Origin of the sequence: Exiguobacterium sp. s95 (genome assembly GCF_018618655.1) — a bacterium.
GTDB lineage: Bacteria > Bacillota > Bacilli > Exiguobacteriales > Exiguobacteriaceae > Exiguobacterium_A > Exiguobacterium_A oxidotolerans.
The window spans coordinates 57,672-115,342 of the sequence record NZ_JACSMM010000006.1; the positions used below are offsets into that span (position 1 = coordinate 57,672).

The following is a 57,671-nucleotide window of genomic DNA, read 5'->3' on the forward strand; positions in this document are numbered from 1 at the left end:
CTACGTCATTCAACAAACCGGTCTATTCCCACACATGACCGTTCGTGAAAATATTCAATTGATTGCCGGTCTTGAAGGAAAAGATCACGATCAAATGGATCAACGGACAGAAGAACTTCTCCAAATGGTCGGCCTCGACCCGAAACAATTCATTGACCGTTACCCAAGCGAACTCAGTGGTGGACAACAACAACGTGTCGGTTTTGCCCGTGCATTGATGAATGATCCAGATGTTATTTTAATGGACGAACCGTTTAGTGCGCTCGACCCCGTTACCCGCAACGACCTCCAAGAAGAATTATTTAATCTCCAAGAAGAAGTAAAGAAAACTATCGTATTCGTCACCCATGATATGGATGAAGCGATCAAGCTAGCCGATCGGATATGTATCATGCGTGATGGGGAAATTGTTCAATTTGATACACCCGAAGAAATTTTACGACATCCAAAAGATGAATATGTTGAATCATTCATTGGAAAAAATAAAATTTGGAGTAGTCCGGCGTTCATTAAAGCAGAAGATATCATGATTGAAGATCCCGTCTCAATCAGTGGTAAGCGGACGTTGCTGCAAGGGATAGAAATCATGCGTGGACGAAAAGTGGATAGCCTGCTGATTACAGATCGTGATCGTACATTACAGGGAATCGTTAAATTGAAAAACATCCAAACGGTTTCAGATAAGAGTCAACGAATTGAAGAAATCATGGAAGGTGAACTTGTTGCCGTCGATGAACAGGATTCACTGCTTGATGTATTAGAAGTAATGAACCATGAAGAAACAGGTTATTTACCTGTAACGAACAAAGCCGGTCAATTACGCGGCTTGATTACACGAAGTAGCTTGCTTTCCGTCTTGAGTGAGCAGTTCATTCAGGAGGAGGAAGTGCAATGAGTGGATTTTTTGACTATGTAAAAAATAACACTGATCAAATCTGGAACTTATTACTTGAACACTTACAGCTGACCGTATTTGCGGTCGTCATCGCAGTTATCTTAGGGATTCCGCTCGGTATTTTAATTACGCGTTATCAACGGTTCGCTAAACCAGTCCTCGCCTTGACGAGTGTCGTTCAGGCGGTTCCGAGTCTCGCGTTACTTGGTTTCTTGATTCCGTTCATCGGGATCGGCTCGACACCGGCGATTATCATGGTCGTCTTGTATTCATTACTCCCGATTGTCAAAAATACGTACACAGGTTTATCAAGTATTCCGGGAGATATGTTGGAAGCTGCAAAAGGGATTGGACTGACCGAACGACAAGTTTTAGGAAAGGTTCAAATTCCGCTTGCCCTACCGATCATGATGGCCGGAATTCGGATTTCTGCCGTTACAGCAGTTGGATTGATGACGATTTCTGCGTTCATCGGTGCCGGTGGACTTGGTTATCTTGTCTTCTCCGGTATTCAAACCGTTGATAACAATCAGATTTTAGCCGGTGCGATTCCAGCAGGTATTTTAGCGCTTGCGATTGACTTCATCGTCAGCCGGATTGAATATTCGGTCGCACCAAACGGAATTAAGCTGGCAGACGGACGGGTCAAAAATCGGACACGTAAACGTCGCAAAGCGATGTCGGCTGGTAAGAAAATCGCAATTGCGAGTATCGTCGTTTTATTAATTGGTGGAACGGTTGCGTATTCGTTCTTGAAGCCGGATAAAATCGTCATCGGTTCAAAGAACTTTACGGAACAATTGATTTTAGGGAACATGTTGGCTGATTTAATCGAAGATAAGACCGACTTAGAAGTTGAACGTCAATTAAACCTCGGTGGTACAAAAGTTGCCTATGGTGCGCTTGAGACTGGAGAAATTGACGCGTATGTAGACTATACGGGGACGCTTCTGATCGATGTACTCAAACAAGAAGTAGAAACGGATCCAGAAGTCGTGTATGAAAAAGTTAAAAAAATGATTCCAGCGAAAAGTCAGGTCGATGTCCTCGATCCGATTGGTTTCAATAACACGTACGCATTAGCGATGACAAAAGAAGACATCGAAAAATATGATTTGAAAACAGTCTCTGATATGGCTGCTGTCAGTAATCGTCTGATTCTTGGTTCAACAATTGAGTTCGCGAATCGTGAAGACGGATACCTTGGCTTGAAAGAGAAATATCCGGACATGAAATTCAAAGATGTCCAGCCTGTTGATGGTGGGCTTCGTTATACGGCATTGACGAATGGAAAAACGAACGTCATCGATAGTTTTTCGACAGATGGATTGTTGAAGAAATTTGATTTGACGGTCCTTGAGGATGATAAAGAATTCTTCCCACCGTATTACGCGGTCCCAATCGTTCGTCAAGAAACGTTGGATGAACATCCAGAATTAAAAGAAGTTCTCAATATGTTAAAAGATAAAATCACGGATGAGAAGATGCAAGAATTGAACTTTAAGGCTGACGTCGAAAAAGAACGACCAGAAGATGTCGCACGTGAGTTCTTGATTGAAGAAGGTATGATTAAAAAATAATAAAAAGAGAGCCGAGGCGGGAATCCGCTTCGGCTCTTTATATGCGCGCTGACGCGCTATATCGTTTTGGAAAATAAGATCATTATTTTTTGATTCGACTAGCGAGCCAAGCGCGAACGGTGTTTTGCTGAATCATACACGTTCTTCCTCTCTTGGTTGAGTTGTTCCTGAACTCAAAGATTTTTGCTCGGCATCATTAACAATACGCTGTTGGACTTCAATCGTCAACCAATCTGCTTCGTGTTCAGGTAATGTAGGAAGACCATAACTTGGATTGCTCGTCGACAAAAATAAATCAGACATCAATCGCTCTGCGAATAATGGAATCATCTCATATCCCCCTCAATCTCGATTCATGTGCTACACCTTTAGTGTACGCGCAACATGTAAACGAACGAGAGGGGAAATGTTAAAAACAGGTGAATATTGTAAGTGTTTTCACAAGGCTGTCATATCTTCAGATAAAGGTACACAATCAGCAGCGTACTGTTGTCCGCGCTTGATATATTTTTTGACAGTCCGCTCCATGATGAACCGGTCGTGATCATTGATTTCGCGAATGACTTTTGCAGGGACGCCCATGACGAGCGAATTCGGAGGGACGACCATTTTAGGTGGAACGAGGCTACCGGCAGCGACGAACGAACCGGTTCCGATTTCTGCTTCGTCTAAAATTGTGGCTGACATGCCGATTAATGCGCCTTTTCGAATGATGCCTCCGTGAATCATGGCCATATGTCCAATCGTGACATCATCTTCGATAATCGTTGAGTATTCCTCATATTGATGAATCATCGAACCATCTTGAATGTTAACCCGCTCCCCGATTGAGATGAGCCCTTCATCCCCGCGGATGACGGTGTTGAACCAGACACTTGAATCTTTCCCGATCTCGACTTCACCGATGACTTTTGCACCGTCTGCGATATATACGCTTGGATCGACCTTTGGAATTAAGTTTCCGACGCGATACTTCATGATTGCTTGTCCTCACTTTCGATTAAGAATTACCTCTTTTATCTTGAACTCCCGAAAAATAAATTGCAACTGCTTACAATCTAATTGTAAGATGGTAAAAATACCGGTCATTATAGGAGGATATAGGATGGATACTACAGTTCGAGCACGACTTATCGCGATTGCTGCGAAAAAACAGAAAGCGGCAATTGTCTATCAAGGCATTCAGGTCATTGATGTGATGACACGTGAGACCTATCAAGCGGATGTCGCAATCGATTCAGGCTACATCGCCGCCGTTGGGGACGGCTATGAAGGTGAAGAGAACATTGATGGAACGGATCAATATATCGCACCGAGTTTCATCGATGGACACGTCCATATCGAATCTTCGATGGTGACACCGAGTGAATATGAACAGGCCATCTTACCGCTCGGAGTGACGACGGTAATCGCCGATCCACACGAAATTGCTAACGTCAAGGGAGCGGACGGTCTACAGTTCATGTTAGATGACGCGGAACAGCTTCGTCTTGATGTACGGATGATGTTACCGAGCTGTGTTCCGGCGACGTCGTTCGAACACGCAGGGGCGTCGTTAAAGGCAGCCGACTTAGTACCGTTCGTCAATCATCCGGGTGTCCATGGCTTGGGAGAAGTAATGGATTACCCGGCGGTCGAACGTGCCGATGCGGACATGCTACAGAAAATCGAGCAGATTGAAGCAGCAGGAAAGCTCGTTGATGGTCATGCAGCAGGTCTTGGTGCACGTGAAGTCAATATCTACGGGGTTGCCGGCATCCGGACGGATCATGAAGCGGTTACGAAAGAAGAAGCGCTCATACGTGCACGCAGAGGTTTGTATGTCGAAGTCCGTGAAGGATCGGCAGCCCGGAATTTAAAAGAAGTACTTGATGCCGTAACGGAAAGCAATGCGAGTCGCTTCTTATTCTGTACAGACGATAAACATTTGGATGATACATTACGTGAGGGAACGATCGACTACAACGTGCGCTATGCGATCGAGCATGGGATTAAACGGGAAACGGCATATGCGATGGCATCACTCCATGCAGCAAATGCCTATGCATTACAAGATCGCGGGGCAATCGTCCCAGGACGCCGGGCGGATTACGTTCTTTTGACGGATCCTGATCGTGTAGTGATTCGTGAAGTGTTCGTAAAAGGCGAACCGGTCGCTCGGGATGGTAAAACAATCATTACGTCTCCAAAAGTAACGGTCCCACCTAATTTGCGCGGTGAATTAAAAACGAAAGAAATCACGGACACAGTGTTTGAACTGCCACTCGCGCACCCGAAAGCAAATGTTATCGGAGTTATTCCGAAAAGCATTGTTACGAACCATCTCGTGTTGGATGTGCCCGTCGTCGATGGAATGTTTGTGCAGGATACAGCGCAAGATTTATTAAAGATTGCTGTCATCGAACGCCATAACGGAACAGACTTCTCAGCAGTTGGCATTGTCCAAGGATTCGGTATGAAACGTGGAGCGATTGCCGCGACGGTCGCCCATGATTCACATAACCTCGTCATCGTCGGTACTTCAGATGCGGAGATGAAGCTTGCAGCAGAGCGTCTCGTTAAAGCGGGGGGAGGCGTCATCGCGGTCAAAGGTGAGGACGTCTTGGCAGAACTGCCACTTGAGATCGCCGGTTTGATGACGAGTCGTCCGTTCGAGGAAGTCGGAGCTACGTTAGAAAAGTTAAACGATGCACTGGATGTACTAGAAGCGGATCGTTCATTCAATCCGTATTTGACGATGTCGTTCCTTTGCTTACCCGTCATTCCGAACTTGAAATTGACGGACAGCGGACTGTTTGACGTCAAAACCTTCCAACATATTAAGACGCAGGCCCCAAAATAAAGAAACACGAATTAAAAAAGGTGAACACTCACTACGACTAGTGTTCACCTGCTTTATTGATTTCCTTCCCGCCTCAAATCCCATCATTCCTTTACATTTGTTATTGAAACTTAATATTTTCCAAGTTGAATCATTATCTGATCCTTGTTATAGTTGTTTTTATATCATCTGTGAAAAACATCACTTTTAGTGAAACTTTTTAACCCTTGATTCGTAAAATATAAAAGAAAAAAGAAAGGAAGGATCGTATGGATAAATCGTATTTTGAAGGACATCAAGAACTGATTGCTTGCGTCTATCGCTCGTTTATCGACCAATTTCATGAGTTGCCAGAGCGGCGTCGAACAAAACGTCAACTGCGAAACCTTGCGTTTTCTGTCATCCGTCAAGCAGGTCCGACCTATCAAGAGCGAACGGTGTTGTATGAATTTTTCGCCGAGTTTTTCAGAGCAGTAGAAGAGGGACAACATGAAAAAATTGAATTCTATAAACAAATCGCACAGTAAAGACCCCAGACGGCTCCGGCAGAAGGGGTCTTTGTTGTTTTACAAAATAAAAAAATCCAAAAACCCACCGGAATGGATTTTTGGATTTCATATGTTACTTACTTAACTTCCATCCATTTAAAGCTCATGTCAGCACCAAATGGGTGGCGGTATAATTTGTCGATATTAGCCCGTTGCAAGTAAGCTTCACCTTTTTGATAGATTGGAGCAATTGCATAATCTTCTGCGAGAAGCATTTTTTCAGCTTCTTGAAGATCAGACCAACGTTTTGCTTCATCTGTTTCTTTTTTCGCATCTTTAACAAGTTGATCAAACTCTTTATTCGAGTAGTTCATCCGGTTAAAGCTTCCGTCCGTTAACCACATGTCGAGGAACGTCATTGGATCCTGGTAGTCAGGGCCCCAGCCGGCAGCGGAGATGTCATAGTCACCTTTTGACTCAAGATCAAGGAAGTTTTTGAACGGTTGTTGCTTGATTTTGACCGTCAAGCCAGGCAAGTTCTTCTCGAGATCACCTTTTAAGAATTCAGATACCTTTTTGAAGGCATCCTCATCTCGTGAAAGCATATCGAGTTCAACTGTTTTAACACCTAACTCTTTTAGACCGGCCTCCCAGGCTTTTTTCGCCTCTGCAGCGTCAAAGCTTTGAAGGTCTGGGTATTTCGCACGGAAGTCTTCGCCGTCCGGTGTGAACGTGAAATCTTTTGCGACGATGAAGTTCGCAGGTTCTGATCCATCGTTCAGGATGACATCTGTGATGCCTTGCTTCTCGAAACCAAGTGCAAGGGCTTTGCGGATGTTCTCATTTTGAAGTGCTTTATTTTTCTGGTTGAAGCGTAAGAAATTGATCCGTGCGTCTGGACGTGTTTTGTAGTCTTCTGACTGTTCGTATTGTGAAACGAATTCAGAAGTGATCGGTGCGAAATCAACTTCTTTTGACTCGAATAAGTTGACGCCGGTCGAGATTTCTTTTACGACCTTCACATCGATTTTATCCATTTTGACGTTTGCTTTGTCCCAGTAATCTGGATTCTTTTTGTATGTCCATCCGGCGTTCGATTGCCAATCTGACAAGATAAAAGGTCCATTGAAGTTCATCGATTCAACATTCATCGCGAATTTGTCGCCTTTTTCTTCGACGAATGATTGCTTAAGTGGTAAGTACGTAGGGAAACTCGTCAAACCAAGGAAATACGGTGCAGGTGCTTCGAGCTGAACTTCGAGTGTTTGTTCGTCGATTTTTTTGACGCCGAGTTCGTCGAGTTCTGCTTCACCCGCCATGATTTTATTGGCGTTCTTTAAATCCTGTAAGATGTACGCATATTCAGCACCTGTTTTCGGATCAAGTGCACGTTTCCATGAGTAAATGAAATCATCCGCTGTGACCGATGAACCATCCGACCATTTTGCGTCTTTGCGTAGTTTGAAGGTATATGTTTGTTTATCATCGGATACTTCAACACTTTCAGCCATCCCAGGCGTTGGTTTATTTTCACCATCCAGACGATAAAGGCCTTCGAATACGTTGTTTGTCACGATGATTGATGTCGAGTCCGTCGTTTTCGTTGGATCGAGTTGTGGGACATCCGTTGTAGAGATAAATGTCACTTCTTGTTTTTTGTTACCATCTGATGACGAGCTACCGTTCGATTCATTATCCTGACCACAAGCTGCTACTGCGAGTAGCGCCATGCTCGATAAGCCAGCAAAGGCGATTTTAGTCTGTTTCTTCATGTGAAAAATGACCCCCCGATTAATTTAAAATAATTTCAGAAAAGTTTGAACATAATGTAAATTTAAGTGAAAATGGATGAAAATGCAACATAAATTTTCTGATAATTCTCACTGATCAAGGTCTATTTGCCCAATTCCGAGCGATTTCAAGTAGTCATAAAGTATGAAAATCGTGACACGGTGAGGCGAGTACATCCGCAATGTCAATTGCTGTGGCGTGCCGCGTAAACGAATATTCGTAATCCGGACCCCTTGTTGTTCGAGCGCTTTTTTAACCGTTTCTGCATCGAGTGTTTCCGGTAAAGTCAAATGAGCGACGATGACGTTTGCTTCAAACCGGCTGTTGTTGAATCGTTTCATGATCCAGGTGATACTTTCGAGCGAAACGAATAGAAAAAGTACGAGAAAGCTTGACTCAATAATGAATCCTGCACCGACGGCAATCCCGATGCCGCTCGCTGCCCAGATAATTGCTGCTGTCGTCAAACCACTGACGATATCATGTGGACGTCGGAGGATGACGCCGGCTCCGATGAATCCAATTCCGGCGACGATTTGGGCGACGATTCGCATCGGATCCATCTGGACATGAGAAGCAATGTTTTCATAAAAAATAACGGAGTTGATTGAAACGATGGTTAACAGGCAACTGATCAGGGTAATTACGAGGCTAGTACGTATACCAACTGGCTTGTTTTTGACTTCACGTTCGAATCCGATAATGATTCCAAATGTTGCGGCAATCATTAATTTATATAAGTCCTCTAGTTGGAACGAATGCACCCATGCCATCATCATCAAATCCTTTCTTTACATTGAAGTGGGTTTTGTTATAATGAACTTTGTGTCTTCGAATGAATATACGTTTAATATGAATAGATATACAGATTTGGAGGAAGTGTTTACATCATGAATCAACAAAAGATTGGTTTTTTTGCATTAGCAGCAATGGTCATCGGTTCGATGGTTGGAGGGGGAGCCTTTAACCTGCCAGGAGCGATGGCTCAAAAAGCAAGTGCTGGTCCGATTTTAATCGGTTGGAGCATTACAGGGCTCGGTATGATTATGTTGGCATTAGTTTTTCAGCACTTGGCGAATAGTAAGCCGGAGCTTGAAGGTGGTATTTATGCGTATGCACGAGAAGGCTTCGGTCGTTTCGTTGGTTTCAATAGCGCTTGGGGGTACTGGGTATCCGCCTGGATCGGTACCGTTGCGAATATCACGTTAGTCTTTAATGCACTCAGTTATTTCTTCCCGATTTTTTCAGCGGAAAATCGACTATTTTTATTGATGATGAGTGTCGTCGTCGTGTGGGGACTGTTTTGGATTGTCTCGAGTGGGATTAAAGAAGCAACACTCGTTAACTTGATTACGACAATCGCTAAGCTTGTCCCCATCCTAATCTTCATTCTGCTCGTTGGGATTGCGTTTAATGTACGCACGTTCAATCTTAATTTTTGGGGAGAGGGAACGGAGCTTGGATCGATTTTTGAACAAGTGAAGGGAACGATGCTTGTCACGCTTTGGGCATTCGTCGGGATTGAGGGAGCCGTCGTCTTATCGTCACGTGCGAACAAGCGGAGTGATGTCGGTAAGGCGACCGTGACAGGTCTCGTCGGCGTACTCGTCATTTACATCTTGATTTCAGTGTTATCACTCGGTGTCCTGACGCAAGAGCAACTAGCCGGATTAAATGAACCGACAATGGCGTATGTTTTGGAAGCCGCAATCGGACCGGTCGGTGCAACCATCATCATGATTGGATTAATTATCTCGTTGTCTGGTGCTTTGCTCGGTTGGACGATTTTAGCTTCAGAGATTTCCTATCTTGTCGCAAAAGATGGAGCTTTTCCAAAAGTGTTCGCGAAGACGAACCGGAACGGAGCACCCGTCGGCGCATTGCTTATCACACAAATTGCGACACAACTCGTTGCGGCGGTTGCTTTGTTCTCGGCCCAAACGTATCTTGTTTTATCGAGTATTGCCGGGATCTGTGCACTTTTACCGTACTTGTTGTCGGCGATCTATAGCGTTCGTTTCTCTAAGGCGGAACGCAATACGAAGATGTTGATTTTCTCTATTATTGCTTCCTTCTATTCGATTTGGCTCGTGTATGCGTCGGGTATTTGGTACATCGTCATTGCAGCATTGGTTTATGCTCCGGGTATCATTGCCTACTCGTTAGCAGAACGTGAGCAAAAACGTAGTGGCATGTCACGTTACGAGATGATCGCGAGCGGTGTGCTCGTAATTTTAGCGGGGATCGCCATTTATGGTATGATCGCTGGTCAAATCCAGTTGTAATCGTAAAAAAGGGCTGACTATTGAGTCAGCCCTTCCGACTGTAGACAACGTGCTATCGGGAGATCAAGCATCTTTTTTCGTTGCTTTCCTCGGGCGAGGCGCAAGCCGTTGCTCCTTGGATCCTAGCGGACAACGAGCAGGGTCTTGCCTGCCTCTGAACGTGCGTCAAAAACGCATTTTTCCCCATAGGAGTCAACGAAATGTGACGCTTTTTAGATAACACCGTGACGGAAAGCCGGGCATGGAGACGGTTTAGAGCGCGAAAGATTGCCGCTTTGAAGACGAGGCGAGACAGGGAAGCGCGAACGGATTGCATCTCGATACCGCATGTTTGCGCTTCTTAATAATTTGTCTACACGCTGAAGGGCTGACTTTTGAGTCAGCCCTTTTTGTATTGTTAAACAAGCGATATCAGCTAGTTGAGGAATTAAATCGTTTGTCGACCTCGTCGACGGATAAAGGTTTTGCGAAGATGAATCCTTGCATCTGTTGACATGATGTTGTTTTTAGATACGCTTCAGCGCTGGAAGTTTCGACTCCTTCCGCAACTAAATTAAGGTTCAAATTCCGACCTAGTTGAATAATGGAATCTAATAATCCTACATTTCCAACGTCAATCCCATCAATAAAAGTTTTATCGATTTTGAGTTCATCAATTGGAAAAGCACTTAAATATTGAAGTGAAGAATAACCTGTTCCGAAATCATCGATGGACAGGCGGAAACCGAGTGACTTGATCAATTGCATCCGTTCGAGTGTTCGCTGCGTTTGTAGGATAGCGATGTTTTCTGTCATCTCAAGCGTCACTGAGCGAGGCGAGATTATTTTATTTGAAATCAAGTGTTGGAGCGTCCGGATAAAGGAATCGCTTTGGAACTGGTGGGGGGAAATGTTGATGGCCATCGTCAGCTTAGGATCAATCGTCTGTTGCCACTTGGCTAGTTGTTCGCACGCCTCGAGTACGACCCAGTTATTGATGGGTGTGATGAGTGCTACTTCTTCGGCAAGCGGAATGAACTCAGCCGGCGGAATACTTCCGAGTGCTGTATGATTCCAACGCAGCAATGCCTCGAAGCCATTCACACGTCTCGTTTTCAAGTTGATGATTGGCTGATAAGCGAGTGAGAACGCGCCATCTTCCAAAGCTGTAAATAAAGAACGTTCAAGCTGTACTTTTCGTGTAAATTGTTGATCCATTTCATGTGTTAAATATTGAATCGTTCCTGTTCCGACAGCTTTTCCTGAGTATAGTGCCATTTCTGATCGCCGGAATAAATCTTCGAGTGAACTGGCCTCTGACGGATAGAGCGTGATTCCGAACGTACAGGAGATGATTAATGAATGACCATTAATGTAGTAAGGGCGTTGAATGACTTGTTGGAGCTTACGGACGAGTTGGAACAACATATTTCTGTCGGAAGCGGGAATGAGTAGACCGAATAAATCACTCATTGGATGAAAGGTTAAGGTACCTTCTGTCTGCTGTGAGAGACGAATGGCTAATGCTTGTAAAAGTTGATCACCGATGTGCGTTCCGAACGAATCATTGATGACTTTGAAACGATCGATATCAAATAAGATTAAAGCGAGCGGCTGAGTGGGTGAAGCGTGATTGAACATTGTTGCACCTTCTCTTAAAAATCCACGTCGATTGAGTAAGTGCGTCATTTCGTTATGGTGGACTAGAAAATCAAGTTCCTCTTCAAGACGCGTTGTTTCGGTCACATCAGTCCCGATAAATAGGTGTTGGAACCGGACACCGGCCGCATCATAAATCGGAATAAGTGTCGCTTGGAGAAACTTTTTTTCGGACGATGACGTTTCAATCGGTACTTTTCCGGACCAGGCTTTTTTTTGTTTAATTTGCGAGCGGATGGTCATCAATACTTCGTTTTCGGCTGCACTGAGCAACTGCGTCCAAGGGCGCTTGATTAGCTGATTCGGACAAAAACCTGTGAAATCGACCATGTTGGCGTTCGCATAAGCGATAGTGCCCCGTGCATCCAAAACGAGGACACAGGCGATTTGATCAAACGCATAGCGTAAGTCCATCAATCCTTGAAAGAGCGGTTTCGTACCAGAATGTTGAGCGGTTGAAGGAAGACTACAAAAAGAAGCACCTATGACGTATTCATCGCTATCGTCAAACAGTGGTGTGATCAACATTGTCGAGGTCATGCTTGTACCTGTTTTGTGTAAAAAATACGTGTTCGGAAGTTGAATGGCCTGACGACGTTCTAAAAATGATTTCCAAATCTGTTCACTAAAAGCAACGTCTTCCGGATTTAATAACGGAAGTGTTCGACCTAACACTTCATCTGCAGACCATCCCCAATAGTCTTCAGCCGAAGGGTTCCAGATACGAACGGTTAAATCCAGATTTAAGATGAAGGCAGGTAAGGGGAACTTACTCATGACGACTTCATAGGAATCAATGGTCGAACGGTCCATTACATGCACACACTCCTTGTTACGCAAATTGATAGTTCAGTTGTCTTGTCTATTCCCAATATATTCAATCAACATGCAGATAAACCCTCTTAGATGTTTAATTTTTGTATGAAGATTATTTTGAGGAATCTGTTATAATCGATTTGAAAGCGTTTTCTAAAGAGTCAAAGGGGGACTATTTATGAATCAAACAGAAAAAATCATTCAACAGACAGAGCAGTTCGGGGCACATAACTATCATCCACTTCCAATCGTCATTTCAGAAGCGGAAGGCGTCTTCGTCAAAGATCCGGAAGGACGTCAGTATATGGATATGCTCAGTGCTTACTCAGCCGTCAATCAAGGGCATCGTCATCCTAAAATCATCGAAGCTTTAAAACGCCAGGCTGATAAGATTACGTTGACGTCACGTGCGTTCCATAATGATCAGTTAGGTTTCTTCTATGAAAAAGTAGCGAAGTTGACGAATAAAGATATGGTTCTACCAATGAACACCGGTGCAGAAGCCGTCGAAACAGCAGTGAAAGCTGCACGACGTTGGGCGTATGAAGTAAAACGGGTTCCGGGCGACGCTGAGATTATCGTGTGCGAAGGAAACTTCCACGGGCGGACGATGACTGCTGTTTCCATGTCGACGGAAGCAGAATACCAACGTGGTTTTGGACCACTGTTACCTGGAATCAAAACGATTCCCTATGGTGACCTGGAAGCCTTAAAAGGTGCAATCACTGAAAATACGGCAGCTTTCATCGTTGAGCCGATTCAAGGGGAAGCGGGAATCTTGATTCCGTACGAAGGGTTCTTAAAAGACGCCCAAGCTGTCTGTAAAGAGCAGAACGTCCTGCTCGTGGCTGACGAAATCCAATCAGGTCTCGGACGTTCAGGCAAGTGGTTTGCTTCGGATTGGGACGAAGTGACGCCAGACATGTATATTCTCGGAAAAGCATTAGGGGGCGGAGTCTTCCCGATTTCATGTGTCGCGGCAAATCGGGACGTACTGAATGTCTTTAATCCAGGCTCGCATGGCTCAACGTTTGGTGGAAATCCATTAGCATGTGCCGTTTCAGTTGCTTCGCTTGAAGTACTTGAAGATGAGAAGTTACCTGAGCGGTCGCTCGAACTCGGAACGTATTTCATGGAGAAACTAAAACAAATTAAAAATCCAATCATTAAAGAAGTCCGCGGACGCGGTCTTTTCATCGGGGTTGAGTTGACAGAAGCGGCTCGTCCATATTGTGAAGCATTAAAAGAAAAAGGTTTGCTCTGTAAAGAAACGCATGAGACGGTCATTCGTTTTGCACCGCCACTCGTCATCACGAAAGAAGAGCTCGACTGGGCCTTTGAACGAATCGAACAAGTATTAGGCGCTTCAGTAACGCAATAATGGAGGGATCAAGACTTCCCAGTCGATAATGACGGGAAGTCTTTTTCTTTTTTATGTTTGATTCTTTTAGAGGTGGGAAAATACTATTATTCGCATAAAAAATAGGGGGTAATGAATATGTCAGATAACAGTGGTTTGAATAAAAAGCTCGATGGTGCAGTCGATAAAGCAGCAGGTAAAGCAAAAGAGGCACTTGGTAAAGCAACAGGGGATAAATCAACAGAACGTGATGGGAAGAAAGATCAACTAAAAGGCGGCGCGAAAAAGACAGTCGGAAATGTCCAGCAAGATCTTGAGGATACGAATCGTCATTAATGCATGGCTGAAAGTACCCGAACGTTCGGGTACTTTTTTTATGAATAAATTTGTATAAAGGTCTAGTCATTTAGATGTTTATATGAAATAATAACAGTTGTAAAAGCGTTTTCATTGTTCTATCACAAATCATTATTTACTTAAGAAAGGATGAAGTGTATGTTGCAATTTCTTCAACGGATTGGTAAAGCCTTAATGTTACCAATCGCCGTATTACCAGCCGCAGGGATTGTCTTACGACTCGGATCGGCAGACATGCTGGATATCCCATTGATGGTTGCAGCGGGAGGGGCAATTTTTGATAACCTGCCGCTCATCTTCGCTATTGGTGTCGCAATCGGACTTTCGATTGATGCCAGCGGGGCAGCCGGATTAGCTGGGGCAGTTGGTTATCTCGTTTTAAAAAATGGTGTTGATTCAATGAACAAAGATTATTCCAACGCCCAAATTCAAGCGAAGTATGATGCGATAGCGGCCATTGTCAATGACTCTTCGACGAAAGCTGACGGTGCGACCTTGAGTGCGATTGCGAATCAGGCGAGTCTCGGTTCGATGGTCAATATGGCTGTATTTGGCGGAATCATTGCCGGAATTACAGCTGGGTTGCTTTACAATCGTTTTTATAACATTAAACTTCCAGATTGGTTAGCATTCTTTGGTGGGAGACGGTTCGTTCCGATCATCACCTCTGCTGTCATGCTCGTTTTAGCTTTTATCTTTGGTTACTTATGGCCGTTCATCGAAGATGGGATCAATGGTGCAGGAGAATGGATGGTCAGCCTCGGAGCAGGCGGTGCCGCACTGTTTGGATTCTTCAACCGTCTCTTGATTCCTGTCGGTCTTCATCATGTCTTAAACAATATTTTTTGGTTCGTCTTCGGGTCGTATGAAAAAGCAGACGGGACGATCGTCAATGGAGACATTGCCCGTTTCTTTGCCGGAGATCCGACAGCGGGTATCTATCAGGCTGGTTTCTTCCCGATTATGATGTTTGCGCTACCGGCAGCTGCTGCTGCAATGGTGATGGCAGCACGAAAAGAAAATCGAAAAGCTGTTGCCGGAGCGATGATCGGTTTAGGATTGACTTCGTTCCTAACGGGGATTACGGAGCCGATTGAGTTTTCATTCATGTTCCTTTCACCCGTCTTGTATGTCATGCATGCTGTTTTGACAGGTCTTTCGATGGCCGTCGTCAATTTAATCGGAGTATTGCATGGTTTCTCATTCTCGGCCGGTTTTATCGACTATGCCTTGAATTTTGGAATCGCTACAAAACCGTTGTTGCTGATTCCGGTTGGTCTCGCGTTCGCGGTTATCTATTACTTCCTGTTCTACTTCATGATTACGAAGTTTGATTTAAAAACACCAGGTCGTGAAGATGAATCGCTCGTAACAGACACGGGTATCGTAACAGGTGTTTCAGATGATAAGTATGAGCAACAAGCAGCAAAAATCTTTGCAGGTCTACAAGGTACGGAAAATGTGACGGCGATTGATAATTGTGCAACACGTTTACGTTTACAAGTCAAAGATACAAGTGTAATTGATGAAGCAGCGATTAAAGCCGCTGGTGCAAAAGGTGTCATGAAGATGGGGGCGACAAACGTCCAAATCATCATCGGGACAGATGTTGAATTCGTCGCGGATGCCATGAAACGTCAAAAATAAGTAAACAAAAGACCATCGCTCATGAGCGATGGTCTTTTGTTTTGAAGGGAGATACACTTTTAAGAAAAGTCACGTTGATTGTGCGACGCAGTGACTGTTTTTTGTTTTGGGGCGTGGGCATAAATCGGATAAAAAATACCGACTAAAATGATGATGATACCAATCCATTGCGAGCCCATTAAATGTTCGCCTAAAATGAGCACAGAACAGATAACTGCTGTTGGGAGCTCGGCAGCCCCGAGCAATGAGACGCTGGCAGGACTGAGATGTGGTGCACCTGCAGCAAATAAAAGTGGTGGTAAAATCAAAGCGAATAAGCCGAGTGGAAGGGCATAAAGCAACATTCCATTTTCAAAATTTGTTTCGCTCAAGAAAGTAGTAGGTGGATACATAATCATGACGAAAAGTAACCCACCTGTCATCATATAAAAGCTCTTTTTGATGACCGGAAGATGATTTGCGACACGTCCGCTCGCGAGTAAAAAGATGGAGAAGCTGACCGCTGCTCCTAATCCGAACAACGTTCCGCGGAAGTCAAGCGAACTCGTGTAAGCAGCACTTGCCAAAATGGCTCCGCCAATCAAGAGGATTGCTGACAAGAAGTGTGCCCGTGAAGGTAAGCGTTTCGAAATGATTGAATCGATAACAACACCAATCCACGTAAATTGGAACAATAAGATGATTGCGACGGAAGCAGATATTGTCTGCAGGCTCTGATAGTAAAGGTAACCTGTCGTCCCACTGGAGATGCCGATAATGACCAGTTTCATAGCGGTCGTAGGTGCGAGACGTAGATTTTTTGTAAATAGCGCAAGGATGAAAATCATGAGCCATCCGAAGAGAAACTGACTTCCTGAAACTGTAGCAGAGTCGAAGCCGGCAGCATAAGCTAGTTTGACAATCGTTGAAAGGACACCGTAACTGATAGCGCCGATTAAAACGAAAAGTGTTGCTTTTGATCGATTCATTTAGTTGCCTCCATGTTTTAGAACGCACAAAAAAGGTTGCAACAGGGCCTTGTCCAGGTTTTTTGGACAGGGTTTGGTTGCAACCTGTGTGAGTTATTTAATGTTGAGACCTACCTCTTTGTAAAAGGCGGGTTTTAATTCATTGTAGCGAGCAGTTAAACGATTAAAATCGTTTAACGTAGCTGTAGCCTGACGCGTAATACGATTTAAGTCGGCAGTTGCTTCATCAATCTTAACGAAGTTCGGTTTCTCGGTCAAGTAGGAGAGTAATTTTTCCTCCGCGTTCATTGAAGCGGTATACTGCTTAACGAACGTAGTGAATGCTTGTTCACGCTGTTCGATGACTTCAATCACGCGAGATCCTTCACGTTTCGGTCCGGTTTCGAGTTCTGCGACGTAATCTTTTAATTCTTGCATATCTAACTTGGCGAAAGCCTCTCGGCGCAACGATTGTTCTTGTTCAAGCAAAGAGGATCGTTCTTCGTTTAAAGCCATTAATTCCTCACGTTCATTTTGTGACCGCTTGATTTCCTCGGCTCCTGCATCGAGAACTGCTTGGTACGTGTTAACGGAAATTTCATCTTTTCTACTTCTAGACTCTGCGAGCGTGGTCGCGTCTTGTTCGTATGTTGCGTGCTCCTCGAGTTTGTCATAAAAGTCCATAGAGGAATCTGTTGAACAACCACTTAAAAGTAACGCAGCACAACTCGAGAGAAAAGTGAGAGACAGGTATATTTTTTTCATGAACGAAACTCCTTATAGATTGGATTGCTGAACAAAATTAAACGGAATATGGAAGTCTTCATCATAAATCGAAAACTGATAGCCTTTTTTCTTTAAACCGGCAACGATTGCCGGAAGTGCGCGTAACGTTTGTGGTTGTTCATGTAATAAAATAATTTCGAAGGGATCTTCTGCCCGGTCGATGACAGTTTTTGCGACTTCTTTTGCACTGTCTTTGTAATACCAATCCATCGAATCAATCGACCAGTCCCAGACACGTAGATTCGCAGACGCCACATCATTCGCAATCGTTTTTGAAATACCGGGAGACGAGCCATAAGGAGGACGCGTCAGAAGAGGCGAATGTCCCGTTAACTGATTAATCTTTTTTTGGACGCTCAGCATCTCTTTGACATATTGTTTTTTCTTATAGAGCGTTTCATAGTCATGGGTCTCACTATGCAAACCGATGTAATGTCCTGCTGTTGCGGTATCTTTTACAAACGCCGGCTGGGCGTCGATGTTGCTTCCGATGAAAAAGAAAGTAGCTTTGACTTGTTGTTGCGCCAGTTCATTTAAAATGTCTGTGGTTAAGGCGCTAGGACCATCCTCAAACGTTAAATAGGCGACTTTTTTTGTCACACCATTCCATTGATCGACCCGGGATTTTTCCATGTTAGCAACAGGGACTTGTCCGAGCGTTGTGACCGTTACAGTAGCGAGCTGTTTTTTCGGCTTGATGTATTGATAGGCGATGAATCCACCGACAGAAAGTAAAAGTAAGGTGAATAAAATCGATAGCTTGCGAAGAAATTTGTTCTTAGAATGTCGTTTTCGTGGTCCAAGACCAATCGGATTTCCAGTGTTGTATGAATCCATCGCTGTTATAGCTCCTTTGCAGAAAATCGTATAGGTTAACTGTAACATTTTGTCTGTTTCATTTGTAACAAACATGTTACAAAAAGATAACTGAGTAAGATTTTTCAAATTATGACTCAGTAAGTTAGATTAAAACAGATGATATTTGATTTAAATTAAATATGAAAAAGAGGACAAGCAGACCCGTTTGGATCTGTTTGTCCTCTTTGTTATAGCTCACTTATTGTTCAGTGACTGTGCAATCCGTACATTCGGACTGGTAAGATTCGCATTGTTCATCCATCTCTTTTCCACAGGTAGCACAAGTTTTTGCAGGGAGTTGACGATAAAATTCAGCAGATGTCTCTTGGTAAAGTGGCTGTTCCATTTGTATCTCCTCCTAATGGCAATCAATGTGTATACAACGTTGTTTATATAATCTTATTGTATTAGTACAGATGATGAAAGTCAATAATTGTTTTATAACAGATGAAGTTAAGTAAGTCTTGTCATATGACAGTCGAGAAACAGGATGATACGATATCAAAGTAAATTAGATACTATTAAGGGGGATTACATCATGAACCAAACTTTTTCAGAAACACTGCAAACATTGAATGAACGACGTTCTGTTCGTCATTATGATGCGTCATTTACATTAACTGAAACGGAAGTAAAAGAATTAATCGAATTAACAACAGCTGCACCAAGTGCTTGGAACTTACAACATTGGCATTTTATCGCCTTCCACTCAGAAGAAGCGAAACAACAGCTCGCACCGATTGCTTACAATCAACCAGCCATCACGTCTTCTTCAGTCGTCATCGCCGTGCTGGGTGATACGCAGGCAAACCGTAATTACAATCCGGTCTACGGACCAGCTGTCGAAGCGGGCGGCATGACGGAAGAGTTATTTGACTCGATCAAAGGGCAAGTAGAAGGTGCCTACCAAAGTGCTGCATACGGCCGTGACGCGGCAATGTCGAATGCCAGCTTAGCTGCGATGCAGTTGATGCTCGTGGCAGAAGCGAAAGGGCTCTCGACGCTTGCGATGGGCGGTTTCGATCATCAAGTATTCGCCGATACGTTCATTACGGAAGAGCGTTTTGTACCTGTTATGTTGATTGCTGTCGGTAAAGCCGTTGAAAATGCGAAAAAACGCCCGGCACTTCGCTTACCAGTCGATCAAGTGACAACAATATTATAAAAACAAGGGGCTGACTCAAAAGTAAACATGTGCCACACCCATCTTGTTTAAAAGGAATCACTTGCTTCACGCGACTCTTGCAAAAAAAGCGCGTAAAAAGAAAGGTGATTTCTTTTTGAGTCAGCTCGACTGTTTTTTTATGAAAAAATTATTTTTTTTACGGAAACTACTTGCCAGCTGTTTAGTTTCTTGCTATATTAATAAATGTCCTAGCAAGTACATAACGTACTGCATCATGATTCTGTAGCTCAGCTGGGAGAGCGCTACCTTGACAGGGTAGAGGTCGCTGGTTCGAGCCCAGTCAGAATCATACTAAAAGTCCCGTTCATCATTTGATGAACGGGACTTTTTTAGTTTATTCGTTCGTTTGAAGTTCGTCTTCTGTCACCCACTTGTGATTTTTGACAGTGTCGCCGCCCGTCGTCGGTTTGAAGTCAACCATGTAAACGGTTGTTTGTTCAGCGCTGTCGATTGTTGCTTTGGCACCATTCATACCAGTCATATGATCAGCATCAATCGTCGTCGTGTCACCTTTTTTAAGTGGAGAAGATGGGACTGGTGTTAACTCTTCCTGGACGACCCATTTATGATTGGTCACTTTCTTTCCGCCATCTGTTGGTGTGAAGCTCACGGCATAAACGGTCGTATCAAATGCACCGGCAATTGTCGCTTCCGCTCCATCCATTCCTTTCATATGCTTCGACGACATGATTGCTGTTGAGCCGACCTCGAATTTAGGATTTGCTGCTTTTTTAATACCCTCCGGTAAATCCCCGTCACTTGAATGCATCATTCCTTCATGTGAATCGTCCTGCATTTCACTCTGCATGTCATTGTGGTTTGCTTCTTTATCTTGATCATTCCCGCATGCACCAAGCAATAAGGCAGTCGATAATGTGAGGCTTGCTACGATTGTTTTCTTCATTTTAAATTCCCCCTGTATAATGTGATGACACGATTACTTTACCCATTATTCGTGCAGAAACCGTGCAGAAAGCGTGACATTTCTGCATCCTGTACCTTTCAGTTGAAGTCTAAAATCAATTGGTGTTTATAATGAACAAGAAGAGCATGGTATGAGGAGGGATGACTTGAAACGCATATCGCACTATATCGGAGTACTATTTTTGAGTGCTTTTTTAGTGACTGGAGGTATTTTGTTTGGTGCTTTGTACTTGAATCTTGTCGAAGATCGTTCGGATGAAGTCATGTTAGGTCTATTGAATCGGGGGGATACGCATCGTGACGTACTCGAGCAGTCCTTCACGGAGCAGACGATTCATCATGTCAGTTTGATGGAATCGACGTCCGAGTTCACGGTTGTCGTGACCGATCAATATGGACAAATCAAAAGTACATCTGACCGACTGACGGATGAGATGCGACAAAAACTTGTCCATACCGACTTTACATACCAGCAAAACAGTCGGATTGTTAATCCATCCGAGACGAAAGGGCACTACTTGATGACAGATAGCCCGATCACTGTATCGGGAAAACACGTAGGTCATGTGTTCATGTTCGCCCAGGCAGATTTAATACAACGAGTAGTTGATCCGTTAACCCGGCAATTTATACGAATGGGAATCGTCGCACTCGTCTTGACGGTCTTTGTTGTTTGGTTCTTTACGCGGGTGATTTCACGTCCTTTAATCGAAATGGAACGGGCGACGGCAGAACTTGGTAGAGGGAACTTGTCTGCTGATTTGCCGGTCGAACGGCAAGACGAACTAGGCGCGTTGGCACGTTCGATTACAAAACTTGCGAAAGATCTCGATCTTCTGAATCGGGAACGTACCGAATTTTTAGCAAATGTTTCCCATGAATTGAGAACACCGTTAACTTATATGAAAGGTTATGCGGATATCTTAAGCCGACCTGGTTTAACAGAATCTGAAAAAGCTTCGTATATTAAGATTATTCAAGAGGAAAGCACGCAGGTGACGGAATTGATTGAGCAACTTCTTCTATTAGCACGTTTAGATGAAAATGAATTCTTGATTAAACGGTTACCTGTATCACTTGAGCAACTCATTCCATCACTTGTCGAGAAAGTTCGTCCCGCGATTGAAGCGGAAGGATTAACACTAACGGTCATGGGTGACGCTGTAACGATTGAAGGAGATGACGTTCGTCTTGGTCAAGTCGTATTGAATCTTCTTGATAACGCACGGAAGTATACAGAAACCGGATCCATTGAAATCAATTATGGTAGAAATTCAGGTGGGCCCTTTTTTACGGTTCGAGATACGGGGATTGGGATAGAGGAAAATGAAATCAAGCGGGTCACAGAACGGTTGTACCGAAGTGAACCGTCGCGCTCTCGGAATCGTGGCGGATCAGGAATCGGTCTGGCGATTGCGAGTGCCATCGTCAAAGCGCATGGGGCTAGCTTAGAGATTAAAAGTCGAAAAAATCAAGGGACGACAGTAACTGTCCAATGGGAGGTGTAACAAAGATGGCACGGATATTGATCGTGGATGATGAAGCACGTATGTGGCAGTTGCTTCAGTTATATTTAAAGCCCTATGGACACACCTGTTTTTTAGCTGAATCAGCAGAAAAAGCCTTACAACTCGTTCAAACGGTTCCGATTGACTTAGCATTACTAGATGTCATGATGCCCGAAGTCGACGGTTGGAAATTATGTCAAACTATCCGGCAGTTCGCTGATTTTCCAATCATTATGGTGACAGCCCGAAATCAACGAGAAGATGTTTTGCGTGGTCACGAAGTCGGCGCAGATGACTATGTTTCAAAACCGATTCAAGAAGGAGAGTTGCTTGCTCGAATCGAATTGTTAATCGGGGAGTCTCGAAATGGAGAAATTAATTTTCATGGTCTTCAGTATAATTCTGCTGCCTATCGCTGTGAATACGAGGGGCAGCGAATTTCACTTACGAAAAAAGAATTTCAGTTACTCGGAAAACTGCTACATGCCAAGAACACGATCCTTTCGCGGGAACGTTTATTGGAATCTGTTTGGGGTTATGAAAACATGCTTGAACCTCGAACCGTCGATTCGCATATTCGACATGTCCGAGAAAAATTACGTGACGCGGAATTTCCGATTGATCGGTATTTAGAGACGGTTCGGGGAATCGGTTATCGGTTAACGGATTACCCGGATTGGTCAACATAAGGGGGAATATCATGACGACTATCTATCTTGTGCGCCATGCGCATTCAACGTATTCAACCGATGAACGAAATCGTCCGTTATCGGCGAAAGGAAAGCAAGATGCCGAAGCATTAGTTTCAGTGTTTCAAAATATTGCAGTAGATCATGTGTATACGAGTCCATACAGGCGAGCACGTGAAACAGTTCAACCTTTAGCAGCAAATCGGGGGCTCGCTGTTAAGGAACAGTCAAATTTCGCGGAGCGAGTGCTCGCTCCGGGAGCCTTGGCTGATTTTCAAGAAGCAGTCCGTGTCGTTTGGGAACATCCGGATGATAATCCGTACGGTGGTGAGTCGAATCAAGTGGCGACAGAACGTGTCGTTGCGAGTACGATCGAGTTACTGCGGACACATCAAGAAGAGGTGCTTGTCATCGGAACACATGGAAACATCATGGCCTTATTGATGCAGCATTTTGATGCGCAGTATGACTATGCCTTTTGGCAAACGTTACCGATGCCTGCTGTGTACCGACTCGACTTTGAAGGGGAATGCTATAGCGGAAGTCGGCAAGTCACAAGGTGAACTAAAAGAGACAGTGACTTCCGTGTACGTACCGGAAATCACTGCCTCTTTTGTATAGGGCCATACTTAAACGTTGACGGCGCCTTCATGTTTCTTAATCAAGTCTGCCGTCAGTTGGCCGGACAATGTGACCATCGGCACACCGCCACCTGGGTGCGTCGAACCACCGACGAAGTAAAGTCCCTCGTACAGGTCACTTTTCGAAGGGATTTTAAAGCCGCCGTTCTTTTTCCGATCTGCAGCGACACCGTAAATCGAACCGCCATTCGGTCCATAGAGTGATTGTAAGTCTTCCGGTGTAAAACGATATTCGAATTCAATCGAATCGCGTAAACCATCTAGCCCCATCCGTTCAAGTTTGTCGAGGACGACTTCGCGATACGCATCCCAATCCGTTTTACCAGCGGGGTTTTTCGTAAGGGGAGGAACGTGCGTCAAAACGAATAGATTGTCTTTTCCTTCCGGTGCCTGTGAAGCGTCAGATTTCGACGAGACACCAACATAAATCGTTGGATCTTCAGGTGGTACACCATCCTTGAACATTTGTGCAAATTCGCGTTCTGGATCTTCCGAGAAGAAGAAATTATGATGTTTTAATGATTCGTATTCACGGTTGACTCCGAGTAACAAGACGAGACCAGACACAGAAGGAACAAACGAATCATTTAACTTTTTCGCTTGTTTGCCTGCTTTTTTGTCCGGAACAAGGTTTTGATAAGTCGGAATGACTTCGAGATTCGAGACGACGACATCAGCCGGGTAAAACGTACCGTCTTTAGTCTCGACTCCGACTGCGCGTTTTCCTTCGACGACGACACGTTCGACCGGCGTGTTGACGTGAACAGTGACACGCAATTCGTCAAGCAATGCTTGCATCGCTTCGGCAATCTTGTACATACCGCCTTTGACGTAATAGATGCCAATTCCCATTTGGACATAAATCATTTGGTTGAAGACGGCAGGTGCTTCGTATGGATTGGAACCGACATACATCACCATGTAATTAAACAATTGCTCGAGATGTTTGTTATTCAAATGTTTTTTTGTTCCACTCGCAACTGTATTCAACGGATCCATCTTAAGTAACTCGGACATCGTATGGTATTTCTTTAAATCTTTTAAGTCTTCAAGACTATATTTATAAAAGCTATCTAAACACAGGTCATACATTTTTTTAGAATAACCGAAGAGTTCAACAAAATCGGCTTGATCCGAAACTTTTTTAAATTCATCGAGCATGCCAGGTAAGTCACCTTTGACATCGAGTTCTGTCCCGTCTTCGAAAAACGTCCGCCATTGAGGTTCGATCCGTTCAATTTCTAAGTAGTCTTCGAGGCGACGATGCACGCTTGAGAAAAGTTGTTCGAGGACCCAAGGCATCGTTAAGATAGAAGGACCTGTATCAAACGTAAATCCTTTCCCGCTTCGTTGATTCAACTTCCCACCGACATTGCCGTTCTGCTCGAGCATCGTGACGGCATAACCGTCTCCCGCGAGACGGATCGCTGCTGACATTCCTGCTAAACCTGCTCCGACAACCACTGCTTGTTTTTTCAATAGAATCACTTCTCCTTAGAATTTAATAAATGAAAGGAATCAAACGTTTTCGTGTCGTCGCCCATTGCGTATAAGCTGGACCAAAACCGGCTGTGAGTAACGTTTCTTCAATTCGAATCCGGTGGCGCAACATAAAGAACATCACAAGACCGGCAACAATCGTAACGATCCAATTAGCAAAAAATAACGGGAAACCGATCGTGATAAACAATAGTCCAGTATAAAGCGGGTGGCGTAATGTCCGATACGGTCCCGTACTGACAAGACGGTCACCCGTATTTACCGTAACGTGCCGCGTAAATTGGTTCTTTAGGTGGAGAATGCCCCAGTAACGTAAAAAGACTCCGCCTCCTAAACAACCTAGTCCGATAATTTGTCGAAGGAGACTTTCGTCTGTTCGACTGAATAGCAACGAGAAAATAATTGTGAGAGACAACGTTATGAAAATTAAGTAGAAACTACGTTGTTCTGCGTATGGAGATGATTCTTTTTGACGATTTCGAAAGAGAAACAATTCGAGTAGCCAAAACAGTGATACGAGGATGAAGGCATAATCTAAAATTGACATCACAGATTCGCCCCTTACATGATTCATTATTTAGAAAAAGCACGTACATGTTATTTTACCCAAAGTTATAGAATTTCAATCGTCTAAAGTCTGCTAAAAGGTTTCATATGGATATAAAAATGGTAAATACTTGATGTATGCTTCGTCGTTCAGTTGTATCGGTCCGTCTGGTATGAAAGAGGTGGAAGCTGTGGCTAAAAAAGATGAAAAGCATCATATCATTACGTTAACGTTTGAAGAAGAATCAACATCGTATCAAGTGTTCAGTGAACTGAAGAAGTATCATGCGAACGGGCAAGTGGATTTTGAGCAAGTCGCAATCATTAAACGAAGCGAGAATGGAGCATTTTCGTTTGAGGATGCCGTTGATTTAAGTGGTTCGAATAAAGCGTTTAAAGGTTCATTGATTGGGATGGCCGTAGGTATACTGGGTGGTCCGTTCGGGATTCTCCTCGGTTCGATGACTGGTATGCTGATTGGTGGATCAAAAGAATTGAAAGAAAACCAAGCGATTCAAGAGACGTTTAAACGGACGTTAGGGGTCATACCACCCGGGAAGACAGGGGTGATCGCGATTGGTGAGGAATTTGAACCATCAGTTTTGGATGGCCTAGTCGCAAAACATAACGGAACGATTGAACGGACAGATGAATACCTTGAAAAATAAAGAAGTGACGAGACAAAGTGCCGTGCTTTCTTCCACTCGGAAAGACCGCTTCACCCGAGGAAGGCAACGGAAAAGGAAGAGGATTCGTATTGTTATCTGTACACACTAAAAAACCCTTCTCGCACAGGCGAGAAGGGTTTTTCGTTACGCTTTACGTTCTTTTTTGATCTTTTTGAAGAAGAATAACTCATAGACGACAGGTACGATGATTAACGTTAAGAGTGTTGAAGTCGTTAACCCACCGATAACCGTCAACGCAAGACCTTTTGAAATCAGCGTTCCGGACGAAGTCGTTAGAGCAAGTGGAACGAGCGCCATAATTGTTGCGAATGCCGTCATCAAGATTGGACGGAGACGTGTTTTACCAGCTTCGATGAGCGATTCACGAATTGGTAATCCACGAGTGACATTTTGTCCGATACGATCGACGAGAACGATTGCGTTCGTCGTTACGATACCGATCAACATTAAGAATCCGATCATGACACTGACGGACAATGGTTCGTTCGCTAAGAAGAGTGTGACGAGTGAACCGATTGGTACGAAAATGAGCGATGACAAGATGATGAATGGGATACGCGCCTTGCCGAACGTAATCAGCATCGTCAAGTAGACGAGACCAATCGCAACGACGATTGCGATTCCGAGTGACTGGAAGATTTCGACCGTATCATCATTACCGCCACCACTGGTGAGAGATACACCATCGGGTAACTCAATTTTCTCGACATCTGCTTTAACGTCACTCGAAACCGTTTGGACGTTATCGCCTTTCACTTGTCCTGAGACACGTGCGTAGACTTTTCCATCGAGTTTCTGAACCGATGTGAACGTATCGACCGCTTTGACTGTAGCGACATCTTTTAAAGGAACAGGACCTGTCGCTGAGAACAATTGAACATCTTCAAGATCTTCACGTGATGTTAACTCTTTTGCATAAGACAATTGAACGTCTTGTTCCTTATCGTCGAGTGTCAACGTGCCGACCGTGACCGGTTTCGTTTGGTCATTGACGGTACCGAGAATTTGGAAACCAGAGAGACCGAGGTCGCTTGCTTTCTCTGTATCAATTTCAACGAGGAATTGCTTTTGTTTTTCACTAAAGTTATTTGTAACATATTTTAAATCACTGTTTTCTTTCATATTGTCTTCGACTAATTTTGCTGCTGTTTGGAGCGCTTCGAGATCATTCGAGAACAAATCGATGTCCACGTTATTGTTCGAAGGAGGACCACCAGTCGAAAGTTCGGCGATGCTGATTTTAGCATCGACATCGTCTGCGGCTGCAATCTCATCCATTTGTGATTCAAGTGACTTGATTGTTTTTTCGACATCAGCATCTGCTTTTAAGTTAAGGAAGTAACTTGCCTTATTATCGAGACGAAGACCTGTCGTGAAGTCACGCGCTCCGACAGACGTTGTCACATCGTCAATCGCTTCTTCATCGTCAAACATCTCTTCCATCTTCAGTGAGACGTCACTTGTTTTTTCAAGTGATGTCGCAGCCGGAAGCTCAAGCGATGCTGTCAGTGTTTTAGAAGCTTCATTCGGAATAAACGTAAAGCCAAGTTGCGGTACGATGGCGAGTGATCCACCGAGTAATAAGAAAGAGACAATCAAGATAATCGCTTTATGGGATAATGATTTTTCAATCAATGTCCCGTACCAGCGTTGGAGGACGCCTTCTTTTTCTTCCGCCGGAACCTTTTTGAATGCAAACTTCGCTAAAATCGGAACAATCGTAATCGCGACGAGCAATGAAGCGAGTAGCGAGAAGATGATGGTTAAAGCGAATGGTAAGAAGAACTTACCAGTAATTCCACCAACGAATCCGATGGGTAAGAACACGACAACGGTCGTTAATGTCGATGAAGTAATCGCTTTTAAGATTTCCTTCGTCGACTGTTCGATGACTTCATTAGTCATCCCTTGTTCTGACTTGCGGACCCTTCGGAAAATATTCTCGATGACGACGATACTGTCATCGACGACCCGACCGACTGCTACAGCCATCCCACCAAGGGTCATGATGTTCAGTGAAATGTCCTGCCAGTTCAAGAAGATCGCAGCAATCAATAGTGAAAGTGGAATCGAGACGATTGCGATGATGGTCGCACGAATATTACGTAAGAACAGAAGTACGGCAATCGACGCGAATAGAGCACCGAGAAGTCCTTCTTTGACGAGTGTCGAAACGGACTCTTCGATATCTTTTGCTGAATCAATCCCGATTGTATAATCGATTTGATCCTCATATTTGTTGAGAATTTTTGTGACTTGATCGGCAATTTCTACCGTGTTGGCATCCTGTTTTTTTGTGATTGCCATCGAGAGTGAATCTTTTAAGTTATAACGCGTTTTTTCGCTCTGTTTTGAGACAGATTCAATGTCCGCAATATCTTTTAAACGAATCGGTTCTGCTGGTTCTTGAGGTGCCTCCTGACCAGTTGCTTCAGTTGGTGCACCTGTTCCTCCGGTAGCACCAGTAGATGGTTCTGTTGGAGCAGCTGCGGTACCGATGGACGATGTTAATTGTAGATTTTTGATTTTGTCGAGATTTTCAAGTTTTTCTTCGACACGAATTGGAATCTTGGAATCACCTTCCGCAAGTTGTCCAGATGGGAAGGAGACGTATTTGGCATTGATTTGATCTTTAATACTTGAGAGCGACAGACCGGCTGCTGTTGCCTTCTTTTTATCAACGGTAATTTGGACGAGGTCATCTTTGTAACCACCGACCGAAACGCTGTTGATACCTGGGATTTTGTTCAATTCTGGCTCAATTTGATCTTTTAATAGTGATTCAATGTCTTCTCCGTCTTTGCTAAAGAAGGAGATATTATAGATGGGGAACGAACCAAAGGAGAAGCGGTTTAATTTAGTACTTGCTTCTTCAGGTAAGTTTGCATCCTGGATCGCCGCATCGATTTGTTGCTCGACTTGGTCCATGTCGGTATCAAACGGGAATTCAATATTGATGATCCCGATGCTTTCGTACGCAGAACTCGAAATTTTTGTTGATCCCTCAATCCCTTTGAGAGCGGTTTCGAGTTTTGAGACGACTTGTTGATCGACATCCTCAGGGGATGCACCAGGATAAACGGCTTCAACTGAAATTTGCGGGAATTCGATTTCAGGAAACTGGTCGACCTTGAGTTGGGTAAATGAATAGACCCCGCCTAACACTAAAAGAATAGCGATGATAAATACAGCGACAGAGTTTTTTAAGCTAAAACGTGTTAAAAAGTTCAAAAGATGTCCCTCCTTTATTTTTGTATGTGCTTAATTACATACTAGACGACGGTTTAAAGGGCTGCAACTTTAAAACGGTTTAATTTTTATGAAAAAGTTAGAAAAAACACTTTACACTTTTCGATATGCTGATATAATAAAGACATACCCAGCAACATGATATCATGATTCTGTAGCTCAGCTGGGAGAGCGCTACCTTGACAGGGTAGAGGTCGCTGGTTCGAGCCCAGTCAGAATCATACCGAAAACTCGTTCATCTTTTGATGAGCGAGTTTTTTTTGTCGTTAAAAAAGCTATTCCCTTAATTGAACGGGAATAGCTTATACTTTATTGGATTTCAAGGTGGAGATCGCCAACTTTTGTCCAACCGAACAATGTTGTCGCCCGGTAGAAGACGAATGTGAGGACGCCGGGTAAGAGAATGCCTGTAACAACGAAGACGGCGAACGCGTTAAACCCTTGATTGACGAAAATATTGAGTGGCGCAATCATCGAGTTCAATCCAAGTCCAGCTAACTCATATGGAACTTTTAATGACAACACGAGTGTTGCGACCGGCGCTGAGATCATAGCTGCTAAAAACGGTGCGGCTACAATTCGCGGATTCTTGACGATATTCGGAAACTGAACTTTTGGTGTCACGAAGAACGAGGCAATCAAACCGCCGGGATCGGTTTGGCGATAGGCCATCAAAGTAAAACCGACGAATTGTGCGGAACAGCCGATAAGCGCAGCGGCACTTGCGACGGGATCAAGCTGAAGCGCAATGGCGAGTGCTGCAGATGAAGCAGGAGACATTAAAATTACGCTAAAGATGAGTGCGATGACGAGTGAAGTCGCGATTGGCGATGTTTCGACAGAAGATGTGACCATTGCACTGAATTTTGTAAGTAAGGGTGTCGTTACGGCAGCAGCACCAAGACCAGTGATGCCTCCTGCAAGTACGGCACACATTGGAATCACCATCATGTCGAACTTCGTTTTGCCTGTCATTCGTTTTCCGACATAAACAGCGACGGCTGCAGCAATCAACGCACTGATCGGTTGACCGGGAATTAAGACGAGACCGGCTTCAGTCGGCTGGAGGGCAGCACCACCGATTGTTGCCGCAATCATTGCGCTGAAGAGAACGAGCGTATTACCACCAAGTTGATAGGCGATGCCGGCACCGAGCGCCGGGGCAAGTAAAACTTTTGCGATGCCGCCAATCGTCAGTAACACTTCGATATGTAATAAGTTTCCGAACGTCTCAATCAATAAGCCCACGCCAAGTGTAACGAGCACTGCATTCGCCATCCCGGCTGATACCTTTACCATTCGATCCATCGCATAATCCTTCACTCTTCTTCATCCTCTCTATTTTTCCATTAAAAAAACCTATCCGTTAACTGGATAGGCGCCATGAATAGTGCGGGCGCCTCATTCGATGCATCGAAAGGAGGGCCCAAAAATCGATTCCGGAAAATCTCGGAAAAGTTTTCAGTCCCTCGTGCATAGAATAATCAGTCGGCCCGCAATTTGTGGAAGGTACATCGTGTCGTGCTCCTCTCGCTTGAATTTTTCTAAGCCTAACATGCATTAAATGAATAATCAATATTTTCTGACAATTTATTTTTCAGTTCACTTTCAGCTTAAAAGAGGAAAGGAAGAAGAAACGTTAGTAAACCTGGAATGGAGGCGGTTACATGAAATTTGCACTTATTACAGATATTCACGGCAATGCGTCAGCGTTAAAAGCAGTCCTTGACACAATCAATCAAGATCCAGATATTGAGACGATTTATTGCCTCGGTGATTTGGTCGGAATCGGTGCCGAGACGAATGAAGTGATTGACTTGATTCGAAGTGATAGAAAAATTCGGACAATCAGTGGAAACCATGATGAAAATGTCTTGGCATTATTGAATGGGGAACGGTATCCGGACAGTTATCTTCATGCGAAAGCACATCACAGTTGGGTTGCGAATCAATTAACGGCAGAAAATCGAGTTTTTTTAGGGCGACTGCCGCGGACCATCTCAAAAGTAGTTGAATCACGGCGTATCCTGTTCACGCATTATGCCTATCGGGACGTGCGGGCAATGATTGGAGAAGAACCGCTTCGTCCGACGGTTGATGGTAATAAAGAAACACTTCCGCAGTTATTTGCTGATACGAGTGCCACCCTGATTTGTTTTGGGCATCACCATCCGCGACAGTTCGTTCAAGTAAACGGAACGACATATGTGAATCCGGGAGCGTTAGGGTGCCAACCGGAGGCAATCGCACCATTTGCGGTCGTGTCAGGAGATAGTGAGAACTGGGACGTAGAATTTATGGATGTACCGTATGATGACGCGGCGTACCTCGAATCATTTAATGCGTCAGACATGCCGTCAAAAGAGTTGTTACGGAAATTGTTTTTAGGGGGAAGAAGTTGAAGTCGATAGATAAAAGAGAGGGCGCCGAGAAAGACGACGCCGCTTTGACTTACGAAATAAAAAATCTTACGATGTACGCAATGATGAGGATGAAGAAGAGGACGAGCCCGATATTTCGTTTGAGGCGGTTGCGTTTCCAATGAAAGAGTAGTGACAGGATCGGGGCAAGCAGAAAGCCTGCAAACAGTGCGACTAGCGTCAAGATGAAAAACAGGAAGTCCGACGAGTTGCTGCTTGCCGTATAGGATTTCCACATATCAATCAGTGAAATGATGACGTAGACAAGCAGAACCAAGAGATAAAGCGGGAGAAGCATATACGATTGCATACAGGGTAACACTCCATTCAAGCAAGATAGTTTAAGTATACGATTAAACTCAAAATAAAGGGGTTCTGTAAAAGGAAATCATTGATTCATTTCGAATCAAACGAAGAGAGACAAGAATAGGTGGGAGTGGGTGAAGAAGCTGTATCAAAATGTTTTCTTGTTCAGGACGATGAAAAAGACATACCATTTAGTCAAACGGCATGCCACTAAGAAGGCAGTACTAGACAAAAAAAGAATGACTCTTCCTTAACAGGAGAAGTCATTCTTTTTGGTTACAGTAGCTTGAGCATGGCTTGACTGATGATTTTTAGGTCAAGCTCATCGCCGATCAATGGCCATTCGGCAATCAAAGCGATATACGTTCGAAACAGTAGAAACGCTGTTACATCAATCGGGATTCCAGAGGAACTGACATCTAGCTCGAGGCGTGTTTCGAGTAAGTTTTTAATATAGTCAACAACATGTTTTTCAATGCGGGTCCGTAACTCCTGCATCTCTTGTAGTTTTAAGTTGTGCGTCTCTTCTGTAATTTTTAAGATGAATAAATGTTGCTGCTGATGATTAACGATTGCATCGATCATCGCCTGTTTATTGGCTTCCACGCTTGCGCCTTCGACGTAAGCATTCTCAGCTTCCGTTCGCATCTCTTGTAACACGAAGGTTACAAGAGATTCAAACAAATCAAGCTTACTTTCGAACAGCTGATAAACAGTTGGTTTTCCAACATGGGCCCGCTTTGCAACTCGTTCAATCGTCGTTCCTTTATAACCGAGTTCAGAGAAACAATCCATTGCCGCGTTTAGGATGACTTGTTCTTTTTCATGCTGCGTCATGTGATTTTCTCGCTTTCGTCGAAAGCAAAATACGTTTAGCGCTTAAAGCACCTACGAAGACAAGTACTAACGCTCCGGCTAGAATCGATCCGAGGACTAGGCTATTAGAAGCAAGAGCATCTGTGACACCGAGTCCAAGTGCTTCACGGAACCCACTGACTGAATACGTCATCGGTAGGAACGGGTGAATATACTGGAAGAAGCTTGGTGTCATTTCGACTGGGAACGTACCGCCACTACCACCGATTTGAAGGAGTAATAGCAGGAACGCTGCGAATTGTCCAACGCGGCCAAATAACATCGTCAAAGCGAATAGCAAGGTAATGAACGTCATCCCGGTCAAGGCGGCGAAGCCATAGAGGGCAGGGACACTCGCGACAGTCGAATCGAGGACGTAAACGATAGCGGTCGCGGCGGCAACCCCTTGCAATGCACCGATTGGTAAAATCAAAGAAAGTTTACCGACGAGGAAGCGCCATGATAACGTCTCTCCGTGTGCTGGACGAATCTGGTAGACCGAAGAGAACATCAACGCACCAGCGAATAACGCGATACTTAAGATATAAGCAGACAGTCCGGAACCGTAGTTGCTAACGGTCGAGTAGTCATGTTCTTTTAATACGACAGGCTCAGCGAGCATGTTGTCACGATCGTTTGATGGTTTGACTGTTGCGTCTTTTGCACCTTTACCGAGTTCATCAGTGAGTGTTTTTGCTCCGTCAGCCAGTTTAGAGTTACCATCTGCTAAGCGCGAAGCACCATCTGTCAATTGACCGGCCCCAGATGAAAGTGCTACCGCACCGTCTGTCAGTTGACCGAGTCCTGAGTTCAAACTTCCCATTGCCGTACTGGCATCGTTTGTCCCGGTCGCAATTTTTTGAGCACCGGCAGTTAACTGTGTACTACCGTCAGCTGCTTTATGAACACCATCTGTATACGTCGTTAATCCTTGATTAAAATCAGTTTGACCTTGCTCTAAGTCTTTTGCACCTGAAAGCAGTTTGTTTTGACCTTGCTCCAAGTCTTTTGCACCTGAAAGTAATTTTACTAGACCACCGTCAAGTTGCGAGACGGCGGATGCGATGTTTTGTCCACCGACTGCTAACTGATTAATTTTATCTGTCGCATCGTTGGCAGCGGCAAGACTAGCATCGAGAGCCGTTTCTTGTTGCGCGAGACTCTGAACATTTTGTTCCATCGTCGCAATCGATTCAAGTAACGTACGTTTTTCTTCTTCCGATAAATTCTCAGAAGAAGAAATGACCCCCTTGATTGTTGCGACGTTAGCTTCAATTGCTTCACGCCGAGCACTTAAATCTTGTTTTAAAGCTGCAGCGGCACTGTTCAAGTTTGTAATCGTCGCATCCACTTCCTGTGCTTTTTCATTCAGTTGATTGAGTCCGGCATTGAATTTCGGAAGATTGCTATCTAACTCTGATGCACCAGCAGAAGCACTCTCAATACCTTGACGCAGTTGAGTTGATCCGGCAGAAGCCGATTCAAGACCTTGACGAAGTTGAGTAGAACCAGCTTGCAGGTCAGTTGATCCTTTAATGAGTTTACCGCTATTGTCATCCAGCTGGTTCAGACCACTCGATAACTCACCAGATTTCTCAGCGAGCGTCTGAGCACCATCGTTAAGTGTGTTGAGACCTGTCGAGAGTTGAGACGAACCATCCGCTGCCTTTGCTAAGTTCGTTGACAAGTCGTTTGTACCATCTGTCAGTTTGCCGAGATTCGTCGTAAGCGTTTTGGCACCGTCTGTCGTTTTGTTGGCACCATCTTCAAGCTTCGACGAACCTTCTGAGGCATCTTCAAGACCTTGCGCAATTTTTTTTAGCGCTCCAAAGATGGCGCTACTATATTGCTTCGTTACGGATTTTCGAATTTTTTCATTTAACTGTTTAGCGGCATTACTTGAAATCTGTGTCCCTGAGTAGTTCTTAGCAGGGTTCAAGTAATACTCGAGTTCAATTTTTTTAGGATGTTCATCGAGTAAAGTTGTCGCATTCTTTGAAAAGTTTTTTGGAATGACGACCGTCATATAGATATCCCCGGAACGTAACTGTTTTTCGGCTTCTTTACTTGAAAGAAACTGCCAATCAAAGTCATCGTTCTTTTTTAATTTTTTGATGAATTGATCCCCGATATCAATTTTTTCACCTTCATACTTGATCGTCTTGTCTTCATTTACGATGGCCACTTTAATCTCTTCTGTCTGACCGTACGGGTCCCAGAATGCAGATAGGAAAATGGAGTTGTAAAGAAAGGGAACAAGAATGATTGCCAAGATGACAATCACCATCATCGGGCTTTTTAATTTTTTCCATTCTGAGCGAAACATGAATATAAATCCCCTTTTGAAAACTTAAAACTTATTTGAGTTTTCGGTTTTGATGAGATTTACTTTACTCTCTTTCAGAATAGAAAGCAATTCATTTAATCAAATCTTTACTATTTTGTAATGACTGATTGTGATTGATTTTAAAAGAGATAGTATTTAATGTAGGAAAAAATGAGACGTGCTTCAAAAAACGAGCGTCTTTAAGGAATCAAGAGGATTTTGCCTGTACTTTTTCGACTCTCAAGATAATCATGGGCACGTGCTCCCTCAGCGAGTGGGAATGAAGTTGGATCAGATACATGGAGCTGATTTGAAATCACCCAACTGAACAGCTCACCCGCCCGTCGAATCCGCTCTTCACGTGATGTGAGAACATTCCACAAATCACCGCCTGTAAGTGTTTTTGATGTATCCATTAAAAAGCGGGGGTCGACTGCGACGGGATCTCCACCGGCCATTCCGTAAAACACGACGGTTCCTCTTACTTTTGTGACGTCAAAACTGTTCATTAATGTTGTACCAGTGGATTCATAGACGACATCGACACCACGATTATTCGTTACTGTCAGAATTTGCTTAACCCAGTCGTCCGAATAAAGAAAAACTTCTTCGCATCCATTTTCTTTTGCGATGAGTGCTTTTTCTTTGGAAGAGGTCAGCCCGATTGGAACAGCTCCATGCGAACGAACGATTTGAGTCAGCAGTTGTCCGACACCTCCAGCTGTTGCGTGAATCAAAACAAGATCGCGTGGTTGAATCGCGTAGCTGTCACGTGTCAGGTAATGGGCTGTCAATCCTTGTAGGAGCAGGGAAGCACCGACTTCAAAGGAAATCTCGTCAGGGAGCGGCAACCTGTTCTGCGTTCGCATTCGGTACATCGGCAAAGGCAACACGCTGACCGACGTTAAGTCCGGAAACGTCTTCCCCGATCTGAGTGATGATACCAGCACCCTCATATCCTAAAATGTAGGGAGCGGCTCCTTCTAAGTGATAATTACCTTTTCTGCGATAGATGTCAGCGAAATTAAGACCGATTGCCTTCATTTCGATTAAAACCTCATGAGATTGAATAACGGGAGTTGGAGCTTCTTGATATGTGAGGACGGAGGAATCTCCGAATGAACTGAACGTAAGAGCTTTCATCTGAAACACATCCTTTTAGTAGTAATGGATTTAACTATAGATCATCTAAACTGATATAAGTGCAGGAATGCGTTAAAATGAAAAAAAGAGGGTGAAGTATTATGAAAAAAGTTATGCTTGGTGGCATTCATTTCTATCAAAAAGTGATTTCTCCGATGAAGCCGGCGACATGTCGCTTTTATCCGACGTGCTCGCATTACGGAAAAGAAGCGATTGAACAGCATGGTGCCATGAAAGGTGGATACTTGACGACACGTCGCCTGTTACGTTGCCAACCGTTCCACCCGGGTGGACTCGACTTTGTTCCGGAAACGTTTAGTTGGAAAGCACCGCTGCAACGAGAGAATCCTAAAGAACGAGAGAATGATGAAGAAACGGTTGATTGAGAGCGGTCTCTGATTTTACATGCGAACGGTTGAGATGGATGATTCATACAAGTAAAAAGACCTAATTTCCTTTTAGGAATTAGGCCAACGTGTAAACAATGTGCTATCGGGAAATCAAGCGTCTTTTTCGTTGCTATCCCCGTAGGAGTCAACGAAACGTGACGCTTTTTAGGGAATAGCGTGACGGAAATCCAGTCATGCAGACGGTTTAGAGCGCAATCCGTCTCGAATCGCTTATAAAGCGAAAAGCAATCGGTCGCGACCCTGCAGTTTTGCTGTAGTGGCGCGGAAGATTGCCGCTTTAAAGACGAGGCGAGACAGGAAAGCGCGAACGGATTGCCTCTTGTTATAACATGTTCACGCTTCATAAGAGTTTGTCTACACGTTGACCTAATTCCATTTTAGGAATTAGGGCTTTTTTGATGAAATAAGGTATTTGGAATTTACAACTTTCCGGTTAAGAATTGTGCCTCGCCCATTCCGAAACTCCAGTCAGCGGCATCGTTTTCAACAATTGACACCATCAAGTCACTTGGTGCGAGACCGCAGTTTGCTTCAAGTCGTTCCGCGAGTAAGCGATAGAGTTTTTGTTTTTTCTCCTGTGTCCGCGATTTACTCGTGACACTAATCAAAACAAGGTTTCGTGTCCGTTCGAAACCGAGTCCTGTATCTTGAATAATCATCTCGTGTTCTTTATGCGTGTGAACGATTTGGTAACGATCGCGTTCCGGTACATCAAAAGCTTCGACCATCGCATCATGCGCTGTATCGAGGAGCACCTTTAACTCTTCTTCATTTCGTCCTTCAATCACATCAAAACGTAATAGTGGCATTAGTAACACTCCTTTTAGATAGTATGTAAAAAAAAATGCGGGCAATGCCCGCATTTTTTTATTTTATTCGAAGAATGGTTTGTATTGGCGACGTTCGTGCATGACAGATACCCATTGAACCGTTGAGAACTCTTCGAGTACCCATTCACCGTTGAAACGACCAAGACCTGAGTCTTTTTCGCCACCGAACGGCATATGTGGTTCATCGTTGACCGACTGATCATTGATGTGAATCATTCCTGTTTCAACTTGAAGCGCAAATTCAGTCGCGCGTTCGATTGAAGAACCATGAACGGCACCGCTTAAACCATATGGAAGTGAGTTTGCGAGTTCAAGCGCATGTTCGTCATCTTTAAACGGGATGATGACTGCGACAGGTCCGAAGATTTCGTTTTTAGCGAGTGGCATATCGTTCGTTACACCAGTCACGACCGTTGGTGCGATGACATTCCCGTTTGCTTCACCACCGACACGAACTGTAGCACCTGCAGCTTTTGTTTTTTCGATATCTTCCATAATACGATCGACTTGTGATTGATTAATTAATGGACCGACTTGTGTACGGTCTTTTGATGGATCGCCGAACTGTAGTTCTTTAACACGAGCAATGTATTTTTCAACGAATTCATCGTGAATCGAATCTGCGACAAGAATTCGGTTCGTTGACATACAAATCTGACCTTGGTGGTAGAATTTGCTGTAGACAGCAGATTCGACGGCACGATCGAGATCAGCATCGTCAAGAACGACGAAGACATTGTTACCACCGAGTTCCAATGCAGTTTTCTTCAGGTGTTTCCCAGCAAGTTCACCGATATGGCGACCAACTTCAGTAGAACCTGTGAATGAGATTAAACGTGGAACTGGGTGTTCAACGATTGAATCGCCGATTTCAGAACCGCGACCGACGATGACGTTCAAGACACCTTTTGGAAGACCGGCTTTTTCAAACAGGCTTGCGAAGATTAACCCACCTGAGACGGGTGTATCAGTCGCTGGTTTGACGACGACTGCATTCCCGATTGCGATTGCCGTTGCGATCGAGCGGACCGCTAAGTGGAACGGGAAGTTCCAAGGGCTGATGACGCCGATAACGCCGAGTGCTTTGCGGTAGATGCGATTTTCTTTGCCTGGTACGACAGATGGGCGAATTTCACCATGCATCCGAAGTGGGAACGTTGCTGCTTCTTTAACGATTAAAACGGAAGCAAGGAATTCACCTTCAGCTTTAATTCGTGTACTACCTGATTCTTTAATTAACCAATCGATGATGGTTTCTTTTTCTTCGTACATGACTTTCAAGAACTGTTCAATCAATCCTTGGCGTTTAAGAGCCGGTGTTTTTGCCCACTCTTTTTGAGCGATTTTCGCTGCTTGATAAGCTTCGTCCAAATCGTCATTGTTTGCAGCTGAAATTTCAAATAGTGTTTCCCCTGTGAAAGGATTCGTATTTTCCATGTTGCTGTCACTTGCGCCTTTGCGCCACTGACCATCGATGAAGATTTTTGTGAAATCAGTTTTCAGAACGTTCTCGTTTGTCTGTTTCATGACTTTTCATCTCCAATTCTTTTTGATAACAATTAAGTTATTCACGTTATGAAAAGAAGTAAAACACAATCTGACACTTTCACAAAATAAAGTGACTCAGCTTTTATTGAAAAAGAAGAATGATAAAGGTTTCACTAAATGAAGAAACAGGAATTAAAAAATATAGCAATATATCAAGAATGGAGTTGGGTTGATGAAGCGATTGAAGCTGATTTATCAAGAGACAAACTGGTGGTGGCCCTTGTTATATGGGGTAGGTGGTGCCTTGTTGACGGCATGTGTCCTCGCGACTGATTTATATTTAAAAAACTACTTTCCGGACGATTGGAAAACAACGCTCGATTTAGGAAGAACGATTCATAGTTCTGTCTTCGCTGGTTTGTTGACGATGATGACGTTTACCTTCTCGACGATCTTAGTCGTCTTGACGACCTATTCATCACAGTTCTCACCACGAACATTACCGAACTTCATCGAAAATCGACAAGTTCAACATATTTTCGGAATCTTTATCGGGGCAGTTACGTATTCGATTACGATGTTGTTTTTCGTTCGTCCTTCTTTACGAGGAAGTGTCGTTGCTTCTGCCGTTGCTGTTCTCGTCGTCTTAATTTCAATCATTGCTTTCGTTGCTTTCATCCATATCGTTAGCCAATCGATTCGTGTGACGACATTACTGGATCGTTTGCACCGGGAAGGCAGTCAATTAATCGAGGAACAAATTGATAATTTGAAAGCGGAAAAACATCATTTTATTTCTGATGGTTATGATTCGCTACAATATCCAATCGTCGCATCAGAGTCTGGTTACTTGCAATTGCTTGATTACGGTGCATTGGCGAAAGAAGGAATGAATATTCAAGTCGATGTCACGATTGGGAGTTACGTGACAAAAGGACAAGCGATTGGTACTGCAAACGAAGAAGGTGTGGAATCCGGAATCATCATTGGACCAACACGTTCTTCCGTGCAAGATTTTACGTTTGTCATCCAAAAGTTATCTGAAGTCGGTTTACGCGCAATTTCTCCGGGGATTAACGACCCGAATACGGCGCGACACGCGCTTCGACAAATCGGTGACCTGCTACGCAATTTTGCGATGCTTCCGGATGGCAGTCTGTTAATCGGCGGCGAAGGCTCTGTCATCGTTAAACGCGTTACTTTCTCGGAATTACTATACGAGACGTTTTATCAACTGCGACACTACGGACAAGAAGATATTTCTGTGCTTGCAACGATGCTAGAGTCACTCGAGAGCGCGAAACGAAATGCTTTGTCCGAACATCGGGCAACAATTCAGACGTTTATCCCGTTTGTTTGTTCAGAATTGGATTGGTCTTCTCTGAATGACTGGGATCGTGTGCATCTAGAAAAGGTCTTAGAAAAAGCGCTTGCTTGAAACTTAATTCGTGTCTTGTACGTAAATTAGGAGGAGAGAACAAAGAAAGTGGGAGATATGTATGACGATTTTACTTTGGATTCTGATTGCGGTCTGTTTCATAGCTAGTTTTGTAGGACTTGTTTATCCAATCATTCCAAGTGCACCGTTACTCATCATCGGTTTTTTGATATATGGATTTGGTTTCGGGTTTACCGAGTTAACGATTAGTTTTTGGCTCATTCAGTCGGTATTTATCATTTTATTATTCACGCTTGACTATTTAGTAAGTTCTTACACAGTCGATCGGCGTGGTGGGTCACGTGCGGCTAAAATTGCAACGACAGTCGGATTGATTGCAGGACCGTTCATTATTCCTGGTGTGGGTCTGTTGATTTTCCCGTTTGTTTTCGCAATCTTAACAGAAAAAATCATCAGTAAAAAGACGTGGAATGAATCAATGGCGATTGGTATCGGAACGGTTTTAGGCATTTTATCAAGTGCATTATTAAAAGGGATTGCCATGCTCTTAATGATTGTCGTCTTTATGTTGTACATTGTTTGACCTAAAAGCAAAGGTTGCTTCAAGTACACATTTAGTGTAAGTTCCGTTATAGTATGAATATGAAAAAGAGGAGAAGCTTATTTTTATAAAAGCTTCTTTTTTACGCAAAAGCTCAAGCTGAGCTTAATTAAATGGAGGTGAATCCCCTTCTCTTGGGGAAACGATTGGACAGTACACATGCAATGGAGACATTCGACACAACAACGATTATTATCAGGCTTCTCATTATTGGATTATTAATTGTTTTGACAGCATTTTTTGTAGCGGCAGAGTTCTCGGTCGTGAAAATGCGGATGTCTCGAATCGATCAATTGATTACAGAGGGAAATAAAACAGCGGTCATCGCCAAAAAATTATTGGAAAACCTCGATTATTATTTATCAGCGTGTCAATTAGGGATTACGGTGACAGCACTTGGTCTAGGGTGGCTAGGAGAGTCGACAGTAGGTGCAATCCTGGAAATGCTCTTCGTAGAGATTGCGTTACCCGATTCAATTTCTACGATTGTTTCGTTTGTCTTAGCCTTTTCAATCGTCACATTCCTTCATGTTGTGTTAGGTGAATTAGCACCAAAATCGTTAGCAATCCAAAAAACAGAAGCGATTACGATGTTGCTTGCACCACCCCTTTACTGGTTTGGTCAAGTGATGAAGCCATTCATCTGGATTTTAAATGGATCAGCGCGAGTCTTTTTGCGCTTGTTCGGTGTAGAGCCGGCAGGGCATGAAGAAGCACACTCGGAAGAAGAGATTAAAATCATCATGACACAAAGTTATAAGAGTGGTGAAATCAACCAGACTGAACTGTCTTACATGCAGAACATTTTTTCTTTTGACGAACGGATCGCAAAAGACATCATGTTGCCGCGAACAGATTTGATTACCATCTCCAATGATGCGTCGATGGATGAAATCATCGCACTTGTCGAAGAATATCAGTTCACACGCTATCCGGTTGCAGAGGAAGGGGACAAGGATAAAATCCTCGGTTTCATCAATGCGAAGCAACTGTTCACCGATCATATGGCGAATAAAGGGAAGGCGTTAAGTTATTACGTGCATAATTTGCCGATTGTTTCAGAGTATTCTCCTTTACAAGATGCGATGTTGAAAATGCAAGTCGAACGAACACCAATGGCGTTAGTCATCGATGAGTATGGTGGTACTGCCGGCGTCATCACGATGGAAGACATACTAGAAGAAATTGTCGGTGAGATTCGTGATGAATTCGATAAAGATGAGAAGGCCGACATCGAACAAATTCATGAGCGACTGTATCGAATTTCTGGACGTGTCCTAATCGATGACTTGAACGAGCGGTTTAACCTCGGAATCGAGGAAGAAGATATCGATACAATCGGTGGTTGGGTGATGGCGCAAGATACGGAAGTGTCGAGCGGTCAAGAGTTCCGTTATGAAGACTATACGGTCAAAGTGATGGAAGTCGATAATCACCAAGTAAAATCGATTTATCTACAACTCCCTGAAAAAGAATCCACTACACCAACTGAAGAAGAAATCATGTGAAACAAGGCGCCCACAGGGTGACCTTGTTTTTTTCTTGATAAAAGGCGTAGAGAATTTGTTTATACTCGGGCAGTCAGTGGTATTACTGTTTATGTGGCAAAAAAGTTACTCAAACCAGAGGAAAAGGGGTTCTATTTCATGACTAAAACAATTCTTACTTCACGCGCGGCGGCAGTAGGGGGCCGTGATGGAAAAGTCTCTTCTGACGATAACGTCATTAATTTAGATTTAGTAATGCCTGGTACAAAAGGTAAAGAAGATATTCCGACATCAAACCCAGAGCAACTATTCGCGGCAGGATACGCGGCATGTTTCGATGGTGCATATAATTTAATGGCACGCCAAGCAAAAAAACGTGTCGAAACACGGACGAACTCGGAAGTGAGTCTTTTACAAGACGAAGCAGATAACGGCGTTAAAATCGCAGCTAAACTTGTTGTAGAAGTTGTCGGCGTCTCGCAAGAAGAAGCAGAAGAATTACTTGAAAAAGCGCATGGTTTCTGCCCGTACTCTAAAGCGACACGCGGAAATATTGATGTTGATTTATCGGTAAAAGTGGTAGAAGCATTAAGCGAATAAAAACTATTCTTTTTTACGGGAGGAATCAGTATGCCAAAAGAAACTGACCGTCCAAACGAAAAGTTAGAAGATGAGCGAGAGCGTTTAACTGAACAAGAACGCAAACTGTCATCCGAGCAACAAGAGGAAATTCTTGAAGGAAAGAACGCTATGCCGGATGATCCGATTTCACCTCGCGATCGTGGACAAGATAAGTAATATAGACATTGGGGGATGATTTTAATGGGTAAAAAAGTAGCAGTCGTACTCGCGGACCATTTCGAAGATGTCGAGTTCACAGGACCAGTCGACGCATTAAAAGGGGCAGGTCATGAAGTGACAGTCATCGGTTCAGAAAAAGGTGCAGAACTCGTTGGTAAACAAGAAGATGCAAAAGTCTCTGTTGATGTCACGATTGATCAAACATCACCGGCAGACTATGATGCGCTGTTGATTCCGGGTGGATTTTCACCAGATTTATTACGTGAAGACGAACGTTTTGTCTCTTTCGTAGAAGAGTTCGATATGTCGAAGAAACCAGTCTTCGCGATTTGTCATGGTCCACAATTAATGATTAACGCTAAAATTGTTAAGGGGCGCAAGATGACAGGGTATAAATCAATCCGAATCGATTTGGAAAATGCTGGGGTTGATTTCGAAGACACTGAAGTCGTCGTCGATGATAACTTCGTCTCGAGTCGTCAACCAGATGATATTCCGGCGTTCAACCGTGAAATGTTAGCGAAGCTCGCATAAGTTCATGCAAAACAAATCCCCTTCACAGGTCGTGTAGGGGATTTGTTTTTGCGTTAAGCGTTTGGGTAATCGCAAAGCTCAGTGATGACCCCATGTGAATGCCTCGGATTCATGTAAATCAAACGACGGCCAAAAGGCGTTGACCGGTACGTATCTTCGAGGAACGTAAGTCCCTGTTCTTTTGCATCGAGAATCGCTTGATCTAAATCGTCAACGCGGTAAGCGATGTGATGTACCCCTTTACCACGTTGTTTTAAGAAACGAGCGATTGGGCTGTCAGCGCTTGTTGGTGTCAGTAGTTCAATGTGTGCATCTTCAAATTCAATGACAGCGATATTCGATGCCACGCCTGGAGCGGGGTTTGAATATTCACGGACTAATTTCCCTCCTAAAATTGTTGTATAAAAAGTAATGGCTTCTTGCATATCACGGACGGCAATTCCAGTATGATCAAGTTTCACTATAATTCCTCCCTTACACCACTAGTGTGCCAAAACTTCCCTCAAGGTGCAACGCGCAGGTATTTTCACTAAAGGAGCTTCATCGTATTACATAATTAACCAATAAACTTATACAAAATGAAATCTCACTGAAATATAATAGAGGCAAAATGAATGCTATAATCAAAAACGTTCTTATAAAATTTAAACATTAAAATGAAATTTAAATAAAGCATACTTTTGACTACAATAAAATTATAGAGAAAAAGAGGGAATACTACATGAAAAAAACGTTTACGTCGCTCATCGTTTCCGCACTTGTCCTTTCATCAACTCCTTATTTTGCATCAGCAGATGATTTAAGTGAACAAAAAGCTAAAAACGAACAAAAGCAACAAGAAAACCAAAATACACAAAAAAATCTTGAGTCTTCTGTGAATCACGAAGGTGAGAAAATTTCGAAGACACAACAAGAAGTGAATCGTTTAGACGAAGCATTGAATGAAAAAATGTTTGCCGTCGAAGCAAAAGATCGTCAAATCAAGGCGACAGAAGCTGAAATCGTCGAACTTGGTAAGCAAATCGAAAAATATAAAGCCAAGCTGAAACGTCAAGAAGAATTGCTCGGCGATCGTTTACGTGTCATGCAAGAAAATGATGGTAATTCGATTAAATGGGAAGAAGTCATCTTTGGTTCGAAAGATGTCGGAGATCTCGTCAGCCGTGTGCTAGCGGGGAAATCCATCTCACAACAAGATGATAAGATGATTACGGATTACCAGAACACGCAAAAGAAATTAGCGAATGCCCAAGCAGAACTTAAAGATAAAAAAGCAAAGCTTGTGACAGAGAAAAAAGAATTAAAGCGTCAACAGGCAGAGCTCGAACAACAAATCAGTGAACGAAACAAACGCATTAAAGAACTTAAGAAGCAAAAAAAGAAATTTGAGACACAGTTGATGGACGCGAAAGAAGTTCAACAAATCTTGATTGCGCAAGAAAAAGCAATCGCGGCAGAAAAAGCGGCACGTGAACGTGAAGCACGGATTGAAAAAGAGCGCAAAGCACAAGAAGCACGAGAAGCAAAAGCCCGTGCTGAAGCTCAAGCAGCACAAGCAGCAGCCGATCAGGCAGCGGCAGAAAAGGCAGCAGTTGAGCAAGCTGCAGCAGAAAAAGCGGCAGCCGAGCAAGCTGCAAAACAAGCAGCGCGTCAAAAAGCAACAACGAATTCAACAAAACAATCAACGCCGACACCAGCGCCTGTAACACCAAAACCAGCACCAGTAGCACCGAATCCAGCTCCGGCTCCAGCTGCATCTTCAGCATTGTTCATTCATCCGACAAGTGGTGCGACTACACAAGGATACGGCTCAGCAAGTGGTGAAAATGGGTATGGATTCCATAATGGAATCGACTTTGGTGCACCGGTTGGAACACCAATTGTCGCAGCAGCAACAGGAACTGTCATTACGGCTTCTAGTAGTGGTCCTTACGGAAATCACATCATGATTGCTCACCAATTGAACGGAAAAACGTATACGACGGTTTACGCGCACATGAGTTCATTGAATGCGCGTGCAGGACAACGTGTCAGCCAGGGACAACAAATCGGTGCACTTGGTAGCACGGGTAACTCGACTGGACCACACCTACACTTCGAAATTCATGTCGGTGGGTATATCTACAGCGGAACAGGCCCTGCAAATAGTGTTAATCCTATGTCAATGTTATAAAATCGTAAAAGAACCTCTACATTGTAGAGGTTCTTTTTTATACAGTTTGAATAATTAGTTGTTATATTACAAAATAACGTTTTCATTTGAAATGTAAATGAAATTTTTCTGAAACTATTACGGTGCTATAATCAATTTCAGATAGTTTCACTACGGAACAGGACTTCAAAAATCGAATTCATACATAAGCGAGGAACTCACATATGCTAAAAAAGTTATTTTCTACCGTACTATTAGGGACGTTATTATTGACGAACACCCCAATCACTCAAGCGGCTACAATCAAAGAAAAGAAAGCAGATAATGCAGCTGAACAACGTAAACTAGAAAAATCAATCAAAAAACAAGAATCTAAAATTTCAAAAGAGCAACGTCAAATCAATGCGATTGATGCAGCAATCAATGAAAATATTTTTCGTGTCTCAGAAAAAAATAAACAGATTCGTCAGTTGAATGAACGAATTGAAGAGCTTGAGGCAGACATTATCCATTATGAAGAAATGTTAAAACGCCAGGAAGAGCTGTTAGGAGACCGTCTTCGTGTGCTTCAAGAAAATGATGGGAATTCGATTAAATGGGAAGAAGTCATTTTTGGTTCGAAAGATCTTGGCGATCTCTTTAGTCGTGTGATGGCAGGGAAAAAAATTGCTGAACAAGATGACAAGATGATTTCTGCTTACCTTGAAACGCAAAAAAAATTAGCTGATGCTAAAGCGACGCTTGTGGATAAAAAGGAAGAGCGAGTGAAAGAAAAAGAAGCCCTTTTGGTTCAAAAAAAGGAACTCAAACAGCAAATGAAAGCACGTAGTGCAACCTTAAAAAAATTACGTCAAGGTAAAACAAAATTTACGACAAAACTTCTGAATGCGAAAGAACTTCAAGCGACATTAGAAGCGCAAGAACGTGCGATTGCGGCAGCAAAGGCAGCAGCTAAAGCAGCAGCGGAAAAGGCAGCAGCTGAAAAAGCGGCAGCGGAAAAGGCGGCGGAGGCGGCGGAAAAAAACAACGCCGGGACGTCTAAGAAGGTCGTAAGTGCTACGCCAGTCGCTAGTGTTCCGAGTGGTTCGGCGCAGTTCGTTCGCCCTGCGTCAGGAAGTGTTTCACAAGGATTCGGACCAGCGAGTGGTGCGAATGGGTATACTTTCCATAATGGTGTCGACTTTAGAGGGTCAGTCGGATCATCAATCGTCGCAGCAGCTTCAGGAACGGTCATCACAGCAGGAAGCGGTGGACCGTACGGAAATCACGTGATGATTTCACATTTCTTGAATGGGAAAGTGTATACAACAGTTTACGCGCATATGAATTCATTATCAGTTCATGCTGGACAAACGGTCTCGCAAGGGCAACAAATCGGTACGCTCGGAAATACGGGAAACTCGACGGGCGCACATCTTCATTTTGAATTGCATATTGGTGGTTACCAATACAGTGCGACAGGACCAGCTAACACAGTTAATCCATTAGCATACTTATAAAAACGAGCTTCGGCTCGTTTTTTTTATGGCGCTATGCTACAGTGAAAGAGAAATTTAAATCATGAGCAACTAGGGGAGCTGGAGGAATCTGGCTGAGAGGAAAACCATTCTGTTTTCGACCCTATCACCTGATCTGGATAATACCAGCGTAGGAAAGTTGAGATTGAAGACATGAATAAGTGACCACACTCGTTGGTTTTTCATGGCGTCGTCTGCTTTTTTACAGCGGACGGCGCTTTTTTTCGTTCCGCTTTCTCCTTGTGCTCTCATAGAAAGTGAGGTCTATCGATGAAACATGTACTGACGATTGCTGGATCAGACTCTAGTGGTGGAGCTGGAATTCAAGCCGACTTAAAAACTTTTTCTGCTCTTGGGGTTTACGGTATGAGTGTAATTACTGCTATCACAGCGCAAAATACGTTAGGCGTACAAGCAGTTGAAGATGTATCACCAACGCTTGTCGAAGCCCAGTTGAACTCGATTTTTAGCGATATTCGTGTAGATGCCGTTAAAATTGGGATGGTCTCGAATGAAAAAACGATTCAAGTCATTGCCAAATGTTTGAAACATTATCAGGGACCAGTCGTCTTAGACCCCGTGATGGTCGCAAAAGGGGGGCATGCGCTGTTAAGGAAATATGCTGAACAAGCATTAATGGAGCATTTGATGCCGCTTGCAACCTTGACGACCCCGAATATTCCGGAAATGGAACGCATGTTAGGGCAAGCGATTTCGACAATTGATGAAATGAAGCTGGCGACGACGGAATTCGCACAAAAACGAGACATCGCTATCCTGTTAAAAGGCGGTCATCTTGAAAGTACGGATGCCTCGGATATTTTATACACGGAAGGGAGGCATCATCTGTTTCAGGAGGCACGATTAAAACGCCAGCATACACATGGTACTGGATGTACATTGTCTTCCGCGATTGCGGCACGTCTTGCGCTGGGAGATTCCCTGAAGGATAGCGTGATTTATGCTAAACGGTACGTAACTGAAGCAATCCGGCATGGATTTGCCTTAGGGAACGGAATCGGACCGACACATCACTTTTATGACATTTGGAGGGAAACGGATGCTTACAACCATTCATGATAAAAAACCATTAATTCATCATTTAACGAATGCGGTCACGATTAATGAGTGTGCCAATATGACCCTTGCGCTCGGGGGTTCACCTGTCATGGCGGAAGATATCCTAGAAGTCGAGGAAATGGTTGGACATGCAGATGCTGTCGTTATCAATATCGGGACATTGAACGCAGCTTCACGAGCGTCGCAATTGTTGGCAGGTCAAACGGCTAACCGATTGAAGAAACCGATTATTTTAGATCCAGTCGGAATGGGGGCGACGACACTTCGGACACAATTCACGAAAGAGTTACTCGAAGCAATTCATTTTACGGTCATTAAGGGGAACGTCTCTGAAATCAAGACGCTCATCGGTCAAGTCGGACGTTCAAAAGGAGTCGATGTCGCTTCCGGAGAGACATTAGATTTTCAAGTCGTCCATGAGTTTGCTGGACGGCTCGGGACGACTCTCGTCGTAACGGGACCGGTTGATTTCATTACAGACGGCAAGCGACAAGTAAAACTAACCGTAGGAACGCCACGACTCGGACACATTACAGGGACAGGTTGCATGACGGCATCGCTCATCGGAACCCTACTTGGAGCAGGGTATGATGCATTCGAAGCAGCGACCTATGGGACGTATTTAATGGGAAAAGCGGGTGAAGTCGCAGATGAAGCAGCGGGACTTGGTGATTTCCGGATGGGGTTGTTCAACGCAATCAGCTTGACTACAGAAGAAAGTTTGAAAGGGGTATTGACCAGTGGAGAATGATTACACGGTTTATGCGGTAACAGATCGGCGCTTTCACCCGGACGTTGCCTTGATTGATGCGGTCGAAGCAGCAATAAAAGGTGGCGCGACGATGGTCCAGCTTCGTGAAAAGCAGGCGCAAGGGAAAGAATTTCTCGAACAAGCGAGTGACTTGAAGAAAATGATGTCTCGTTACGGCGTCCCACTCATCATCAATGACCGGATTGATATCGCACAAATCGTCGGTGCAGGTCTGCATATCGGGCAAGAGGACATCCCTTTGAAGGAAGCACGTAAGCTGTTACCGGAAGCCACGATTGGGGTTTCTGTTTCCACCGTTGAACAGGCAATCGAAGCAGAGCAAGACGGGGCAACTTATCTTGGCGTAGGGTCGCTCTATCCAACGGCGACAAAAGACGATGCGAGTCAGATGACAAACGAAACACTCCGGGCGATTCGCCGGGCTGTTTCCCTTCCTCTCGTCGGGATTGGTGGAATCACACATCATGTGGTGCCCGACTTATTCGAGATGCTTGAAGGATATGCCGTCGTCTCTGCCTTATTCGCAGCACCAGATATTGAACGTGCGGCACGAGAGTTCAAAGAGGCGGTTCAGACTGCGCGTCAAATAGTATCAGACCGGGTATAATCACTGAAGAGGTGATGTACGTGAAATGGCAAGTCATTCGCTTTCGGGGAGGCTGGATTCGGTATCGAATCGAACCACAAATCATTCGAATCGACAACCGTGGAAAGTATCATTTAGGTTGGAAATTGTTTCCCTATCCGAATCGTTATGCATTTGAATTGGCGGTTTTGTTAAAAAACAAACACCAACAACGATATAAACGGCCGCTGTTGATTAAAACGGCATCCATCGCTACGGAAATCTGGGGCCATACACACCTCGATTTATTTTATCGAGTGATGTTACAAGTACCGTTACCACGCTTCCTATCGAATCGATATAAGGAGCGATTGCGAAATACAAGTATCATCGATATCGGTGTACGGGCTGTCGATACTAATCGAATCGTTTGGGATATCGGGAATCGATTAGGGGGATGGGCAGTTTTTCGTACAATCCAAAAAAAACATCGGAAATGAATCTTCACCTCGCGAATCATCGTAGTCATCTTACTTGCATTTGTTGTTTTAGGATGGTGCAATAGTTTGGAGGAGAGGTGAAGACAGTGGAGGCACCACGCTGTGAGACGATTGCGATCGATAAAAAACGTGCTACTGAAATTGGTCATGCCGTTGAGAAAATCCCGACGCTTGAGATTGGGAAATTGTTTAAAGTGTTATCGGACGCAACGCGTCTACGAATCGCTTATGCATTGACGGTCGAGCGAGAACTTTGTGTTTGTGACGTATCGGCATCAGTTGATTGTTCGATTGCGACGGCTTCGCATCACTTAAGAACGTTATTGAAACAAGGTCTCGTCAAATATCGTAAAGAAGGAAAAGTTGTCTATTATTCACTTGATGACCATCATGTCTCGTCGTTAGTTCATTTGGCAATGGAGCATGTGAATGAAGGAAAGGCTTCTTCTTGAGAAAAATATAAAAAACGCACCGCAGTCCGATAAAGAACTGCGGTGCGTTTTTTAGCTTTTTCACGAAGCTAATCGTATGAAACAACAGATCACTTGATTCGATGGAAGAACGTGATGGTCACACTGATGAGTAGAAAGGCTAAAATGGATAGACTAAAGCACATCCGTTTATAGGATGCTGTCACGAGCGCCGTATTTTCGAGTTCTTGATCTAATTCGGTATACAATTGATCTTTAACTTGAGCAAGATCTTCAAGAATGGTCTGCGTGGTCTGCGTCGATTGTTTCGCTAAAGCGGTAGCTGCCTGTGAACCGTTTGTTTCATAAAGGCTGAAAACGGTTTCGATTTCTTTTTCCCATGCATTGTTACGGACCAATAAATCTTTAATCGGTACAGGTGTTTCGTTCGAAGCATTGAGCACACGGCGTAAATCATGAATTTTGGTCGTGCAGAAGTAGTATTGTTCAATGTAGCGGTCGTCTTCATAGAGCAATAGGCCGCGAACGGCATTTGCCCGATCCCGATTGTATTCGACGAGTTGGTCGACCTGTTTAATCATCGGGATGTTATGGGCGTGCATCTCTTCTGTCATTTTTGAAATGGTACGATAACCTGTCAAGGCATAGATGAGAGGAATCGAAGCGAACAAACTGACTAAAAGAATGAGAGAGATGCGGTAGCGCCAAAGTTTATTCATGCAATCATTCCTTCGTAAGCTAACTGGTAATGTCATTAGCTTAACCACTAATTCCCAAAAAGTGAAGAGTTATCTATTTTTTAGGGGAACATCTTTTGGTTACGGGGATCCAATCGTTTTATATTTTGAGATGAAACCTGAAGCGATACCAAACGTAGACGTATATGATGGGTCAGCCTTCGTTTACAAAAAACAACCCACCTCATGACAGGGGGTGTCGTTTCATCGTGTGCGGTTCATTTAAAAAGAGTAGGAATGTTCTTTGTAATTTCCGAAGACGGTATGAATCTCAGAGAAGGTGACGAAGGCATTAGGTTCGACAGAAGAAACAATTTCCTGAAGACGAACGATTTCATTATTCTGTACGACGACATAAACCATCTTCTTTGTCCGGTTGGAATAGCCACCGCGCGCATCGAGAATCGTGACACCACGACCAAGTTCTTTTGTGATGACGTCGTTGATTTCATCTGCTTTTTCACAAATGATAATACATTGTTTAGAAGCAGAGTAAAAACTATAGACCGTTTGCAACGCCTTGGCGCGAACGAAGCTCATAATTAATGCATACATAACATGTTTTAAGTCGAAGACTAGCCAAACTAAGATATAGATCACTAAATCCTGCATTAAAAAAATACGCGGGAGCGGCCAGTTATGAAAGCGGGCATAAAAGAACTTTCCGAGGATGTCGAGTCCACCTGTCGAAGCGCCGCCAAAGAAGATTAATGCCATTGCGAGTCCGGAAACTAACCCTGCAAAAATGGAGGCGACGAGAGGATCGTTTAATGACTCAGGAACCACTTGTGTTGGAATCCAATCAATTAAAAATGAAGAAATAAGGACGATAATTCCTGAAAGTAGCATGAATCGTTTTCTTAAGAAGCGAAAACCAAGTAAGAAAAGCGGGATATTCAAGACAAGTTGGGTCAGTCCGATAGGCGTATTGAACAACTCTTGGAAAATAAGTGTGATTCCCATGATGCCGCCAGATCCAATGTCATTTGGAGATAATAAAAGGCTGATATAAAGGGAGTAAAGAAGTGTACCGATTAAAAGGAAACTGATTTTTTCTGTTCGTTTTTTCTTGCTCGTTTGTTTAGTCTTCATTGTGATTGATGAGAAATCCTCATGCTCCTCCTTTGTAAAGTATCTGCCTGCAAGAGTACGCCTATATAGCATTAAATTCAACCCCTCAACTGAAAAATATCGTAAAAAAAATGTGACGCGGGTCGAAAGGAATTGAGTGAATTGAAAAAAATCCTTTTATTTTTATGCTGTGCGCTCATTGGATTAAGCGCAGGTTCCGTTTTTATGTTGCATTACTCGAGGGAATCCCCTGACAATAAGTGGCGTGATGGAGCACTGGTCACCAGATATGTCGGAACATCGGTTACAAATACAAATGCAATGACAGGATTTATTGAACGATTTCCATTTTCAGACGCACTTAAACAAGTAAAGATTGAAGGGACTACCGTCTCCTTACGTTATGAAGTGACGGGTAAATCCAGAAAAGAATGGGTCGGGACAAATCATGAATGGATTGATCCGTCTACACCCTCTTTTATCAAAAGTCGATTTTCGCAACTCGTCATGCACCATACGCTGGCTCTTTTTTTAGCGATTCCTAATGTAATGACAGTTGAAATTCAATATACGGATCCTGTATCAATCCTTCAAATTAAAATCACGCGTAATGATTTTGAAGGGTATACACCACGCGATATTGAGCGAGCTTCGACGTCCACTAACCGCTTTAATCGTGTAGTTATTGACGACTATGTATTAGTTGAATCAAGACGAAAATCCTTTCTAGAATACTTCCGTTCACAACTCAAAATATACCCGTAAAGTAGTTGTATCTAGCAAGAAAAAGCTTTTTTCACAAACTTGACACAATGGTATCGTTTACATGTCATTCTTTCGTAAAAACCTTAAATAAGGGGTAGGCAGGGGTTGAACATCTTATAAGATGGAAGTATGATAATAAGTGAACAAACATTGTGAAGTGTTGAACAAGAAGAAAGCGAGGTTTCTACAATGAATGAAGTAGAAGCATTAGAAGGGCTAAGAAATAAAGCGGTTAAATCAACTAAAATGCTACAAATGCGTCCACTCGAATATTTAGTTCGTGCCATGCTTGCTGGGGTATTCATCGGTTTTGCTATCATATTTACACTCAAAGCAATCAACGGACTTTATCTAAATGAATCGGCTGCGATGACGCTCGTCGGTGGATTAACTTTTGGTGTTGCGCTTGTCTTAATTGTCTACGGCGGTGCAGAACTGTTTACAGGAAATACGATGTATTTTACTACGGCGACGATGCGTGGATACACTACAAAAATGGATACGTTTAAAGTATGGACGATTTGTTTGATTGGTAATGGTCTCGGAGGACTTGCCTTCGCGTTACTCTTTTCGCAAACTGGAATCATTCAAGAGTTAGGCGCAAACAACTGGTTGTTCGCTGTCTCTGAATCGAAAATCCATCACTCGACATGGGAAATTTTTACGCGAGCAATCTTCTGTAACTGGATGGTTTGTTTAGCGATTTTCATTCCGAAAAACATGAAAAATGAATTGGCACAAATCATGATGATGATGGTTTTAGTTGCTGTCTTCTTCGCATCAGGTTTTGACCATGTCATTGCCAATATGGCATTGTTCTCAATCGCGCTTGTCGTACCTCACCCAGAGGCGATTTCATTTGCCGGAGCAATCCATAACTTAATTCCTGCTCTCTTCGGTAACATCATCGGTGGAGCACTCTTCATGGGAATGGTTTACACGTGGTTGAATAAAGAAAAGCTAGAAGTGGATCAATCAAAACAACAAGCTGCGACAATCAACATCGCGACGAAAAAAAAAGCATAAAGAAAAGGTAAGGTAGCGACGGGTTTTCCCGCCTCCCTTACCTTTTTCTTTATTCGAGATGTTGGAAGCGATCGACATCTGCTGCGAGTTCTTCATAGATCGATTCGACGATTTGAGCATCATCGAACAGACCGAGAACATTTTCGTCAGGTAGTGCATCGACTGGGGAAGTAAAATAGAGCACAGCCGTCAATAATAATTGTTCTTGTTCTTCCTTCATCGAAAAACGTTTTTGATAAAGGGCACGTAACATCTCAAGTAACTGTTTAAGTTGGAAATACAGCACGAGTTCTGCTTCACGTTCGATATCAGACCCTTCTTCTGAAGCGATATCTTTTGTTAAATGTGCTAAGCCAACTTCTCCTCGAATCAATAAATCTTCCTGTGCTTTGTGATCTCCGACTAACGCCAATGCCTGACGGTGGAAATATGTGTAAGCGGATTTAAAATCTCCTGGTACGAATTCCATGTTCAACACTCCTTCTCTACACCTAGTTTCACCTTATTTCTTGCAAAATTGCAACTCTTTCGTGAAAATAAGAGTAAGAGACGAAAGGGGATTACATAATGCCGACTCAAGAACAACTCAAAAAGTATGCAGCACTCGCTGTACGTACAGGAATCAATTTGCAATCCGGTCAGCAACTAGAAATTCGTGCTGGCATCGAAAATGCACCACTTGTTCGTGAAATTACACGTGTTGCTTACGAAGTAGGCGCATCGAACGTTTACGTGCAATGGTCAGATGATGAAATGACGAAAATCCGTTATTTCGATGCACCGGAAGATTCGTTTGACGCATTTCCAGAGTGGTTAAAAGCACGGTTCGATCAGTTAGCTGATGAAAAGACAGCCTTCTTATCTGTCGTCAGTGAAGATCCAGATCTTTTAAACGGAGTCGAGTCGAGTCGTATCGCGCGCGCGAATAAAGCAGCAGGAGTTGCACTAGCCAATTGGCGTAAATTCGTCATGAGCGACAATGTAAGCTGGTGTGTCGTTGCTGCACCTTCAGATGCTTGGGCGGCTAAGGTATTCCCGGACTCGGAAAACGCTGTAGAAGAGCTATGGGAAGCGATTTTAAAGGCAACTCGTGTCGATCAAGCAGATCCAGTCGCTGCATGGGAGAAACATGATCACAATCTCCGTACGAAAGCGACATTCTTGACGGAGAAAAAATATAAAACACTTCATTACTCGGCACCAGGGACGGAATTATCGATCGAGTTACCAGAGCGTCATGTATGGCTCGGTGGTGGTGGACCGAATGCGGACGGTGTTGATTTCATCGCGAACCTTCCGACGGAGGAGGTCTTTACGTTACCGAAGAAGACAGGAGTCAACGGTCATGTCTCGAGTACGAAGCCACTCAGCTACAGCGGAAACTTGATTGATGGCTTTACGCTTTGGTTTGAAGATGGGAAAATCGTCAAAGCAGAAGCGAAACAGGGTCAAGCGGCATTAGATGAGTTGATTTCGCTCGACGAAGGAGCACGTTATCTCGGAGAAGTAGCTCTCGTGCCGCACCATTCACCAATCTCTGACTCGGGCATCTTGTTCTATAATACGTTGTTCGATGAGAATGCCTCATGTCACCTCGCGATTGGTCGTGCCTACTCGACGTGCCTTGAGAATGGACCAAGTTTATCGAATGAAGAATTAGCCGAGCAAGGGGCGAATGATTCGATGACGCATGTTGATTTCATGATTGGCTCAGCAGATATGGCAATCGATGGCGAATTAGCAGACGGTACACGCGAAGCGTTAATGCGTAACGGCAACTGGTCAATTTAAGGATGAGCCGAATGGAGGCTAAAAAAGTAACAGGAACGGGTATCCGTTCCTGTTACTTTTTTGTGTTTAAGGAAAGTATTCGTATTAAAGTTCTTCACCGATGATTTTTACTTCGGTCTCGAGGAGAATCCCGAATTTATCCTGCACCGTTTCTTGAACGTGGTGAATAAGCGAAATGTAATCAGTCGCCGTTGCATTTTCGATATTGACGATGAAACCGGCATGTTTTTGTGAGACTTCCGCTCCACCAATTCGTGTCCCTTGAAGTCCGCTGTCCTGGATTAACTTTCCGGCGAAATATCCTTCAGGGCGCTTAAAGACACTGCCGCAAGAAGGGTATTCGAGGGGTTGCTTCGTTTCACGCTTATTCGTCAAATCGTCCATGACTTCCTTGATGAGAACAGGATCCCCCTCCGTCAAAGAAAAACGTCCTTCGAGAATGATATATTCTTTTTTAGCGAAACAGCTTGTCCGGTATCCAAGTTCGAGTTCGTCGCGTGTGATGTTTAACAGCTCACCTTGGCGTGTTAAAACCGTCGCGCTCTGAAGACAATCTTTGACTTCCCCTCCATACGCACCAGCATTCATGATAAGAGCACCACCGACTGTGCCGGGGATTCCACAGGCAAACTCGAGACCACTCAATGCATGATCATAAGCGACGCGTGAGGCTTGGATGATGGCCGCGCCGCTTTGTGCGACGAGCTCATGTTCTTCGACCGAAATATCCGTTAATTTTTCAAATGATAAGACGATGCCACGAATCCCGCCATCACGTACGACGAGGTTCGATCCATTACCGAGTAATGTCAATGGGAGATCGTTCTCATAAGCATAGCGAACAGCAAAAGCTGTTTCTTCGTAAGAAGAAGGAATGATGAAAAGGTCGGCAATTCCTCCCATTTTCGTATACGTATGATATTTTAACGGTTCATTCACTAATACAGAGTCTTCGTTTAATCCCTCGTAAAGCCCAGTCAACAACTGTTCAGTCATATAAGTTCTCAGTCCTTTTTTTATGAATTCCATTCAGCGAAAGTACGCTCAAAATATATTTTACACTAATTACGTAATTGATGTTTAGCACATAGTTCCCAAAATACAGAGTTGACACGAAAAATGCAAGGTTTATCCGAAAACTGTCATCGCTTAGTAATGAAAATATATATCTGGAATTCCGAATTTCGAAAGGTGAACAAGACAAAATAAGGATTTAGGGTATGAATCGGTTAGAAAAGGGGGAATTATAAATACGTATATAGAAGGATGTTCGGAAAATTAGGAGGGGAATCGATATGGAGAGCGAACGTTTGAGAATGCGACCTTTTTCTCAGGAAGATTTCGACTTTTATAAAGAACTCGTTCAAAATGAATTGGTGATGCAGTATATTAACGGTGGTGTTTCATTGGATGAGACGGAGGCCCGTTTATGGTTCGACCAACAATTCGAGCGGTATGAAGAT

The 57,671-nt window shown here is 43.7% G+C and carries 56 protein-coding genes, 2 tRNA genes, 1 pseudogene and 1 riboswitch (2 of these 60 cut by a window edge); of the genes and pseudogenes, 34 read left to right on the plus strand and 25 right to left on the minus strand.

Annotated elements, in window-relative coordinates; genetic code table 11:
• Together KNP99_RS10820 and KNP99_RS10825 are read left to right on the plus strand one after the other, a co-directional pair.
• Positions 1-895: the 3' portion of an ABC transporter ATP-binding protein gene (locus tag KNP99_RS10820; RefSeq protein WP_088836311.1), read on the plus strand. 233 nt of this gene lie to the left of the window's left edge; only the last 895 of its 1,128 coding nucleotides appear in the window; its start codon lies off the left edge, out of view; its stop codon occupies positions 893-895.
• Positions 892-2,475: an ABC transporter permease/substrate-binding protein gene (locus KNP99_RS10825; protein WP_088836312.1), complete on the plus strand. Its 1,584-nt coding sequence runs from the start codon at positions 892-894 to the stop codon at positions 2,473-2,475. Before KNP99_RS10820 ends, KNP99_RS10825 begins: the two co-directional genes overlap by 4 nt.
• Positions 2,476-2,607: 132 nt before the next feature.
• Here the strand turns inward: KNP99_RS10825 and KNP99_RS10830 are convergent, their stop codons facing one another.
• Both KNP99_RS10830 and KNP99_RS10835 read right to left on the minus strand, forming a co-directional pair.
• Positions 2,608-2,805: a hypothetical protein gene (locus KNP99_RS10830; protein ID WP_088836313.1), complete on the minus strand. Its 198-nt coding sequence runs from the start codon at positions 2,803-2,805 to the stop codon at positions 2,608-2,610.
• 108 nt (positions 2,806-2,913) lie between these two features.
• Positions 2,914-3,453, minus strand: a complete 540-nt coding sequence (locus KNP99_RS10835) for a gamma carbonic anhydrase family protein (protein WP_088836314.1) — start codon at positions 3,451-3,453, stop codon at positions 2,914-2,916.
• A 127-nt stretch (positions 3,454-3,580) separates the two neighbouring features.
• On the opposite strand from KNP99_RS10835, the gene ade reads away from it, so the two are divergent.
• A complete protein-coding gene (gene ade, locus KNP99_RS10840; protein WP_088836315.1) occupies positions 3,581-5,317 on the plus strand; it encodes an adenine deaminase in 1,737 nt (578 codons plus the stop codon).
• A 248-nt stretch (positions 5,318-5,565) separates the two neighbouring features.
• Complete coding sequence (locus KNP99_RS10845; RefSeq protein WP_088836316.1) at positions 5,566-5,823, plus strand: hypothetical protein; 258 nt, start codon at positions 5,566-5,568, stop codon at positions 5,821-5,823.
• A gap of 98 nt (positions 5,824-5,921) precedes the next feature.
• Here the strand turns inward: KNP99_RS10845 and KNP99_RS10850 are convergent, their stop codons facing one another.
• Complete coding sequence (locus KNP99_RS10850) at positions 5,922-7,556, minus strand: peptide ABC transporter substrate-binding protein (RefSeq protein WP_214766725.1); 1,635 nt, start codon at positions 7,554-7,556, stop codon at positions 5,922-5,924.
• 108 nt (positions 7,557-7,664) lie between these two features.
• Complete coding sequence (locus KNP99_RS10855) at positions 7,665-8,348, minus strand: MgtC/SapB family protein (RefSeq protein ID WP_088838422.1); 684 nt, start codon at positions 8,346-8,348, stop codon at positions 7,665-7,667.
• Between the two features lie 114 nt (positions 8,349-8,462).
• On the opposite strand from KNP99_RS10855, the gene KNP99_RS10860 reads away from it, so the two are divergent.
• Positions 8,463-9,860, plus strand: a complete 1,398-nt coding sequence (locus KNP99_RS10860) for a basic amino acid/polyamine antiporter (protein WP_204251430.1) — start codon at positions 8,463-8,465, stop codon at positions 9,858-9,860.
• A 411-nt stretch (positions 9,861-10,271) separates the two neighbouring features.
• Here KNP99_RS10860 and KNP99_RS10865 read toward each other — a convergent pair whose 3' ends face one another.
• Positions 10,272-12,311 carry a sensor domain-containing protein gene (locus KNP99_RS10865; protein WP_214766723.1) on the minus strand — a complete coding sequence of 680 codons (2,040 nt, stop codon included), beginning with the start codon at positions 12,309-12,311 and terminating at the stop codon, positions 10,272-10,274.
• Between the two features lie 181 nt (positions 12,312-12,492).
• Between KNP99_RS10865 and KNP99_RS10870 the strand changes: the two genes are divergently transcribed.
• From KNP99_RS10870 to nagE, 3 genes are all read left to right on the plus strand, one after another.
• On the plus strand, positions 12,493-13,695 hold the full coding sequence (locus KNP99_RS10870; RefSeq protein ID WP_214805415.1) for an ornithine--oxo-acid transaminase: 1,203 nt from the start codon (positions 12,493-12,495) through the stop codon (positions 13,693-13,695).
• 117 nt (positions 13,696-13,812) lie between these two features.
• On the plus strand, positions 13,813-14,010 hold the full coding sequence (locus KNP99_RS10875; RefSeq protein ID WP_088836321.1) for a CsbD family protein: 198 nt from the start codon (positions 13,813-13,815) through the stop codon (positions 14,008-14,010).
• 159 nt (positions 14,011-14,169) lie between these two features.
• Complete coding sequence (nagE, locus tag KNP99_RS10880; RefSeq protein WP_088836322.1) at positions 14,170-15,678, plus strand: N-acetylglucosamine-specific PTS transporter subunit IIBC; 1,509 nt, start codon at positions 14,170-14,172, stop codon at positions 15,676-15,678.
• Positions 15,679-15,737: 59 nt separating this feature from the next.
• On the opposite strand, the gene KNP99_RS10885 is transcribed toward nagE, so the two are convergent.
• The 4 genes from KNP99_RS10885 to yhfH all read right to left on the minus strand — a co-directional run bounded on the left by KNP99_RS10885 (position 15,738) and on the right by yhfH (position 18,615).
• Positions 15,738-16,646 carry an EamA family transporter gene (locus KNP99_RS10885; protein WP_029332642.1) on the minus strand — a complete coding sequence of 303 codons (909 nt, stop codon included), beginning with the start codon at positions 16,644-16,646 and terminating at the stop codon, positions 15,738-15,740.
• Positions 16,647-16,739: 93 nt separating this feature from the next.
• Positions 16,740-17,390, minus strand: a complete 651-nt coding sequence (locus KNP99_RS10890; RefSeq protein WP_088836323.1) for a YkyA family protein — start codon at positions 17,388-17,390, stop codon at positions 16,740-16,742.
• 12 nt (positions 17,391-17,402) lie between these two features.
• The gene (locus tag KNP99_RS10895) at positions 17,403-18,248 is read right to left on the minus strand and encodes a polysaccharide deacetylase family protein (protein WP_215193233.1); all 846 of its coding nucleotides are present in this window, start codon (positions 18,246-18,248) and stop codon (positions 17,403-17,405) included.
• A gap of 220 nt (positions 18,249-18,468) precedes the next feature.
• The gene (gene yhfH, locus KNP99_RS10900; protein ID WP_084157661.1) at positions 18,469-18,615 is read right to left on the minus strand and encodes a protein YhfH; all 147 of its coding nucleotides are present in this window, start codon (positions 18,613-18,615) and stop codon (positions 18,469-18,471) included.
• A 192-nt stretch (positions 18,616-18,807) separates the two neighbouring features.
• Between yhfH and KNP99_RS10905 the strand changes: the two genes are divergently transcribed.
• Both KNP99_RS10905 and KNP99_RS10910 read left to right on the plus strand, forming a co-directional pair.
• Positions 18,808-19,434, plus strand: a complete 627-nt coding sequence (locus KNP99_RS10905) for a nitroreductase family protein (protein WP_088836325.1) — start codon at positions 18,808-18,810, stop codon at positions 19,432-19,434.
• 237 nt (positions 19,435-19,671) lie between these two features.
• Positions 19,672-19,744, plus strand: a tRNA-Val gene (locus KNP99_RS10910).
• 45 nt (positions 19,745-19,789) lie between these two features.
• Here KNP99_RS10910 and KNP99_RS10915 read toward each other — a convergent pair.
• Complete coding sequence (locus tag KNP99_RS10915) at positions 19,790-20,359, minus strand: YdhK family protein (protein WP_088836326.1); 570 nt, start codon at positions 20,357-20,359, stop codon at positions 19,790-19,792.
• 166 nt (positions 20,360-20,525) lie between these two features.
• Here KNP99_RS10915 and KNP99_RS10920 point away from each other — a divergent pair, with 166 nt between their 5' ends.
• From KNP99_RS10920 to KNP99_RS10930, 3 genes are read left to right on the plus strand one after another with little or no spacing between them, the layout of a single operon-like run.
• Complete coding sequence (locus tag KNP99_RS10920; protein WP_215193234.1) at positions 20,526-21,887, plus strand: sensor histidine kinase; 1,362 nt, start codon at positions 20,526-20,528, stop codon at positions 21,885-21,887.
• A 5-nt stretch (positions 21,888-21,892) separates the two neighbouring features.
• Complete coding sequence (locus KNP99_RS10925) at positions 21,893-22,576, plus strand: response regulator transcription factor (RefSeq protein ID WP_215193235.1); 684 nt, start codon at positions 21,893-21,895, stop codon at positions 22,574-22,576.
• Positions 22,577-22,587: 11 nt separating this feature from the next.
• Positions 22,588-23,139 carry a histidine phosphatase family protein gene (locus tag KNP99_RS10930; protein WP_214770067.1) on the plus strand — a complete coding sequence of 184 codons (552 nt, stop codon included), beginning with the start codon at positions 22,588-22,590 and terminating at the stop codon, positions 23,137-23,139.
• A gap of 66 nt (positions 23,140-23,205) precedes the next feature.
• Here the strand turns inward: KNP99_RS10930 and KNP99_RS10935 are convergent, their stop codons facing one another.
• Both KNP99_RS10935 and KNP99_RS10940 read right to left on the minus strand, forming a co-directional pair.
• Positions 23,206-24,696, minus strand: coding sequence for a phytoene desaturase family protein (locus KNP99_RS10935; protein ID WP_215193236.1), 1,491 nt, complete (start codon positions 24,694-24,696; stop codon positions 23,206-23,208).
• A gap of 22 nt (positions 24,697-24,718) precedes the next feature.
• Positions 24,719-25,264 carry a methyltransferase family protein gene (locus KNP99_RS10940; RefSeq protein ID WP_215193237.1) on the minus strand — a complete coding sequence of 182 codons (546 nt, stop codon included), beginning with the start codon at positions 25,262-25,264 and terminating at the stop codon, positions 24,719-24,721.
• A 190-nt stretch (positions 25,265-25,454) separates the two neighbouring features.
• On the opposite strand from KNP99_RS10940, the gene KNP99_RS10945 reads away from it, so the two are divergent.
• Positions 25,455-25,931: a DUF456 domain-containing protein gene (locus KNP99_RS10945; RefSeq protein WP_088836332.1), complete on the plus strand. Its 477-nt coding sequence runs from the start codon at positions 25,455-25,457 to the stop codon at positions 25,929-25,931.
• Between the two features lie 144 nt (positions 25,932-26,075).
• On the opposite strand, the gene KNP99_RS10950 is transcribed toward KNP99_RS10945, so the two are convergent.
• Positions 26,076-29,183, minus strand: coding sequence for an efflux RND transporter permease subunit (locus KNP99_RS10950; RefSeq protein ID WP_214766707.1), 3,108 nt, complete (start codon positions 29,181-29,183; stop codon positions 26,076-26,078).
• A gap of 166 nt (positions 29,184-29,349) precedes the next feature.
• Here KNP99_RS10950 and KNP99_RS10955 point away from each other — a divergent pair.
• Positions 29,350-29,422, plus strand: a tRNA-Val gene (locus KNP99_RS10955).
• 88 nt (positions 29,423-29,510) lie between these two features.
• Here KNP99_RS10955 and KNP99_RS10960 read toward each other — a convergent pair.
• Positions 29,511-30,509, minus strand: a complete 999-nt coding sequence (locus KNP99_RS10960) for a PTS sugar transporter subunit IIC (RefSeq protein ID WP_088838424.1) — start codon at positions 30,507-30,509, stop codon at positions 29,511-29,513.
• A gap of 359 nt (positions 30,510-30,868) precedes the next feature.
• On the opposite strand from KNP99_RS10960, the gene KNP99_RS10965 reads away from it, so the two are divergent.
• Entirely contained in the window at positions 30,869-31,603 is a 735-nt protein-coding gene (locus KNP99_RS10965; RefSeq protein WP_088836334.1) for a metallophosphoesterase family protein, read from the plus strand.
• A gap of 49 nt (positions 31,604-31,652) precedes the next feature.
• Here KNP99_RS10965 and KNP99_RS10970 read toward each other — a convergent pair whose 3' ends face one another.
• The 4 genes and pseudogenes from KNP99_RS10970 to KNP99_RS10985 form a co-directional block, all read right to left on the minus strand.
• Positions 31,653-31,931: a hypothetical protein gene (locus tag KNP99_RS10970; protein WP_088836335.1), complete on the minus strand. Its 279-nt coding sequence runs from the start codon at positions 31,929-31,931 to the stop codon at positions 31,653-31,655.
• Between the two features lie 272 nt (positions 31,932-32,203).
• Positions 32,204-32,764 carry a TetR/AcrR family transcriptional regulator gene (locus KNP99_RS10975; RefSeq protein WP_088836336.1) on the minus strand — a complete coding sequence of 187 codons (561 nt, stop codon included), beginning with the start codon at positions 32,762-32,764 and terminating at the stop codon, positions 32,204-32,206.
• Complete coding sequence (locus KNP99_RS10980; RefSeq protein ID WP_214770063.1) at positions 32,751-35,108, minus strand: YhgE/Pip domain-containing protein; 2,358 nt, start codon at positions 35,106-35,108, stop codon at positions 32,751-32,753. The genes KNP99_RS10975 and KNP99_RS10980 overlap by 14 nt, the downstream gene beginning before the upstream one ends.
• A gap of 200 nt (positions 35,109-35,308) precedes the next feature.
• Positions 35,309-36,251: pseudogene (locus tag KNP99_RS10985) on the minus strand (quinone oxidoreductase family protein).
• 101 nt (positions 36,252-36,352) lie between these two features.
• Between KNP99_RS10985 and yidD the strand changes: the two are divergent.
• A complete protein-coding gene (yidD, locus tag KNP99_RS10990; RefSeq protein ID WP_088836338.1) occupies positions 36,353-36,637 on the plus strand; it encodes a membrane protein insertion efficiency factor YidD in 285 nt (94 codons plus the stop codon).
• Positions 36,638-37,080: 443 nt separating this feature from the next.
• Here yidD and KNP99_RS10995 read toward each other — a convergent pair whose 3' ends face one another.
• On the minus strand, positions 37,081-37,470 hold the full coding sequence (locus tag KNP99_RS10995; protein WP_088836339.1) for a tautomerase family protein: 390 nt from the start codon (positions 37,468-37,470) through the stop codon (positions 37,081-37,083).
• Positions 37,471-37,533: 63 nt separating this feature from the next.
• Positions 37,534-39,018 (minus strand): aldehyde dehydrogenase family protein, encoded by a 1,485-nt coding sequence (locus KNP99_RS11000; protein WP_088836340.1) that lies wholly within the window; start codon positions 39,016-39,018, stop codon positions 37,534-37,536.
• 193 nt (positions 39,019-39,211) lie between these two features.
• Here KNP99_RS11000 and KNP99_RS11005 point away from each other — a divergent pair, with 193 nt between their 5' ends.
• The 6 genes from KNP99_RS11005 (at position 39,212) to KNP99_RS11030 (ending at position 43,801) form a co-directional block, all read left to right on the plus strand.
• Positions 39,212-40,417, plus strand: coding sequence for a DUF2254 domain-containing protein (locus tag KNP99_RS11005; RefSeq protein WP_088836341.1), 1,206 nt, complete (start codon positions 39,212-39,214; stop codon positions 40,415-40,417).
• Between the two features lie 61 nt (positions 40,418-40,478).
• Positions 40,479-40,961, plus strand: a complete 483-nt coding sequence (locus KNP99_RS11010) for a DUF456 domain-containing protein (protein ID WP_088836342.1) — start codon at positions 40,479-40,481, stop codon at positions 40,959-40,961.
• A gap of 182 nt (positions 40,962-41,143) precedes the next feature.
• Positions 41,144-42,487 (plus strand): hemolysin family protein, encoded by a 1,344-nt coding sequence (locus tag KNP99_RS11015; RefSeq protein WP_088838425.1) that lies wholly within the window; start codon positions 41,144-41,146, stop codon positions 42,485-42,487.
• Positions 42,488-42,625: 138 nt separating this feature from the next.
• Complete coding sequence (locus KNP99_RS11020) at positions 42,626-43,066, plus strand: Ohr family peroxiredoxin (protein WP_088836343.1); 441 nt, start codon at positions 42,626-42,628, stop codon at positions 43,064-43,066.
• A 30-nt stretch (positions 43,067-43,096) separates the two neighbouring features.
• A complete protein-coding gene (locus tag KNP99_RS11025) occupies positions 43,097-43,264 on the plus strand; it encodes a hypothetical protein (RefSeq protein WP_204251418.1) in 168 nt (55 codons plus the stop codon).
• Between the two features lie 24 nt (positions 43,265-43,288).
• The gene (locus KNP99_RS11030) at positions 43,289-43,801 is read left to right on the plus strand and encodes a type 1 glutamine amidotransferase domain-containing protein (RefSeq protein ID WP_088836344.1); all 513 of its coding nucleotides are present in this window, start codon (positions 43,289-43,291) and stop codon (positions 43,799-43,801) included.
• A 53-nt stretch (positions 43,802-43,854) separates the two neighbouring features.
• Here the strand turns inward: KNP99_RS11030 and KNP99_RS11035 are convergent, their stop codons facing one another.
• Complete coding sequence (locus KNP99_RS11035; RefSeq protein ID WP_029332666.1) at positions 43,855-44,262, minus strand: VOC family protein; 408 nt, start codon at positions 44,260-44,262, stop codon at positions 43,855-43,857.
• A gap of 260 nt (positions 44,263-44,522) precedes the next feature.
• On the opposite strand from KNP99_RS11035, the gene KNP99_RS11040 reads away from it, so the two are divergent.
• From KNP99_RS11040 to KNP99_RS11070, 7 genes are all read left to right on the plus strand, one after another.
• Positions 44,523-45,974, plus strand: a complete 1,452-nt coding sequence (locus KNP99_RS11040; RefSeq protein WP_088836345.1) for a murein hydrolase activator EnvC family protein — start codon at positions 44,523-44,525, stop codon at positions 45,972-45,974.
• A gap of 203 nt (positions 45,975-46,177) precedes the next feature.
• A complete protein-coding gene (locus tag KNP99_RS11045; RefSeq protein ID WP_088836346.1) occupies positions 46,178-47,452 on the plus strand; it encodes a murein hydrolase activator EnvC family protein in 1,275 nt (424 codons plus the stop codon).
• Positions 47,453-47,513: 61 nt separating this feature from the next.
• A riboswitch (TPP riboswitch) is annotated at positions 47,514-47,624 on the plus strand.
• Between the two features lie 116 nt (positions 47,625-47,740).
• Positions 47,741-48,550 carry a bifunctional hydroxymethylpyrimidine kinase/phosphomethylpyrimidine kinase gene (thiD, locus tag KNP99_RS11050; RefSeq protein WP_088836347.1) on the plus strand — a complete coding sequence of 270 codons (810 nt, stop codon included), beginning with the start codon at positions 47,741-47,743 and terminating at the stop codon, positions 48,548-48,550.
• Positions 48,531-49,301 (plus strand): hydroxyethylthiazole kinase, encoded by a 771-nt coding sequence (gene thiM, locus KNP99_RS11055; protein WP_088836348.1) that lies wholly within the window; start codon positions 48,531-48,533, stop codon positions 49,299-49,301. Before thiD ends, thiM begins: the two co-directional genes overlap by 20 nt.
• The gene (thiE, locus tag KNP99_RS11060) at positions 49,291-49,929 is read left to right on the plus strand and encodes a thiamine phosphate synthase (protein WP_088836349.1); all 639 of its coding nucleotides are present in this window, start codon (positions 49,291-49,293) and stop codon (positions 49,927-49,929) included. Before thiM ends, thiE begins: the two co-directional genes overlap by 11 nt.
• A gap of 20 nt (positions 49,930-49,949) precedes the next feature.
• Positions 49,950-50,387, plus strand: a complete 438-nt coding sequence (locus KNP99_RS11065; protein WP_088836350.1) for a hypothetical protein — start codon at positions 49,950-49,952, stop codon at positions 50,385-50,387.
• 77 nt (positions 50,388-50,464) lie between these two features.
• Positions 50,465-50,839 (plus strand): ArsR/SmtB family transcription factor, encoded by a 375-nt coding sequence (locus tag KNP99_RS11070; protein WP_353048334.1) that lies wholly within the window; start codon positions 50,465-50,467, stop codon positions 50,837-50,839.
• 89 nt (positions 50,840-50,928) lie between these two features.
• Here the strand turns inward: KNP99_RS11070 and KNP99_RS11075 are convergent, their stop codons facing one another.
• Positions 50,929-51,537: a CHASE3 domain-containing protein gene (locus KNP99_RS11075; protein WP_088836352.1), complete on the minus strand. Its 609-nt coding sequence runs from the start codon at positions 51,535-51,537 to the stop codon at positions 50,929-50,931.
• A 240-nt stretch (positions 51,538-51,777) separates the two neighbouring features.
• On the minus strand, positions 51,778-52,647 hold the full coding sequence (locus KNP99_RS11080; protein ID WP_088836353.1) for a YitT family protein: 870 nt from the start codon (positions 52,645-52,647) through the stop codon (positions 51,778-51,780).
• A gap of 132 nt (positions 52,648-52,779) precedes the next feature.
• On the opposite strand from KNP99_RS11080, the gene KNP99_RS11085 reads away from it, so the two are divergent.
• A complete protein-coding gene (locus KNP99_RS11085) occupies positions 52,780-53,391 on the plus strand; it encodes a hypothetical protein (RefSeq protein WP_157898461.1) in 612 nt (203 codons plus the stop codon).
• Between the two features lie 189 nt (positions 53,392-53,580).
• Positions 53,581-54,417: a formate/nitrite transporter family protein gene (locus KNP99_RS11090; RefSeq protein WP_088836355.1), complete on the plus strand. Its 837-nt coding sequence runs from the start codon at positions 53,581-53,583 to the stop codon at positions 54,415-54,417.
• 49 nt (positions 54,418-54,466) lie between these two features.
• Here KNP99_RS11090 and KNP99_RS11095 read toward each other — a convergent pair whose 3' ends face one another.
• Positions 54,467-54,886, minus strand: a complete 420-nt coding sequence (locus KNP99_RS11095; RefSeq protein ID WP_029332678.1) for a DUF1232 domain-containing protein — start codon at positions 54,884-54,886, stop codon at positions 54,467-54,469.
• Positions 54,887-54,984: 98 nt separating this feature from the next.
• On the opposite strand from KNP99_RS11095, the gene KNP99_RS11100 reads away from it, so the two are divergent.
• Entirely contained in the window at positions 54,985-56,208 is a 1,224-nt protein-coding gene (locus tag KNP99_RS11100) for an aminopeptidase (protein ID WP_214766694.1), read from the plus strand.
• Positions 56,209-56,292: 84 nt separating this feature from the next.
• On the opposite strand, the gene murB is transcribed toward KNP99_RS11100, so the two are convergent.
• On the minus strand, positions 56,293-57,204 hold the full coding sequence (gene murB / locus KNP99_RS11105) for a UDP-N-acetylmuramate dehydrogenase (RefSeq protein WP_088836357.1): 912 nt from the start codon (positions 57,202-57,204) through the stop codon (positions 56,293-56,295).
• A gap of 299 nt (positions 57,205-57,503) precedes the next feature.
• Here murB and KNP99_RS11110 point away from each other — a divergent pair, with 299 nt between their 5' ends.
• A protein-coding gene (locus KNP99_RS11110) for a GNAT family N-acetyltransferase (RefSeq protein ID WP_088836358.1) crosses the window boundary here: on the plus strand, positions 57,504-57,671 show its beginning. The gene runs 348 nt beyond the window's last position; 168 of the gene's 516 nt are visible here — the first part of the coding sequence; its start codon is at positions 57,504-57,506; its stop codon lies off the right edge, out of view.

Coding starts and splice junctions, on each gene's coding strand:
- KNP99_RS10825 (WP_088836312.1), top strand. CDS start 892: ATGAGTGGATTTTTTGACTATGTAAAAAATAACACTGATCAAATCTGG.
- KNP99_RS10830 (WP_088836313.1), bottom strand. CDS start 2,805: ATGATTCCATTATTCGCAGAGCGATTGATGTCTGATTTATTTTTGTCG.
- KNP99_RS10835 (WP_088836314.1), bottom strand. CDS start 3,453: ATGAAGTATCGCGTCGGAAACTTAATTCCAAAGGTCGATCCAAGCGTA.
- ade (WP_088836315.1), top strand. CDS start 3,581: ATGGATACTACAGTTCGAGCACGACTTATCGCGATTGCTGCGAAAAAA.
- KNP99_RS10845 (WP_088836316.1), top strand. CDS start 5,566: ATGGATAAATCGTATTTTGAAGGACATCAAGAACTGATTGCTTGCGTC.
- KNP99_RS10850 (WP_214766725.1), bottom strand. CDS start 7,556: ATGAAGAAACAGACTAAAATCGCCTTTGCTGGCTTATCGAGCATGGCG.
- KNP99_RS10855 (WP_088838422.1), bottom strand. CDS start 8,348: ATGGCATGGGTGCATTCGTTCCAACTAGAGGACTTATATAAATTAATG.
- KNP99_RS10865 (WP_214766723.1), bottom strand. CDS start 12,311: ATGGACCGTTCGACCATTGATTCCTATGAAGTCGTCATGAGTAAGTTC.
- KNP99_RS10870 (WP_214805415.1), top strand. CDS start 12,493: ATGAATCAAACAGAAAAAATCATTCAACAGACAGAGCAGTTCGGGGCA.
- KNP99_RS10875 (WP_088836321.1), top strand. CDS start 13,813: ATGTCAGATAACAGTGGTTTGAATAAAAAGCTCGATGGTGCAGTCGAT.
- nagE (WP_088836322.1), top strand. CDS start 14,170: ATGTTGCAATTTCTTCAACGGATTGGTAAAGCCTTAATGTTACCAATC.
- KNP99_RS10885 (WP_029332642.1), bottom strand. CDS start 16,646: ATGAATCGATCAAAAGCAACACTTTTCGTTTTAATCGGCGCTATCAGT.
- KNP99_RS10890 (WP_088836323.1), bottom strand. CDS start 17,390: ATGAAAAAAATATACCTGTCTCTCACTTTTCTCTCGAGTTGTGCTGCG.
- KNP99_RS10895 (WP_215193233.1), bottom strand. CDS start 18,248: ATGGATTCATACAACACTGGAAATCCGATTGGTCTTGGACCACGAAAA.
- yhfH (WP_084157661.1), bottom strand. CDS start 18,615: ATGGAACAGCCACTTTACCAAGAGACATCTGCTGAATTTTATCGTCAA.
- KNP99_RS10905 (WP_088836325.1), top strand. CDS start 18,808: ATGAACCAAACTTTTTCAGAAACACTGCAAACATTGAATGAACGACGT.
- KNP99_RS10915 (WP_088836326.1), bottom strand. CDS start 20,359: ATGAAGAAAACAATCGTAGCAAGCCTCACATTATCGACTGCCTTATTG.
- KNP99_RS10925 (WP_215193235.1), top strand. CDS start 21,893: ATGGCACGGATATTGATCGTGGATGATGAAGCACGTATGTGGCAGTTG.
- KNP99_RS10930 (WP_214770067.1), top strand. CDS start 22,588: ATGACGACTATCTATCTTGTGCGCCATGCGCATTCAACGTATTCAACC.
- KNP99_RS10940 (WP_215193237.1), bottom strand. CDS start 25,264: ATGTCAATTTTAGATTATGCCTTCATCCTCGTATCACTGTTTTGGCTA.
- KNP99_RS10960 (WP_088838424.1), bottom strand. CDS start 30,509: ATGGATCGAATGGTAAAGGTATCAGCCGGGATGGCGAATGCAGTGCTC.
- KNP99_RS10965 (WP_088836334.1), top strand. CDS start 30,869: ATGAAATTTGCACTTATTACAGATATTCACGGCAATGCGTCAGCGTTA.
- KNP99_RS10970 (WP_088836335.1), bottom strand. CDS start 31,931: ATGCAATCGTATATGCTTCTCCCGCTTTATCTCTTGGTTCTGCTTGTC.
- KNP99_RS10975 (WP_088836336.1), bottom strand. CDS start 32,764: ATGACGCAGCATGAAAAAGAACAAGTCATCCTAAACGCGGCAATGGAT.
- KNP99_RS10980 (WP_214770063.1), bottom strand. CDS start 35,108: ATGTTTCGCTCAGAATGGAAAAAATTAAAAAGCCCGATGATGGTGATT.
- yidD (WP_088836338.1), top strand. CDS start 36,353: ATGAAAAAAGTTATGCTTGGTGGCATTCATTTCTATCAAAAAGTGATT.
- KNP99_RS10995 (WP_088836339.1), bottom strand. CDS start 37,470: ATGCCACTATTACGTTTTGATGTGATTGAAGGACGAAATGAAGAAGAG.
- KNP99_RS11000 (WP_088836340.1), bottom strand. CDS start 39,018: ATGAAACAGACAAACGAGAACGTTCTGAAAACTGATTTCACAAAAATC.
- KNP99_RS11005 (WP_088836341.1), top strand. CDS start 39,212: ATGAAGCGATTGAAGCTGATTTATCAAGAGACAAACTGGTGGTGGCCC.
- KNP99_RS11010 (WP_088836342.1), top strand. CDS start 40,479: ATGACGATTTTACTTTGGATTCTGATTGCGGTCTGTTTCATAGCTAGT.
- KNP99_RS11015 (WP_088838425.1), top strand. CDS start 41,144: ATGGAGACATTCGACACAACAACGATTATTATCAGGCTTCTCATTATT.
- KNP99_RS11020 (WP_088836343.1), top strand. CDS start 42,626: ATGACTAAAACAATTCTTACTTCACGCGCGGCGGCAGTAGGGGGCCGT.
- KNP99_RS11025 (WP_204251418.1), top strand. CDS start 43,097: ATGCCAAAAGAAACTGACCGTCCAAACGAAAAGTTAGAAGATGAGCGA.
- KNP99_RS11030 (WP_088836344.1), top strand. CDS start 43,289: ATGGGTAAAAAAGTAGCAGTCGTACTCGCGGACCATTTCGAAGATGTC.
- KNP99_RS11040 (WP_088836345.1), top strand. CDS start 44,523: ATGAAAAAAACGTTTACGTCGCTCATCGTTTCCGCACTTGTCCTTTCA.
- KNP99_RS11045 (WP_088836346.1), top strand. CDS start 46,178: ATGCTAAAAAAGTTATTTTCTACCGTACTATTAGGGACGTTATTATTG.
- thiD (WP_088836347.1), top strand. CDS start 47,741: ATGAAACATGTACTGACGATTGCTGGATCAGACTCTAGTGGTGGAGCT.
- thiM (WP_088836348.1), top strand. CDS start 48,531: ATGCTTACAACCATTCATGATAAAAAACCATTAATTCATCATTTAACG.
- KNP99_RS11075 (WP_088836352.1), bottom strand. CDS start 51,537: ATGAATAAACTTTGGCGCTACCGCATCTCTCTCATTCTTTTAGTCAGT.
- KNP99_RS11080 (WP_088836353.1), bottom strand. CDS start 52,647: ATGAAGACTAAACAAACGAGCAAGAAAAAACGAACAGAAAAAATCAGT.
- KNP99_RS11090 (WP_088836355.1), top strand. CDS start 53,581: ATGAATGAAGTAGAAGCATTAGAAGGGCTAAGAAATAAAGCGGTTAAA.
- KNP99_RS11095 (WP_029332678.1), bottom strand. CDS start 54,886: ATGGAATTCGTACCAGGAGATTTTAAATCCGCTTACACATATTTCCAC.
- KNP99_RS11100 (WP_214766694.1), top strand. CDS start 54,985: ATGCCGACTCAAGAACAACTCAAAAAGTATGCAGCACTCGCTGTACGT.
- murB (WP_088836357.1), bottom strand. CDS start 57,204: ATGACTGAACAGTTGTTGACTGGGCTTTACGAGGGATTAAACGAAGAC.